The sequence below is a fragment of the Burkholderia sp. Bp9012 genome (assembly GCF_003853825.1).
GTDB classification, from domain to species: Bacteria; Pseudomonadota; Gammaproteobacteria; order Burkholderiales; family Burkholderiaceae; genus Burkholderia; species Burkholderia diffusa.
The window spans coordinates 1-57,671 of the sequence record NZ_QTQA01000027.1 but is presented as its reverse complement, the minus strand read 5'-3'; the positions used below and the strand labels follow the sequence as shown (position 1 = coordinate 57,671).

42 protein-coding genes and 6 pseudogenes (1 of these 48 running past the window's edge) are annotated in these 57,671 nt (G+C 61.8%); 22 read left to right on the top strand and 26 right to left on the bottom strand.

The features are described 5' to 3' along the window. Positions 1-415: the end of a porin gene (locus DIE11_RS29380; protein WP_124628842.1), read on the top strand. The gene continues 656 nt to the left of window position 1, outside the view; only the last 415 of its 1,071 coding nucleotides appear in the window; its start codon lies beyond the left edge, outside the window; its stop codon occupies positions 413-415. A 108-nt stretch (positions 416-523) separates the two neighbouring features. Then, positions 524-1,665 (top strand): annotated as a pseudogene (locus DIE11_RS29375) (Re/Si-specific NAD(P)(+) transhydrogenase subunit alpha). Positions 1,666-1,796: 131 nt separating this feature from the next. Here the strand turns inward: DIE11_RS29375 and DIE11_RS29370 are convergent. The 7 genes from DIE11_RS29370 to DIE11_RS29340 all read right to left on the bottom strand — a co-directional run bounded on the left by DIE11_RS29370 (position 1,797) and on the right by DIE11_RS29340 (position 9,607). After that, positions 1,797-2,450 (bottom strand): IS6 family transposase, encoded by a 654-nt coding sequence (locus DIE11_RS29370; RefSeq protein WP_409364587.1) that lies wholly within the window; start codon positions 2,448-2,450, stop codon positions 1,797-1,799. A gap of 141 nt (positions 2,451-2,591) precedes the next feature. Continuing rightward, positions 2,592-3,479: an EamA family transporter RarD gene (gene rarD / locus DIE11_RS29365; RefSeq protein WP_260437197.1), complete on the bottom strand. Its 888-nt coding sequence runs from the start codon at positions 3,477-3,479 to the stop codon at positions 2,592-2,594. Between the two features lie 503 nt (positions 3,480-3,982). Next, positions 3,983-4,393, bottom strand: a complete 411-nt coding sequence (locus tag DIE11_RS29360; protein ID WP_260437196.1) for a BON domain-containing protein — start codon at positions 4,391-4,393, stop codon at positions 3,983-3,985. 26 nt (positions 4,394-4,419) lie between these two features. Next, positions 4,420-5,499 (bottom strand): porin, encoded by a 1,080-nt coding sequence (locus tag DIE11_RS29355; RefSeq protein WP_260437195.1) that lies wholly within the window; start codon positions 5,497-5,499, stop codon positions 4,420-4,422. Positions 5,500-5,793: 294 nt separating this feature from the next. Then, positions 5,794-7,056 (bottom strand): serine hydrolase, encoded by a 1,263-nt coding sequence (locus DIE11_RS29350; RefSeq protein ID WP_124628840.1) that lies wholly within the window; start codon positions 7,054-7,056, stop codon positions 5,794-5,796. Positions 7,057-7,058: 2 nt separating this feature from the next. Continuing rightward, positions 7,059-8,318, bottom strand: a complete 1,260-nt coding sequence (locus DIE11_RS29345) for a CaiB/BaiF CoA-transferase family protein (protein WP_124628838.1) — start codon at positions 8,316-8,318, stop codon at positions 7,059-7,061. After that, complete coding sequence (locus tag DIE11_RS29340) at positions 8,315-9,607, bottom strand: MFS transporter (RefSeq protein WP_124628836.1); 1,293 nt, start codon at positions 9,605-9,607, stop codon at positions 8,315-8,317. The genes DIE11_RS29345 and DIE11_RS29340 overlap by 4 nt, the downstream gene beginning before the upstream one ends. A 134-nt stretch (positions 9,608-9,741) precedes the next feature. Here DIE11_RS29340 and DIE11_RS29335 point away from each other — a divergent pair, with 134 nt between their 5' ends. From DIE11_RS29335 to tnpA, 3 genes and pseudogenes are all read left to right on the top strand, one after another. Further along, positions 9,742-10,710, top strand: a complete 969-nt coding sequence (locus DIE11_RS29335; protein ID WP_185633840.1) for a LysR family transcriptional regulator — start codon at positions 9,742-9,744, stop codon at positions 10,708-10,710. A gap of 81 nt (positions 10,711-10,791) precedes the next feature. Then, positions 10,792-10,887, top strand: a pseudogene (locus tag DIE11_RS37140) (IS6 family transposase); the annotation flags it as partial. Further along, on the top strand, positions 10,862-11,299 hold the full coding sequence (tnpA, locus tag DIE11_RS29325; RefSeq protein WP_124628832.1) for an IS66-like element accessory protein TnpA: 438 nt from the start codon (positions 10,862-10,864) through the stop codon (positions 11,297-11,299). The pseudogene DIE11_RS37140 and the gene tnpA, both read left to right, overlap by 26 nt. Positions 11,300-11,415: 116 nt before the next feature. On the opposite strand, the pseudogene DIE11_RS29320 reads toward tnpA, so the two are convergent. The 5 genes and pseudogenes from DIE11_RS29320 to DIE11_RS29300 form a co-directional block, all read right to left on the bottom strand. Beyond that, positions 11,416-12,656 (bottom strand): annotated as a pseudogene (locus tag DIE11_RS29320) (IS3 family transposase). A gap of 610 nt (positions 12,657-13,266) precedes the next feature. Then, positions 13,267-14,531: pseudogene (locus DIE11_RS29315) on the bottom strand (IS256 family transposase). A gap of 186 nt (positions 14,532-14,717) precedes the next feature. Further along, positions 14,718-16,031: a dicarboxylate/amino acid:cation symporter gene (locus DIE11_RS29310; protein WP_124628830.1), complete on the bottom strand. Its 1,314-nt coding sequence runs from the start codon at positions 16,029-16,031 to the stop codon at positions 14,718-14,720. A gap of 46 nt (positions 16,032-16,077) precedes the next feature. Then, positions 16,078-16,992 carry an ornithine cyclodeaminase family protein gene (locus DIE11_RS29305; protein WP_124628828.1) on the bottom strand — a complete coding sequence of 305 codons (915 nt, stop codon included), beginning with the start codon at positions 16,990-16,992 and terminating at the stop codon, positions 16,078-16,080. After that, entirely contained in the window at positions 16,989-17,927 is a 939-nt protein-coding gene (locus DIE11_RS29300) for a PhzF family phenazine biosynthesis protein (RefSeq protein ID WP_124628826.1), read from the bottom strand. Before DIE11_RS29300 ends, DIE11_RS29305 begins: the two co-directional genes overlap by 4 nt. Before the next feature lie 294 nt (positions 17,928-18,221). On the opposite strand from DIE11_RS29300, the gene DIE11_RS29295 reads away from it, so the two are divergent. Beyond that, entirely contained in the window at positions 18,222-19,046 is an 825-nt protein-coding gene (locus tag DIE11_RS29295) for an AraC family transcriptional regulator (RefSeq protein WP_260437194.1), read from the top strand. A gap of 923 nt (positions 19,047-19,969) precedes the next feature. Here the strand turns inward: DIE11_RS29295 and DIE11_RS29285 are convergent. Next, positions 19,970-21,391 carry an aldehyde dehydrogenase family protein gene (locus DIE11_RS29285; protein ID WP_124628822.1) on the bottom strand — a complete coding sequence of 474 codons (1,422 nt, stop codon included), beginning with the start codon at positions 21,389-21,391 and terminating at the stop codon, positions 19,970-19,972. A 199-nt stretch (positions 21,392-21,590) separates the two neighbouring features. Here DIE11_RS29285 and DIE11_RS29280 point away from each other — a divergent pair, with 199 nt between their 5' ends. Next, complete coding sequence (locus DIE11_RS29280; RefSeq protein ID WP_012366403.1) at positions 21,591-22,286, top strand: SDR family NAD(P)-dependent oxidoreductase; 696 nt, start codon at positions 21,591-21,593, stop codon at positions 22,284-22,286. A gap of 92 nt (positions 22,287-22,378) precedes the next feature. On the opposite strand, the gene DIE11_RS29275 is transcribed toward DIE11_RS29280, so the two are convergent. From DIE11_RS29275 to DIE11_RS29265, 3 genes are read right to left on the bottom strand one after another with little or no spacing between them, the layout of a single operon-like run. Continuing rightward, a complete protein-coding gene (locus DIE11_RS29275) occupies positions 22,379-23,101 on the bottom strand; it encodes a GntR family transcriptional regulator (protein WP_012366404.1) in 723 nt (240 codons plus the stop codon). A gap of 60 nt (positions 23,102-23,161) precedes the next feature. Next, entirely contained in the window at positions 23,162-24,172 is a 1,011-nt protein-coding gene (locus DIE11_RS29270) for a zinc-binding dehydrogenase (protein ID WP_124628820.1), read from the bottom strand. 2 nt (positions 24,173-24,174) lie between these two features. Then, complete coding sequence (locus DIE11_RS29265) at positions 24,175-25,788, bottom strand: GMC family oxidoreductase (RefSeq protein WP_124628818.1); 1,614 nt, start codon at positions 25,786-25,788, stop codon at positions 24,175-24,177. A 295-nt stretch (positions 25,789-26,083) separates the two neighbouring features. On the opposite strand from DIE11_RS29265, the gene DIE11_RS29260 reads away from it, so the two are divergent. The 4 genes from DIE11_RS29260 to DIE11_RS29245 all read left to right on the top strand — a co-directional run bounded on the left by DIE11_RS29260 (position 26,084) and on the right by DIE11_RS29245 (position 30,750). After that, the gene (locus tag DIE11_RS29260) at positions 26,084-27,577 is read left to right on the top strand and encodes a sugar ABC transporter ATP-binding protein (RefSeq protein ID WP_124628817.1); all 1,494 of its coding nucleotides are present in this window, start codon (positions 26,084-26,086) and stop codon (positions 27,575-27,577) included. Continuing rightward, entirely contained in the window at positions 27,577-28,572 is a 996-nt protein-coding gene (locus DIE11_RS29255) for an ABC transporter permease (protein ID WP_124628815.1), read from the top strand. The genes DIE11_RS29260 and DIE11_RS29255 overlap by 1 nt, the downstream gene beginning before the upstream one ends. Positions 28,573-28,655: 83 nt before the next feature. Then, entirely contained in the window at positions 28,656-29,909 is a 1,254-nt protein-coding gene (locus DIE11_RS29250) for a sugar ABC transporter substrate-binding protein (protein ID WP_124628813.1), read from the top strand. 85 nt (positions 29,910-29,994) lie between these two features. Further along, on the top strand, positions 29,995-30,750 hold the full coding sequence (locus DIE11_RS29245) for an SDR family NAD(P)-dependent oxidoreductase (RefSeq protein WP_124628811.1): 756 nt from the start codon (positions 29,995-29,997) through the stop codon (positions 30,748-30,750). 82 nt (positions 30,751-30,832) lie between these two features. On the opposite strand, the gene gabD is transcribed toward DIE11_RS29245, so the two are convergent. From gabD to DIE11_RS29230, 3 genes are all read right to left on the bottom strand, one after another. After that, positions 30,833-32,314: an NADP-dependent succinate-semialdehyde dehydrogenase gene (gene gabD / locus DIE11_RS29240; protein WP_124628809.1), complete on the bottom strand. Its 1,482-nt coding sequence runs from the start codon at positions 32,312-32,314 to the stop codon at positions 30,833-30,835. 169 nt (positions 32,315-32,483) lie between these two features. Further along, positions 32,484-33,470, bottom strand: a complete 987-nt coding sequence (locus DIE11_RS29235) for a transketolase family protein (RefSeq protein ID WP_012366412.1) — start codon at positions 33,468-33,470, stop codon at positions 32,484-32,486. A 2-nt stretch (positions 33,471-33,472) separates the two neighbouring features. Further along, positions 33,473-34,342: a transketolase gene (locus DIE11_RS29230; protein WP_124628901.1), complete on the bottom strand. Its 870-nt coding sequence runs from the start codon at positions 34,340-34,342 to the stop codon at positions 33,473-33,475. A 240-nt stretch (positions 34,343-34,582) separates the two neighbouring features. Between DIE11_RS29230 and DIE11_RS29225 the strand changes: the two genes are divergently transcribed. The 7 genes from DIE11_RS29225 (at position 34,583) to DIE11_RS29195 (ending at position 44,665) form a co-directional block, all read left to right on the top strand. Further along, positions 34,583-35,413, top strand: a complete 831-nt coding sequence (locus DIE11_RS29225) for a shikimate dehydrogenase (protein ID WP_124628807.1) — start codon at positions 34,583-34,585, stop codon at positions 35,411-35,413. Between the two features lie 177 nt (positions 35,414-35,590). Further along, positions 35,591-36,673 carry a glycerol dehydrogenase gene (locus DIE11_RS29220; protein ID WP_012366415.1) on the top strand — a complete coding sequence of 361 codons (1,083 nt, stop codon included), beginning with the start codon at positions 35,591-35,593 and terminating at the stop codon, positions 36,671-36,673. 61 nt (positions 36,674-36,734) lie between these two features. Then, positions 36,735-38,036 (top strand): MFS transporter, encoded by a 1,302-nt coding sequence (locus DIE11_RS29215; RefSeq protein WP_124628805.1) that lies wholly within the window; start codon positions 36,735-36,737, stop codon positions 38,034-38,036. A gap of 215 nt (positions 38,037-38,251) precedes the next feature. Then, on the top strand, positions 38,252-38,593 hold the full coding sequence (locus DIE11_RS29210) for a DUF4148 domain-containing protein (protein ID WP_124628803.1): 342 nt from the start codon (positions 38,252-38,254) through the stop codon (positions 38,591-38,593). 293 nt (positions 38,594-38,886) lie between these two features. Then, the gene (locus DIE11_RS29205; RefSeq protein WP_124628802.1) at positions 38,887-40,086 is read left to right on the top strand and encodes an efflux RND transporter periplasmic adaptor subunit; all 1,200 of its coding nucleotides are present in this window, start codon (positions 38,887-38,889) and stop codon (positions 40,084-40,086) included. Then, a complete protein-coding gene (locus DIE11_RS29200) occupies positions 40,083-43,274 on the top strand; it encodes an efflux RND transporter permease subunit (protein ID WP_124628800.1) in 3,192 nt (1,063 codons plus the stop codon). The genes DIE11_RS29205 and DIE11_RS29200 overlap by 4 nt, the downstream gene beginning before the upstream one ends. Continuing rightward, positions 43,271-44,665: an efflux transporter outer membrane subunit gene (locus DIE11_RS29195; protein ID WP_124628798.1), complete on the top strand. Its 1,395-nt coding sequence runs from the start codon at positions 43,271-43,273 to the stop codon at positions 44,663-44,665. The genes DIE11_RS29200 and DIE11_RS29195 overlap by 4 nt, the downstream gene beginning before the upstream one ends. A 124-nt stretch (positions 44,666-44,789) precedes the next feature. Here DIE11_RS29195 and DIE11_RS29190 read toward each other — a convergent pair whose 3' ends face one another. From DIE11_RS29190 to DIE11_RS29170, 5 genes and pseudogenes are all read right to left on the bottom strand, one after another. Next, positions 44,790-45,692 (bottom strand): LysR substrate-binding domain-containing protein, encoded by a 903-nt coding sequence (locus DIE11_RS29190; protein WP_124628899.1) that lies wholly within the window; start codon positions 45,690-45,692, stop codon positions 44,790-44,792. 184 nt (positions 45,693-45,876) lie between these two features. Beyond that, positions 45,877-45,981, bottom strand: a pseudogene (locus DIE11_RS29185) (IS6 family transposase); the annotation flags it as partial. A 263-nt stretch (positions 45,982-46,244) separates the two neighbouring features. Beyond that, the gene (locus tag DIE11_RS29180; protein WP_124628796.1) at positions 46,245-46,589 is read right to left on the bottom strand and encodes a hypothetical protein; all 345 of its coding nucleotides are present in this window, start codon (positions 46,587-46,589) and stop codon (positions 46,245-46,247) included. 164 nt (positions 46,590-46,753) lie between these two features. Continuing rightward, positions 46,754-47,035, bottom strand: a complete 282-nt coding sequence (locus tag DIE11_RS29175) for a DUF4148 domain-containing protein (protein ID WP_124628788.1) — start codon at positions 47,033-47,035, stop codon at positions 46,754-46,756. 151 nt (positions 47,036-47,186) lie between these two features. Further along, entirely contained in the window at positions 47,187-47,954 is a 768-nt protein-coding gene (locus DIE11_RS29170; protein WP_185633839.1) for a substrate-binding domain-containing protein, read from the bottom strand. Between the two features lie 300 nt (positions 47,955-48,254). On the opposite strand from DIE11_RS29170, the gene DIE11_RS29165 reads away from it, so the two are divergent. From DIE11_RS29165 to DIE11_RS37555, 3 genes and pseudogenes are all read left to right on the top strand, one after another. Beyond that, entirely contained in the window at positions 48,255-49,016 is a 762-nt protein-coding gene (locus DIE11_RS29165) for a response regulator transcription factor (protein WP_260437193.1), read from the top strand. Continuing rightward, positions 48,988-50,805, top strand: a complete 1,818-nt coding sequence (locus DIE11_RS29160; protein WP_124628784.1) for an ATP-binding protein — start codon at positions 48,988-48,990, stop codon at positions 50,803-50,805. Before DIE11_RS29165 ends, DIE11_RS29160 begins: the two co-directional genes overlap by 29 nt. A 398-nt stretch (positions 50,806-51,203) precedes the next feature. Then, positions 51,204-51,383 (top strand): annotated as a pseudogene (locus DIE11_RS37555) (hypothetical protein); the annotation flags it as partial. Positions 51,384-51,816: 433 nt separating this feature from the next. On the opposite strand, the gene DIE11_RS29150 reads toward DIE11_RS37555, so the two are convergent. Beyond that, positions 51,817-54,138 (bottom strand): hypothetical protein, encoded by a 2,322-nt coding sequence (locus DIE11_RS29150; protein ID WP_124628782.1) that lies wholly within the window; start codon positions 54,136-54,138, stop codon positions 51,817-51,819. Between the two features lie 360 nt (positions 54,139-54,498). Then, on the bottom strand, positions 54,499-56,100 hold the full coding sequence (locus tag DIE11_RS29145) for a GMC oxidoreductase (RefSeq protein ID WP_124628780.1): 1,602 nt from the start codon (positions 56,098-56,100) through the stop codon (positions 54,499-54,501). Between the two features lie 360 nt (positions 56,101-56,460). On the opposite strand from DIE11_RS29145, the gene DIE11_RS29140 reads away from it, so the two are divergent. Continuing rightward, entirely contained in the window at positions 56,461-56,721 is a 261-nt protein-coding gene (locus DIE11_RS29140) for a hypothetical protein (RefSeq protein WP_124617908.1), read from the top strand. Positions 56,722-57,671: the final 950 nt, after the last annotated feature.

Sequence of the window (57,671 nt, the reverse complement as noted above, 5' to 3'; positions counted from 1 at the left end):
TTTCGGCGTCACGATTCCGGACAGCGCGCAGAAGATCTTCACGGTGGGCGCGACGTATGCGTTCGCCCGCGCGAAGATTTACGGCTCGTACATCTATAGCCACGTCTACCCGGCGGATTACCGCAACGACTCGTTTTCCGCGGCGATCGACTACAACTTCACGCCGTTCCTGACGCTGAAACTGCCCGTCTACGTGGACGTCGTCCATCACGCGGGACAGAGCGGCACCCGGATCACCGGCGGCCCGACGCTCGATTACTTCCTGAGCAAGCGGACGGACGTGTATGTCGGCGTCGACTACAACCACCTGACCGGGGCGTGGACGACCCTCGCGGCGGCCTCGGGCTCGAACCAGCCGTTCTATGGCTACAACTCGCTGTTCGAGGCGGCAATCGGCTTGCGGCATAAATTCTAACGATCGCGTCGAACGGGGCCGGACGCATGCGGATCGGCTCCGTCAGTTCGCCCGACGCGTCACGTCACGCGTGGGCGAGCGGCACGCGCCATTCAGGAGATAGAACACGTGAGAATCGGCATTCCCGCCGAAAGCGTAGCGGGTGAAGCGAGAGTCGCCGCCACGCCGGAAACCGTCAGGAAGCTCTCTGCGCGAGGGCACGAAGTGCTCGTTCAAGCCAGCGCCGGCGAACGGGCGAATTTCACGGATGACGCGTACGCGTCATCCGGCGCAACGCTCGTCGATTTGCCGCGCGCACTTGAGGCCGATGTCGTCCTGAAGGTCCAGGCACCCACGGATACCGAGCTCACGCTATTGCGAAAAGGCGCCGTGCTGATCGGCATGCTCGATCCGTTCAATGCCGAACGTGCCGCGCGTCTGGCAAGCGCTGGCATCACCGCATTCGCGCTCGAGGCGATCCCCAGAACGACGCGCGCGCAGAGCATGGACGTTCTGTCGTCGCAGGCCAACATCGCGGTTACAAGGCCGTGCTGATCGCCGCGGGGCTCTACCAGCGCTTCTTCCCGATGCTGATGACCGCGGCGGGGACCGTCAAGGCCGCGCGCGTACTGATTCTCGGCGCGGGCGTGGCAGGTTTGCAGGCGATCGCGACGGCGAAGCGCATGGGCGCGGTGATCGAGGCGTCGGACGTGCGCCCGGCGGTCAGGGAACAGATCGAATCGCTCGGCGCCAAATTCCTCGACGTGCCGTTCGAAACGAACGAAGAGCGCGAGGCCGCCGAGGGAACCGGCGGTTATGCGCGTCCGATGCCCGCGTCGTGGCTGGTCCGCCAGAGCGCGCTGGTGCGCGAGCGCGCCAGCGCGGCCGATATCGTCGTCGCGACCGCGTTGATCCCCGGCAGAACGGCGCCCACCCTGCTTCCTGAAGACATCGTCCGGGACATGAAGCCCGGTTCGGTCATCGTGGATCTCGCGGCCGGACGCGGCGTCGAGACAGACGGCCGGCGTGGCGGAAACTGCCCGCTGACCGAAGCGGATCGCGTCGTCACGCGGCATGGCGTCCACATCGCGGGATTCACCAACTTGCCCGCGATGGTCGCATCCGATGCATCGTCGCTCTACGCACGCAACGTGCTCGACTTTCTCAAGCTGATCATCGGCGACGACGGCCGGCTCAGGATCGATACGACCGACGACATCGTGGCCGCCACGCTGCTCGGTCACGATGCTTCGCATCAGCAATCCGCATAAAGGCTGCACGATGGAACTGATCAATCACACCACCCTCAATCTCATCATCTTCACGCTGGCGATCTATGTCGGCTACGGATGTGGTGCAAATAGGTAGCGAGTTCTCGAGAGCGCCTATAGATATGGATACCTTATCGATTGAAGAGGACAGCATTCCAGACGGAGGGCGCAGTGATGCCCTCGAGTGCGAGAGCGGAGAGGTCGAACTGCCCCTTGCGAATGCGATGCATCAACTCGATACCGGAAATCGTGGTCGCGGCACTTCTGAACCTCTTGAACCCGAGCATCACGTTCGTTCTGGACTTGATGTGGCGATGGTCCTGTTCGACCAGGTTGTTGAGGTACTTCGAGGAGCGCACCTTCGTCTCCTCGGGAAGCAGGCCATCAGTTTTCATCTCACGCACGGCCCGGTGCGAGGCGGCATACCCATCAAGCGTGACCGTCTCCGGTGGCTGGCCCTGATGCTTGATTGCCTTGCTGAAAAAGGCCTTCGCTGCTGCCACATCGCGCTTCGCCCTGAGCATGAAGTCTACCGTCTGGCCGCTTCGATCCACCGCCCGATAAAGATAAACCCATTTGCCCCGGATCTTGAGATACGTCTCGTCAACGCGCCAAGACCGTCCTGCAGGCGTGGCGACGTGGTTCCAGCGCTTGATGAACTCGGGCGTATAGCGCCGCACCCAACGCAGGATCGTCGTATGAGCAAGCGACAACCCTCGCTCCGCCATCATCTCGACGAGATCGCGCAGGCTGAGTTTGTAGCGCAGATACCAGCGCGCGCACACAAAGAATGATCACGTCGCGGTCAAAGTGACGGCCCGCGAACAGTCCGTCCAGATTCTTCAGTTTGCTCATAGCGGGCCCTAAAATCGGTCAGCCCCGCACTCTAACCGATTCGTTGATCGCTATTTGCACCACAACCGTTCTTATGACGTCCAGATGCTTCTGAATCTCTGCGTTGGCAATTTAGGTAGTGCGGCATGCAACAGAACCAGCAATACGCCTGCCCAAATTGGTCCGTAAGTCAGTAAGGCGCTCACGGTAATCTTTTCGTCGAAAAATAGTACTGCGACAAGAAACAGGAGCACCGGTTCGATGAAGCCGAGCATTCCAAAAATGCCGAGCGGAAGCGTCTGGCTGCTTGCCATATAGCAGCCCATTGCGGCGGCGCTTACGATGCCAAGGCCTGGCAGCAATAGCCAGGGTGAGTGCGCCGGCAGAACTGGACCATCGCCGGTCGCATGGAGAAGAATTCCCGCGGCGACCGGCAGCATCAGTGCAATTTCAATCATAAATCCGACAACCGCATTCATATTCAACCACCGACGCAGCATGAAATAGGGTGGGTAGCCCAACATAATCACCGCGCTGATCCAAGAAAACGTCGCGGTACTCCAGATCTCATGCACAACGCCGCCAAGCGCCAGTAGCGATGCGACCCATTGGATAGGACCGAGCCGCTCGCCCAGAAAAAACCGCCCAGCCAGCACGGTGCTGATCGGCAAAAGAAAATAGCCCATGGACACGTCCAGCATGTGACCATTGGCAGGTGCCCAAAGAAACAGCCACAGTTGTACTGACAGGAGCGATGTGGCTATCGGCACAGCAAGCCAGAGCCTGCGCTCGCCGCGAAGCCGGTGCAACGCAGTAATAAGGGCTTTCCAGTCGCGTTGCATCGCGATCAGAAGGAAAGCCCCTGGCAGAGTCCAGATTACGCGCCACGCAAACATTTCGGCGCCGTCGAGAGGTGCCAGAAAGCCAGCATAGCTGGCGAGTAGTGCAAATAACATCGAGGCCGCAATCGAGAGCAGCATGCCTGATCGAAACATCAAATTTCCTACGGATTCGTTGAAATACAGCGTCTGCAAACGCGTTGGTCTGTGGGCCCTAATACCGAGACGGCGATAATCCATTCGCAAGCAGGTGAACTGCTGCGTGGGAACTCAACAAGCGTACTTCTCAGTTGCTCGGTATCCCAGGAAGCGCCGGAAGACCAAAAATACCAACGAGCTGTTAAGGCGATACATCCCCCTCGGTATCGATCCTTGTGCGCACTCGCAGCCCAAGCTCAACGTTGTGGTACGGAAGTCGAATCAGCAGTCGCCTGCTCTCGATTCGTGGTGCAGTTATGTTAGCCGCGCTGCGTTTGCCAAATACGCACGCGACGATTTGCGGCCGCAAGGCAATCTTCTCGGGTACCGTCCGAAACCAACTTACTGGCCACGTGTGCCGCCTTCTCGCGCCTAGATTTTGGATTCCGCTTAAAGGCCCGAACTACACAAAAAGTACGATCACCCTGAACCGGCTTCGCCATCAATTAGAGCGGTTGCTCCGAGATACGCAGCGCGGATTGAACGGACTTCACGCCTTCGACTCCCTGTGCGGCATTGACCGCGAGAGGAATCTGCCCGTTATCCGGCACCGAGCCAGACAGCGTGACACGACCGTCGCGAGTCTTGACGATGATTCGCGTGGCATTCAAGCCTCGCGTTCGACCGAGCGCAGTCGCGACACGACGGGTGAGTTTCCTGTCCGTTGACTTCGACAGGTTGGGTGACGTTGTGCCGGCCGCGCTGGACGCTCCCGCCGCCCCCGTGGCATCGTTCACGCTCTGGGCGGAAGCAGTGCCGGCAACGGCGAATATCGCTGCGACGAGCAGCCCCTTCAGGATTCGATTACGGTCTATCATGTCATTCCTTTGGTCAATATCAATGAGTGTGCGGTTCAATCGCCTTATGACGCCGCGACCGATGCCTAGAAGCGTGTCATGACGCCAACTGATGCACCGATCATCGTGTGGCCACCAGGATTCAATCCAAGGGCCGCAATGTTGGTCGAATCGTATCGGTAAGCACCGGAGAAGCCGTTACGATCGAATTCGGCGTAAAGTTCGGTTCGCTTCGAGATGTAGTATGTGGCGATCGCATAGGTAGTGAGCTTGTGGCCGCCCGCACCTTCGGCGTTGCCGAGGTTGCTGGCGATATCGTCATAGAAAGCGGCAGTGAACTGTAACGACGGCGTGGCTAGCCACACGATGCCGCCTCCGGGAATTTTGTCGCGACGCCTGGGCGAAGCTGGCGCGCTGCCCGTGACGCTCAGGTCGTTGTAGTTCAGATATAGGCGCGCGGCTCCCAGTTGAAGCGTCCCGCCGGTCTGAAATGTCTGCGCCCACCGCGTTGCGGTCGCGTTCCAGGTCTTCTGATAGGAAGCGCCGCCCAGCACCGGCCCCCACTGGTACATCGCCGCGCCCGAAAAGTTGGTGCCTGCGCGCGTGTTGCCTGCGACGCCGCCCGGCGAATAGCTAGCTCCGAAGCGGAACCCGCCGACCCGCCCAAGGTATTTGATCGTGTTGTTGAATCTCGAATCAAGTGTGAAGTAGTTCGTTCCGAACACGACACCTGGCTCGATCGCGAGGGACACGCCGGTGCCGCCTGACGGGTCGAGGAGAATACCCAAGTCCGTGTTGGCATTGATCTGTCGACCAATTGTCAGTCGGCCGAAATCGCCAGTCAAGCCAACGAAAGACGCCTGCGAAAACAGGGTGCCAGACGTTTTCAGCGCCCCCGTGCCGCTGTTGAAGCTTCCCTCGAGCTTGAATATGACCTTGAGCCCTCCTCCTAGATCCTCACCACCGCTAATTCCAAACTGATTGCCGGCAACAATATTGTTATTGAAACCTACCGCAGCACCGCCCTTGATGCCATTGGTCCATCGGACGCCTCCGCCGATGTCGCCGTATAAGGTCACACTCGATTGAGCGTGCGAGGTATTCGACAGCATGCCCAATACCACAGCCGCCAGACAATTCGTCAAATTGGGTGCCAATCTCTTCATCGCATCTCCTATATTATTAGTATATCTAACTATATTTCTAATTTTTCATGTAAACCAAGAACGGCGAAGCGTAACGCCGTTCCTCGACGCTGGTTGTCAGAAGGATGTGAGGAGAAAGCCTCACCTAATCCAAGATATGATCGACAGGGGTTTAATGATAAAATTGCAAGAGGTTGCAAAACAAATCCGATCACCCTTCTGTCTTTTTTAAAACCGCTTTCATGAATTGAGTACGTGCCGCATCAAACTGCTCTCAAGGACCCTTGCGATGCGTTGCGCGTCTCTGGCCTGCCGTCATCCACGCCCCTGCAGGGTGTCGGCGATTACGTGGTATGCGCTCAGGAGTAACGTGCCTTCTTCATCGCCAAGTTGCGGATCGGTCGCGAACTGCACAATGGTGGTTTCGGCCTGAGGCGCAATCCAGATGCGCTGACCGAACTGGCCGCGTGCGCCATATGACTGGTGACGATCGTGATAGAACCACCACTGGTTATGGTAAGAGCCATCTGCCGGGACGCAAAACCCGCCTTTGGCAAATGCATCCCGGTCGCCACTTTTCTTGATCTCGGCAATAACCCCGGGCGCAACGATTTGTTGCCCGTTGTAGCGACCGTCGTGACGGATCATTTCAGCAAAACGAGCGACATCTCGTGCGCACATTGTCAGGCCGGCTGCGGCCCATTCTGCTTTGCTGCAATCGAGCAGCATCGCAGCGTCCTGTTCTGCGCCCAGCTTGACCCAGATGCGTTCGCTGAGCATTTGCGCATTGCTCTGCCCGCTGACGCGGCGCAGGATCCACCCAAGCGTATCGGTGCTGCTGTTGTCGTAGCGAACGGGCCCGCCGTGCGGAAGATCAGCCTCGGCGCTACGTAGCACCTGATAAGCACCTTGCAAGCTGCTTGCTGCACTGCTTATTCCACTGATTCCACCCATGACAGCCTGAATATAGTCAGCCTGGATCTCGCCTTTGACCCTGGCATGTCCGAAGAACTTGGCACTTGCCCGCATGTCCTGCAATTGCTGAACAGTGGCGCTACCAAGTGCACTGGCTGCAAGTTCGGGCACGTATTGGTGGGCGCGGGCATCACGATCGATCCGTTCCTCTTGAATCAGCATCTCCGTGAGCAAGCCAACAAAGCTCTTGGTGCAGGAGAACAAGGCATGTTGCGTGGGAGCACGCATGTCGCCCAGGTATCGCTCGAACACAAGCTTTCCTTGATGCAGCACCAGCAGTGCATCCGTTCCGTAACGGCGATAGACGTCTTGCATGCTGGCAGTGCCTGTCACATCCGGTACCTGGAGGGACTCGACATCGAGCGGTTGCCCCCATTCGATCGGTAGGATAGGCCCCTCGCCACGCGACACTGGCACCGAGTTGTAGAGCTGCGACATGTTCTGGAAAGCCCAGCGCATGTGTAAAGGGTTGCTCATGCTGCCCGGACCGAACCGGGCCTCTGGCGGAGGCGGGAATCCGACCATGAAGCCCCTTTCGCTGGGTGCGTCCTGTGTCGCACGCGGTCGCGTTGTTGCGGTAGCAATGGTCTGCTCGTTGCTCATCCTTATGCCTCCAGTAATAATTCTTTGATTTCCTGATCGTTCAGGTTCGCGACGCGGCGCAGCACCTCCTCGGTGTCCTTTCCCAGGACCGGCGCAGGCGCCATCGGTACCGGTTGATCGCCTGACCAGCGAAATCCTGCACCGATCAGCTCGATCTCGCGCACTCCCGCCTGGGTGGGCTGCGCGACGCGTGAGGTAATGCCACCGCCATTGCGATAAGGACCGTCCAGATATTCCTGGATGCTTCGCACTGCGGAACATGGCACGTTATGGCGATTCAATTTCTCCTCCCAGTCGACCGCGCGCCCGCGCTGGAATGCCGAGCACAGTTCGGCTCGCAGGTCGGGACCTGCACATCCAGAGAGGAACGCCTGTGGCCCATCTGGCCTCCGAAGCAACCAGCGCGGCGCAGTAGCTAATTCGGGGCGGCCAATGACCGCGCACAGCCTCTCGAACTGTCCGAGTGTATTGGCCCCGGTGGACAACCAGCCGTCGGCGCACGGAAAAGTGTCCGAGCCAGGGCTGTCGACGAACCCACGATTCCCTTTTCTTGCGGATGGCTGTCCGGCAACCAGATAACTAGTAGCCATGCTGCTCATCAACTGCAGCGATGCATCAACCATCGAGGCGTCGATGTAGATCGGTGTGGGGTCGCCAGCCTGACGCCTGAGCAGCGCGGCGAGAATCGCAAGCGCCGCCGACTGCCCTGTGGCGGCGTCGATGATCGGGAAACCCACCTTCACTGGGGGTGCCAATGGGTCTGATCCCTGCAGCGTCATCATTCCGGTCGCAGCCTGAATTACATGGTCATACGCGCCACGCGCTGCATAGTCCCCCTCCTGCCCCCAACCAGAGATGGAGCAGTAGATCAGTCGCGGATTTATCGCGTGTAAGGTGGCTGCATCTATGCCTAACTTTGCTGCAGTGCCAGGTTTGAAATTTTCCACGAACACGTCGGCATCAGCAATCAACTGATACAGGGCCCGCTGTCCGAGCGGACTGTCCAGATGCAACGCCACCGATTTCTTGCCTGCGTTGAGGCCGATGAACGCTGGCGTCAACCCACCCAGCTCAGGTGAGGTGCCCAACCCCCTCAGTGCGTCGCCATGGGCAGGGCGCTCGATCTTGATGACTTCGGCGCCAAGCATGCACAACTGGTGCGTGGCAAGTGGGCCAGCAATCACGTGGCTTGTATCGATGACTCGGATGCGTTTGAGCGGTAACAAGGTTAATTTCTCAAAGAAAGTATTACTGGAGGTCAAGCTGAAACCACCATCACGTCGCCGAGTTCCTTCTGCCTATCGAGGTCTCTGCGATAGCTGGTCCCGGCAAACAACAGCAACAGGAGGCAGCCGGAAACGCTCCCCCCCAAGGCGACTTCCAGCGCAACTGACATACTCCAATGATCCGAGATTGTGCCAACCAGGGGGGGAGAGATGAACGCACTGATACTCATGAACAGCGGCTGCAAGCTCTGGGTTTTACCGCGATAGTGCGGTGGTACCAGATCCAGGGACGCCGCGGTTGTCGACGCCCAGATCGAAGCCTGTGAGAACTGCGTCGCGCCAGCCAAGATCACAGCGACAGGAAGGCTCAAGCCAAAGATCGGGGTGGCGTAATAAAGCCCCCCGAATACGCCTAGAAACACGAGCGAGATCACTGCTGACTGGAGATTCCCACGCGCGCTGCGACGGGTCAGCCAGTCCGCCATGACGCCTCCGGCAAATGCGCCCAAGGCACCGGCAAGTGCGATTGCGGCGACGTATCCGCCGGCCTGCGCCACGTTTAGCTTGAATGTGCGCATCAAAAAGACGGTGCCCCAGATGTTAGCCGCGCCGACATAGATGAAGATCACAAACTGGGCTGCGGTCAGCAACCGCAGGGATCGGTTCCTGAACACGAATTGCAGAGATCCGCGCAGGCTGGACGTAGCCTGACCAAACTGACCAGCATTCAACGTCCTGGTCTTGTAGTCCGGCGCGAACAGGAAGATCACTGCCAGAAGAAAGCCCGGAGCAGCCATGATCCCGAAGACATGACGCCATCCGTAATGTAGTGTGATAAAGCCCGCCAAGGCGATGCCTAGCGCGCCTCCAAGAGGGGCGCCCATCGTGAAGATACCAATCATGGTGGCACGCAGGCGTTTGGGGTACCACGCTGCAATCAGCGCGTAGGCGGCCGGGTTGTACCCCGCTTCCCCAAGGCCCACACCTGCGCGTGCAAGTAGCATTATCGGAAAGCTACTCGCGATACCCATGAGCAACGTGGCGCCGCTCCAGAAGGTCACCATGATCGACACCATGTACTTGCGGCTGAACTTGTCAACCAGTACGCCTGCCGGAAGGGCGAGCACGAGCAGACCGAAATAGACGATGCTACCTAGAAGCCCAATCTGAGCATCGGAGAGCAGGTACTCCTCTTTGATCGCAGGTAGCACGGCGCTGACCATGAAGCGGTCGGCATTGTCGATCAGATAGATGAGAAGGAGGAGGAGGAACCAGGCGTGCGTTCTCCTCGTGGGCGTTGCTTCGCAGGGGCGCGTGTTGGCCACGTTGCTTGTCTCCTTGAATACTATCCGGGCCCTCCCGTCATCTGCGGAAGTGGGTTGCCGGCCAGCAGTGAATTTTGACAAAATCTAGCCATGACGTATATTGATAACTTTCTATGGGTCCATTCCATATCTTGATGGATAGACAGGTCGACACCCGCCGCAATCCGAGCAACCGCCTGGAGCACTTGCGCGTCCAGCACTTGCGATTACTGGATCTGATTGAACAAAGAGGCTCGTTAAGCGCGGCTGCACGCGAGTTGCACCTCAGCCAACCGGCGGTCAGCAAGATGCTGCAGGACTTGGAGGCAGCCATTGGGGTGCCGCTGGTACAGCGTGCTGGCAGAGGGGGGACGCTAACAAAGGCGGGGGTCATAGCGCTGCAGCGCTTGCGCCTCAGCATGTCATGGCTGGACGCGGCCGCACTGGAGGCAGCCGCTCCGCGCGCAATGCCTACCATTCGGCTCGGAGTATTGCCGTGGGTCGCATTCTCCGTGCTGGGTGAGGTGGTAGCACGCGTTCTCTCGCAACCCGACGCACCCATTCTGCATGTCTACGAAGATACGGTGCAGGGCCTGCTCGATGCATTGGTAGCAGGAGAAATAGACTGCGTCGTGAGCACCCTGAATTCCACTCGTAAAAGCGGCGAGACCTTTCGCAACCTCGCAGCCATCCCGCTTCATGAAGCGCACTTATCCCTGGCGTGTGCAGTGGGCCATCCGCTGACACAAAAGAGCACGCTAAGTATCACGGATCTTGAGGGACAAGAGTGGGTGCTAGGTCACCCTCTCCTGCGAACTCGAAGCGTCGTCGATGAACTGTTCCACGTCAATGGTCTTCCTCCACCCGAGCCGCGCGTCGAATCCAGTTCTTTCCACACGAGCCTACGCATCGTTTCAGCTACGTCGATGCTGACCTTCGCTCCTCAGTCTGCGGTCCGTCACTACCACCGGCTAGGCTTGGTGCACGAACTCAAACTTGAAGACAGCCTGGGCAGCTATCCACTGCTCTTTGTCACGCAGCCGGAGGCGTTGTCAGTGCCTGCCATCGCTGCACTACTTGACGCGTTTCGAGCCGTTCCCGAAGAGTTGGGAAAATGCTTTTGACAAGCAACTGGTTGGGTTGTGGTGCAAATAGCGATCAACGAATCGGTTAGAGTGCGGGGCTGACCGATTTTAGGGCCCGCTATGAGCAAACTGAAGAATCTGGACGGACTGTTCGCGGGCCGTCACTTTGACCGCGACGTGATCATTCTTTGTGTGCGCTGGTATCTGCGCTACAAACGTAAGCGCTCGACATGTACCGTCTGTTCGTGAGAGCGGAGGTTCGAGGAACTACACGAAGGAGTTTCGGGAAGCGGTTGCTGCCGAAGCGAACGATCCGAATCGCTCGATTGCCGAGGTAGCGCGTGCGCACGGCTTGAACGCCAATATGGTCGCGCAGTGGCGAAGAAGCTTACTCGATACGCAACCTGCACCGTCGGTACCAAACATCGCGCTGCTACCGGTTGATGTCGTCGATCTGCCTGCGAAAGACATCCCACATCACGCTCTGCCGCAAACGCCGGACGTGTCGGCGAGCCCGGCGATGTCGCCGAGCTGTGAAATCGAGATCGAGCTCGGCAAGCGACGTATCCGCATCCGCGGCGTGTCACAGGAGTTCGCTGAACGGTATCTACGAGAGTGCCTGAAGTGATCCCGCCGAACACGCGAATCTGGATTGCGGCGGGCGTCACGGACATGCGTTCCGGCTTCAACTCGTTGGCCGCGAAGGTACAAACTGGACTTACCCCCATATGACCGGACACGCGGTCACGCTTGAGTTGGAGAATTTGCTTGCTGACGAAACTCGCGTGGCGAACGGTATTTCAGGGCGCTGTGTGGATGCTTCTCGTTGTAGTGGTCGAACGCGATGGCCAGGTTCTGCAGCGCCGTTCGGACGTCGGGCTTGGGCATCCATGAAACGTAATCACGCTTCATCGTCTTCACGAAGCTCTCGGCCATTCCATTGCTCTGCGGACTTCTGACGGGTGTCGTGACCGGCTTCAGGCCGATTTGCTGCGAGAACGTCGGTGTCTCGTCGTCAACGTAGCAGGAACCGTTGTCGCTCAGCCACTCGATTTCGCCATCAGTTTGCAGCGCGCCGTGGAAGCGGTTTTCGACCGCCTGAAGCATCACGTCACGCACCATGTCGCCGGTGTAACCACCCGTGGTTGCGGCCCAGCTCATGACTTCCCGGTCGCAGCAGTCCAGTGCGAAGACGACGCGCAAGGGGGCACCGTCGTCGCAGCGGAATTCGAAACCGTCCGAGCATCAACGAACGTTGCTTCTGTCCAGCGCGACCCGGCCATCGTGCCGACGCGTCGAGGGGGCATGACGAGGTCGGCGCTCGAGCAGCAGTCCGTGACGACGCATGACGCGATACCCCCGTTTTGCATTGATGCGAGGCTGACCGAGCGCATCCCGGCTTCGCCTCAACAACGCCCATGCGCGCCGGTAGCCGTATGTGGGCAGGTCGGCCACCAGTTCGCGCAGTTCTATGACGAGCGGCATGTCGTCCAGGACGGGCGTCTTGCGCCGGTCGACCCATTCAGCGGGGCTCTTCGATTTGACCGTCAGATTCGAGCGCGACACACCCAGGACTTCGCAGACCGTCTTCAACGGTCGTCCCCCGGCAGCAATGGTGAGCGCGCAATCAATTTTTTTGCTCGACCGTACTCCACTGCTTCGCGGAGAATTTCCACTTCCATCGTTTTCTTTCCCAGCAGCCGCTGGAGTTCGCGAATCTGCTTCATCGCTTCGGCCAGGTCCGAGGCTGGAACCACCTGTTCGCCGGCACTGACTGCCGACAGGCTTCCGTCCTGATAGAGCTTGCGCCAGGCGAAGACCTGGTTCGCGTTCACCTGATGGCGACGAGCAACCCCGGAAACCGTGGCGCCGGCCTCGAAGGTCTCGCGCACGATCGCGAGCTTCTCTTCGACAGAGCGCCGCCGGCGCTGCTCCGGCTGGGTCAGAACTTCGACGGGTTCTACGTTGTGACTGGGCTTAAACATAGGCAGAAGACTACCTCATAATTTAAGCGTTACCCCATGTCCGGTTTTCGCGGGGGCCAGCCCAAGGACCAACACCTTGAGCGCCGTACACTCCGAGTCAGTCAAAGTCCACGGGTCACCATGCTCGACGCGCGCAATGCTTTGAGCAAGCGCGGTGCCCGCTCGACGATACGGCTCCGCATCTCCGTCAGCAGATAAACAGACGGCAAGAGCCAGCACGTTGGACAACATAACGATGGCATCGACATCGCCGCGGCCTTCACAGAGTGCGGCAAGAGCGAGATGGTGTTTGAGCGCAAGTCGCCGTATCTGTTCCGCCGGAAGGGGTAGAAGCCGGGCCTTCGTGAGCGGCCGACGACGCAAGGTTGAGTGTTTTCGCATAAATGGATATCGGCGTTCAACTCGATACCGAAATGACATTGGATTCGGGATCAGCGGGAGATTTTTGCAGCGGAACTAAGCTCCCTTCATACCGGATTCGTATCGCAAACTCATGTACCGCGCCCGCGCCGCTCCAGTTCAATTCGGGTGCGCTCGAGCTCTCGTGCGAACGTGGCTTCGTCGAGCTAACGTCAAGAGTGGTGTACGGGCTGCATCGTGACGGTCGATTTCAAGCGGCGAGTTTCTGCTGAACCGGTCGATCGTCCTGCACCGGTTCTCCGTCCTTGAAGGCAATGCCATCAAGCAACAGCTTGATCTTTTCCGGGCCGTTGATACGGCGCCAGGTTTTCTCAGCCTCCTCAATCAGCTTGAATGCCAGACCGAGGAAGGTCGGCCGCGACACGCAGTTGCGCCTACGCGTCGTGCGGTGGCGCACCGTCGCGAACGTCGACTCAATGGCGTTTGTTGTCCGCAGGTGCTGCCAGTGCTCCGCTGGATAGTCGTAAAAGGCCAGCAAGCTCTCTCGATCCTTCTTCAACGTCTCGGTCGCCTTCGGATATTTTGCCCCATTGATCGACACGAAACGATCGAACGCGGTGTGGGCTTCGGCGCGTGTCGCAGCCATCCAGATCGCCTGCATGTCGGCCTTCGCGCGAGCCTGTTGCGACTTCGGCAGCGCATTGAGCACATTGCCCATTTTGTGAAACCAGCAGCGCGGGCCCTGCGTCGCCGGAAATGCCTCTTCCGGAGCCGCCCAGAAGCCCATTGCGCCCTCGCCGACGGCCAGCCGTGGACCTGCTTGCAAGCCCCGCGCTTTCAGATCGAGCAGCAGCTCCAGCCACGATGCCTTCGTTTCTCGATACCCGTCACCGATCGCCACGCGCTCTTTGCTCCCATCGGGCTTCACGCCGATGATCACCAGCAGGCATTGGCCATCGGAGTTCTCGCTGCGCAGCCCCGTGTGAATGCCGTCAACCCACCAATAGACGTAGCACGACTTCGACAGGTCACGCCGGCTCCACGCCGCATGCTCTTCGGCCCACTGCGCCTTCAACCGGTCACGACATTCGCCGACAAGCCCTTGGCGTCCTCGCCCAGCAGGACACGCAACGCTTCGCCCATATCGCCCGTCGAGACGCCCTTCAGATACAACCACGGCAGCGCCGCGCTTACACGGGGCGACTTCCTCACGTACGGCGGGACAATCGATGAATTGAACTTCACCCCCGATCCTGATCGATCGCGTACCTTCGGAACCTTCACCGGGATCGGCCCGGCCGCAGTCAACACCTCGCGTTCGGGCAAGTAGCCGTTGCGTACCACGGCACGTTGCCCCTGCAGGGTCTTCACGTTCGTGAACCGTTCAAGCAGCTCTGCCAGCTCCGCTGCGATCGCTTGCTGAATCACTTGCCGCGCCCCTTGACGGACCAATTCATCCAGCCCGAGGCCGGCTCCCGATAGACCGATGACTGCTTTTTCCGTAAACTTGCTCATGGTGGATGGTTTTGTTGTTCGCTGGTTCCCGACTTCGACAATCAGATTCTCAGCTGAAACCTCCACCGCCTTCAATTTCCCGCCTCAACTCCCCCGTACACCACTTTCGACTTTAGCTCGCGTCACAGCAGATCACAACGCAGCCTTTTCGGCAGCCTACGCTTATAGAGTGGTTGGAGCAGCGCCTCACACTCCCGCAATAGCCCCTTCGTCGTCCGAGCGAATCCCGTCCTTGTGATGTCCGCCGGCATCATCGACCGAAACATCCGCGGACGACGGCGCGAGCACGTTTTCCCATTTCGCGACGGCGGCCGAGGCGACCGCATTACCCAGCACATTGGTCGCCGTGCGCCCCATGTCCAGGAAATGATCAACGCCGATGATAAGGAGCAGCCCGGCCTCGGGGATATTGAACTGGCCCAGTGTCGCGGCGATGACGACCAAGGAGGCGCGCGGCACCCCGGCCATGCCTTTGCTGGTCAGCATCAGGATGGCAAGCATCGACAACTGCTGCACGAACGACAGATGAACGCCATACGCCTGCGCAATGAACAGTGTGGCAAATGTGCAGTACATCATCGTGCCGTCGAGATTGAACGAATAGCCGATCGGCAAAACGAAGCTCGCGATACGTTCGGGGACACCGAAACGGACCAGTTGTTCCAGCATCTTCGGATAAACGGACTCGCTGCTGGCCGTACTGAAGCCGATCAGCATCGGCACACGCATGAAACGCACAAGCGAAAATACCCTGCGCCCGAACAACACGCCACCGGCCAATACCATCAGAAGCCATAGCACGATCAGGCTTCCGTAGAATTCGCCCATGAACCGGCCAAAGGTTACGAGAACCGACACGCCGCGCGTCGTCACGACGTTCGCGATCGCACCGAACACCGCGAACGGCGCGAGCGCCATCACATAGCCGGTCACTTTCAGCATGACGTGAGCGACCTGGTCGAGCATGCGAACGACGAGTTGCGCCTTGTCGCCCAGCGTCGTAAGCCCGACGCTGAAGAAGGCGGCGAACACCACGATCTGCAGGATTTCGTTGTTCGCCATCGCCCCCACAATGCTGCTGGGCACTAGATGCACCACGAATTCCTTGGGCGACAGCCCGCTCGTGCTCAACCCGGTCGAGGCGTTGATCGCGGGCAACGGCAGGTTGAGCGCGCTGCCGGGCTTCAACCAGTTGGCGATCAGCGCGCCCAGCGCGAGCGAGATGAACGACGCGAAGAGAAACCAGCCCAGCGTCCTGATCCCGATGCGGCCCACCGCGCGCACATCGCCGATCTTCGTCACACCGATGACGAGTGAGCAGAACACGAGCGGCGCGATGATCATCTTGACCAGGCGCAGAAACACGTCGGCGAGAAGCGAGAAATAGCCGCCGACCTGGTTGGCTGCATCCGCGTTGGGCAGCATCGCGTGACAGGCAACGCCGGTTGCGATGCCGAGCGCCATCCCGACAACAATGCGTGCAGCAAGAGGAAATTTCATGAGTGACTCCAAGCGTATCTTTGACAAACGACATTGACGAGAGGCGTCACGCGCCAAGCCGCAGGTAAGCCATATGCGCGACGGCCGCGTCCTGCAGGGCGATGCCGACTGCCTTGTAGATCACGATGTCGGGGGCGTCCCGTGCGCGCTGCTCGTCGGCGCCGATGACGGTCGAAAGGTCCACCATCGTCCTGCTGTCGATCACGGCACGTGACGGGCGCAGCAGGTCACCCGTTTCGAACGGCGTCTGCTGCATCCAGTCCACGACGATGCGCGAGGCCGCGAGCAACGACGCGTCGTCGAGTTCGCGTTGATCGGGACGCGTCGCGCCGATACTCGCGACGAATGCACCCGGTCGTAGCCATTCGCCGCGTATGACCGGTTCGGATGCACGCGTTGCGACGACAACGATGTCGGCGGCGGCGCACGCTTCGGCATCGACCACCGATACGTTGAGACCGAACCGATGCCCGAGGCTGTCGGCAAGTGCATGCGCGGATACGGCATCGCGGCTGTGAATCATCACTTCGCGCAATCCTGCTCGTCCGGCCAAGGCCTCGGCATGAGCCCGCGCCTGCACGCCACTGCCGAACAGTCCGAGGCGTCGGCTCCCCGGACGCGCCAGATGTCGGGCCGCAAGCGCGGTGGTCGCGGCCGTGCGCACACCCGTGATCGCATCGCCCTCGAGCATCGCGAGGAGCCCGCCATCGACGAGCGAAAACAGCGCGATGTAAAAGCGGAACTGGCCGTCGATCGTCGTGTACATCTTTATCGCCGCGACCTTGGCCAGGCCCAGCATTGCGCTCATTGCGCTGAACTTTACGTCGGACAAGCCGATGCGTGCGCGAGGCTGAACGACCGCTGTGCCGTTCTGCAGGTCGAGATAGGCATCGCGAATGGCGTCCGATGCGAGGCGCATGTCGAGCACTGCCGCGATCTGGTCGTTGGTAAAGATCTTCATTGCTGCGGCTCCAGCATCATGCTTTCGACTGCGCCGCTGATCCAGCAGCCCGCGTCGGCGTTGTCGGGGTCTCGCATTTCGACCCGGATGCTGGACGGCTTGCCCATCGCGTACCCTTGATGCACGGTCATGCCCGACGCGCCGTGCGCGAGCAGGCCGTAGTGCAACGCACCGTAGAGGGTCGCGGCCGCGGCGATACCCGTCGCCGCATCTTCCGGATACCCGGACGAGCGCGGAAACTGGCGCGCGTGCACCTCGAGAGGTTGTCTACGCTCGACCGCAAACGGATAAAGGCCCGTCGATTCGAGCTGGTCACATAGCGCCTGCATCTTTTCGAAGGACGGCGTCAGTGCGTGAAGTCGCTGCACCGAGCGAATCGGTATCAGCGTCTTGGTCCGGCTCGTCGTGGCGTTGACGATGCCGAGAGCATCCAGATCGTCAGCATCGATGCGCAGCACATCGCATATCGCGGCGTGCTTCCGCGCGTCTCCGATCGATTGCACGATGCCTTTGGGCTGGCTCACTTCGATGGATTGCGTGCTTTCGTCAAAGCGAGCGTCGACGATGCCGCTCAACGTCTCGAGCGTCGCGACGCGGGATGTCCAGCGGCCAAGCCGCCGCAGAAGCCACAATGCGCCGAGCGTCGCATGACCGCACATCTCCATCTCGTGCCGGGGGACGAAGAAGCGCAGACGATACGTGCTGCCCGTATCACGCGGTGCGCACACGAATGCGCTTTCGTGACCGTAGCGCGCGGCGATCGCCATCATCTCGTCCGCCGACAGCGAATCCGCATCCAGTACGACGGGCGCGGGGTTGCCGCCGCCCTGCCCTGCGGGAAAGACGCGCACGAAATGCATGCCACCGTACGGGGGTAACCGGGATGTGGCATTGGGGGAATGAGGCAACAAGGACGGGACATTCTCGACCGACATGAACTGGCTCCAGCGTGTAAGTGACGCCAGCATGCCGAACGGGAACCAAAGTTTCGCCGCCTGTTGGGCCACGACAAGCACACAACCGGGCCAATCGGGCGTCCGGCCCTCCGCGCGGGAGTCCGCGCACATCCGTGTTTTCCCTGAGAACCGGGCTTGGCTGGCTGCGTGAGTGCCCGGCTACGTGCACGGAAGGTTGTACCGCTATACTGGGACATCCCATTGATACACCGGTCCACAAGGCCCGCTATGGCCAGTCGCTACCCACCGCATGGAGCGCCCAAGGGTAAATTCGTGAAGCACTATCCGACCGCCAATACCCACTTGTCCGAAAATCGCATTGCCGATGTTCGGCAGGTTTCGATCGGCGATTACCGCACGCAGCCCCACGAACATGACGAGTACATGTTCTTGCTGCCGCGCATCGGCCAACTGATCCTGAACGTCGAATCGAACGCCTCGCCCTTGCGCCTGGCGCCCAAGTCGTTTGTCGTGGTGCCGCCGCAGCGCCTGCACGATACGCACGGCTATCGGAAGGAGCAGGAACACGTCGCCGTCTATGTGGCGAGTGATTTCGTCGCGTTCTGCGAGCGCAAGGCGCAAAGAAGCCTGTCGTGCGCGAAGATTGCCATCCGGTCCGCGCCGTTGGCGCTGCTCAACGCGGTGCGTCTCGCCACCGACACCGGTAAGCACGACGTCGGCGAACTCGCGGCCTATCGGCGGGAACTGACTAACAAGACGTTGGCGGCCACGTGCGTCGAAGCGGGACTGATCGCGGGCCATCTGCCGTTGACACCCATCGACGCGCGCCGTGAACTCGTGAAAGACATTCGGGGATTTCTCGACGCGACACTCGATCAATCGATGGGGCTCGATCGCATTGCCTACGAGTTCGGTCTGTCACGGCGCACGTTGACGCGCCTGTTTCGCGACGTCACTGGCGAATCCATCGTCGACTATCAATCGCGGCAGCGTGTGCATCACGCCACGCAGCTATTGCAATCACCCGGCATGACGGTCGTTATGGCGGCGGCAGCGGTAGGTCTCGATTCACCGTCCTATCTCGCCCGCCTGTTCCGGAAGCACGGATTGGCGCTACCGCGATCCTTCAAGGCGTAACCTCGAAGTGCACGTGCCCGAAGCGCCGATGGCGACGCGGCATCCCCGGATCTTCTGAAGGCTGAAATGTGCCAGCCTCAGTACTCGGGCGCGAGGAGGACGTATCGTCAGTCTAGAATTTGCCATCTATTTCCCTGATCTGCCTGATTTCTTCGGGCCATTTCAATCTTGGATAACGGCCCCGGTTGAATCCGAGTTTGAATTGGAAATCGTTCTGTCGTGGTAAGGTTCCTTCTATCTCGCTGGCGCGTTCATCCCGGCGTCAGGATTGGCACGCGACCGCGAATGGCGGTTCTGGGGCGACGCGAACGACTCTGAACGACGCTGGATTCAACCGGTCGCCGTTCTGCACCGCACGACCACCGCAGATCGAACCGTTGCCTATGCACAAGCCGATTACAGCGTAACGGCAGGTGTGAGACAACAACGGCCCCCCTGTCACTCTTGGCACCCGGCATGTCATAGTCCGACCCTGTCATTCGTTCTACTTTGCATCGACTCCGGCAACGATGTTTGCCTTTCTTCGGGTGCTAGCCTATCTGCGTGCTCGGAAGCGTCAGTTGGCAGTATCAACTGCCACCCTGTACAAGGATGAGCGGGAAGCTCCGATTGCGGTCGTCCAGTGCAAAGTGAAGGGGGAACCAGTGAGAGCTCTGGGCGGCGTCACGCATTCGAAAAAGGTGAAGCACGGCGTCTTTTGGTCACTAAGATGGGGCTGCTGCCGCTTGAGCTTTCCGGACCCATTCTAGAACAGCTCAAATCCAGCAGGAATCATCGATCTGACTGTCCGGATATGCGCGGGCATCTCCGCATGCGGATGCCTGGCATCATCGATATCGTTCAAGCGTTCCACGAATCTCGATGGAGCCAGGCTGATTGAATCTGGTCCTCACACGTTCACGAGCATCGACTCGGCATTCATGTCATCCGACCGCGTTAATGACCTTCGTTTCCAGGTAATCCTCGAAACCGAACGCTCCCCACTCGCGCCCATTCCCCGACTGCTTATAGCCCCCAAACGGGGCATCGAAAGACTGATCGGCACCGTTGAGACTCACCATACCGGCACGCAGCTCGCTTGCGACGGACCGTGCCAATTCCGCATCGCCCTGCAGATATGCCGCAAGTCCGTACGGCGTGTCATTCGCGATGGAGACCGCTTCGTCGAGACTCCGGTACGGGATCATCGTCAAAACGGGGCCGAAGATCTCCTCGCGCGCGATACGCATATCGTTATGCACATCCGCGAACACCGTCGGTTTGACATAGTAGCCGCGCTCGAGACCCGCCGGCGCATCCGGACCGCCGGCGACGAGCGTGGCGCCCTCATCGATCCCCGCCCGGATGAGCGCACGGACCTTTTCGAACTGAACGTGCGACGCAACAGGGCCGATATGGCTGCCGTGCTGCTCGGGACGTCCGACCTGAATGCCTTTGGTCACCTTACGAGCGATTTCGACAGCCGCCGCGTATTCGTTCTCGGGCACGAGCATGCGTGTCGGCGCGTTGCAGGACTGTCCGCTATTCGCCATGCAATGACGCACGCCTCTCTCCACGGCCGGGCGCAGATCAGCGCCTTCGAGAATGATGTTCGGCGATTTGCCGCCCAGTTCCTGGGTTACCCGTTTGATCATTTGCGCACCCACCGCGCCGATCGCGCTGCCCGCGCGGGTCGAACCCGTAAACGAAATCATGTCGATGTCAGGGTGTGCCACAAGCGCCGCGCCCGCAGTCGCACCGTCGCCGTTGATCATGTTGAACACGCCAGGCGGCAAATCGAGTTCATCGATCATTTCGGCCCACAGCAGCGCGCTCAGCGGGGTGACCTCGCTCGGCTTGAGCACCATCGTGCACCCGGTTGCGAGGGCGGGCACCACCTTGCACGCGATCTGGTTGATGGGCCAGTTCCACGGCGTAATCAATGCGCACACGCCAATGGGTTCGCGAACCACAGTCCCGCCAGAGACTGCGTGCTGGAAGCGAAACGTCCGCAGCGCATGGATCCCGGCCTCAATGTGCCCTTGCCCGGTGCGGGCCTGTGCCGCTACAGCGAAATCGATCGGCGCGCCCATCTCGCGCGAGATCACGCGCGCCATCTCGTCGTAGCGCCGATTGTAGATCGCCAGCAGTTTGACGAGCCATCGCTCCCGCTGCTCGACGGTGGTCCGTGAAAATTCGCCGAACGCAGCTTTTGCGGCCGCTACCGCGCGACCGACGTCCGACGCGGAAGCAGCGGCAATCGTCTCGATAATCGACTCGTCAGCCGGGTTTTCCACTTCGATCTGCGCGCTCGACTCAGGCGCTTGCCATTTGCCCGCAATGTAAAACCACTTCGCATTGGTCATTCGAGTCTCCAGTTGTTGAATTTAAAAAGGGGATTCAGCCTTGCCGTCATCGTCACCGCATCTGCTGCATCTGCTGCATCGCATCGAGAAATGCCCGTGGCTTTCCTCCTCCACTGCCACGATCGACCCGGACGCTTGTGCCCATCCGCATACCAGCATATGATGCATCATATATTTTATTTCCACAGGAGGAAAGTCCATGACGAAAGTTGCTGTAGTAACGGGGGGCGGCACCGGCATCGGTCGCGCGATCGCCGAAGAATTCTTGCGTGCGGGCCTGCGCCCCGTGTCCGTCGGAAAGGACGCCGACGAGGATCTCGATCCGGCGATCGCGTTCCGGCGAGTCGACGTGACGTCAGCCGCTGAAGTGCGCGACGCATTCGGTGATCTTGCGCAGATTCACGTGCTCGTCAACGCCGCCGGAATCATCCTCCACGACCGCGCGGAGTTCGATTCAGCGGGCTTTCGAAAAGTGGTCGACGTCAATCTGAACGCCTGCCAGCTCACGACCGAAGTCGCGCTCGACAAGCTGTCCGCGGTGCGCGGCTGCGTCGTCAATATCGCATCGATGTGGAGTTTTTTCGGCTCGGCCCGCAATCCTGCCTATACGGCAAGCAAGGCCGGCCTCGTTGGCTTGACGCGCGCGCACGCCGCTGCGTTCGCGGATCGCGGGGTGCGCGTCAATGCAGTGGCGCCCGGCTGGATCGAAACGCGACTGTCTGCCGGAGCGCTGAACAACCCCGAGCGCAGCGGTTCGATTCGCGCACGTCTGCCGCTCGGGCGCTGGGGGCAGCCTTCGGATGTCGCCAGGGGCGTGAAATTCCTTTGCTCGGCCGATGCGGACTACATCACGGGAGTCGTCCTTCCGATCGACGGCGGATTCAGCATCGCGTGACGAAGCAGTAAGGATAGGCGGCGGCGATGCGCCGCCGCATGCATGTGCTACCCGCGTGGGTAGCATCGCAATCGGATCGGGTGATCGGCTACTTACGTAGCGGCGACTTCGCCATGCTCCCGCTCGGCCATCCATTCGAGCAGCACGCGCTGGCCCCATTCGATATCTTCCTGGATCGCTCGCGATGCCCCTTCTGGATCACCCTTGCGCAGCGCGGCCAGCACGCGATAGTGAGGGTGCGAACGATTCGATATCTCGCGCCGTGGCAGATGCGAATGAAACGTGTGCAGCAGCGGCCCCATCCGGACCCACATGGTTTCCACGGTGGCGCTGAGCGTGGGCATCCTGGCTGCCGCCATCAATTCGAAATGGAAGTCGCGATTGCGCTCCGCAGCCTCTGAAGGGCTCGCGGCAACGGCCTCGATGAACTCGTCGTGCGTCAGGCTCAGATGACGGATTTCCTTTGGGGTAATGCGCTGCGCCGCCTGTTCGGCCGCCGCACCCTCGAGAAGGCGCCGCATGAGCTGAATCTCCGCAACGGTATCGGCGTCGAGCACCGGCACCACGATCGAGGTTGCCGCAGTCATTTCCAGGGCCTGTTCACTGACCAGGCGGAAAATCGCTTCGCGCACCGGCGTGATGCTCGTGCCGAGCTTTTCGGCAAGGTCGTTGATACGCAGTCGGTCGCCAGGCGCGTACTGACCGTTCATTAATCGGGAGCGGATCTCTTCGTAGATGCGTGACGAGAGATTGCTCTTTTCGACACGGGCGAGTGGCTTCATTCTGATAACGGGACGAAAAATGTTTTCATGCATGATACATCACGCTCCATCGCCGCAACAGGCGGTGCCGATGCCGGTAACCCGGCGGCGGGCTCAGTCGACTACGGCGACGGGCCGGCCGTGCCCGGTATGGGCTTTCAACGATTCCAATGCTTCTGGCAAGCGCGACAGCGGCATCGGCTCGATCGGCAGCGGTGCCAGTGCGCGATACAGCACGTCAGTGAGCAGACGCTCTCCCGCATCGACCAGCGTGCGCCAATGCGCGGCCGAGCCGTGTGTGTGCAGCGCATTCAGGGCCACTTCATGCAACGAGATGGCCGTCGTAAACGGCGCGACCGGGGATGTCTCCAGACGGTCCTGGATGCAGACGAGATGGCCGTTCACGGCGACGAAACGCGCAAGTCGGGCGGCATGCTGGCCGCTCACCGTGTCAAACACGACGTCGAACGGCCGATGCGATGAAAAGGCGCTGCTTCCGATGTCCGGCAACAGACACGTCGAAGCGCCAAGACGCGCCATGCGCTCGAAATGACGTGAGTTGCACATCACCGACACTCGCCAGCGTGCCCGTACTGCGAGCTGGACCAACAGCGTGCCGACCGCTCCGCCGGCACCTGTTACCAGTGCCTCGAGGCCGGCCCGGTGCGGCACTTTCTTCATGGCTTGCCACGCCGTCAGCATGGGGCACGGCAACGCCGCCGCCTCGGCAAAACCGAGGCCCGGCGGCAAGCGCAACAGTGCGCGCGCCGGCACTGCGGTGTACTCCGCGAAACTGCCGTCGCGCGTGAGCGACTGGTGGTAGGCCACGCGCACGCCGAGCCATTCCTGTTGGATGCCCGCGCCTACCGAGACCACCTCTCCCGCCCCGTCAACCCCTGGTATGTGGTCCGGCCGCCATGCCGGCGAGCCCCATTCGATGAATTTCCAGTCAACGGGATTCAGACCCGCGGCGCGGTTGCGCACGAGCACTTCTCCGGGCCCCGGCACCGGTCTCGCCGCACGCCGCCATGCGAGCGCGGAAGGCGCGCCGGCGATCTGCCAGGTCCAGGCGCCCATCGTGTCCGTCGTGTTGTTCGTGCCGATCGTCACGCTATCTTCCAGCATCGCTACACCACCGCGTCAAGTGCTGCGCCGCTCAGGGCCGTCTTGCCGAGCACGTAGTCCGCGCCCTTCTCGCCGATCATGATGGAGGCGGCGTTCGTATTGCCCGACACGAGATTCGGCATGATCGATGCATCGATCACGCGCAATCCATCGATGCCGCGCACGCGCAATTCGGGATCCACCACTGCGTGCCCGTCCACGCCCATCCTGCACGTGCCGACCGGGTGATAGACGGTTTTCGCGCGCTTGCGAATGTAGTCCATCAGCGCGGCGTCGGTAGCGACGCCCGCGCCCGGCAGCGCCTCCTCGCTCGTATAGGTGCGCAGAGCCGGTTGCGCGAGAATCTCGCGCGCCTTTTTCAGGCCGGCTACAGCGACGCGTCGATCCTCGGCATGCTGGAAGTATTTCGGGTCGATCCACAGCGCGGCGCCCGGATCCGCGCTGCGCAGACGAATCTCGCCACGGCTTTGCGGACGAAGCACGCAAGGATTGATTGTCGCGCCTGCCGACTTCACGTGATCCTGATCAAGGTCGAGAAACACGATCGGCACGAAGTGCATCTGGATATTGGGACGCTCTTGCGGCGCGTCGACGTTGACGAACGCGCAGGCTTCGGTCACGTTCGATGTGACGGGTCCGCTCTTGAACAGCAAATATTGCAGCCCGTTCTTCAGCGTGTTGGTGAAGCTGTCCTGGCCGTAGTAACCGTAGTTTCCCGTACAGTAGGACACCGCCGGAAACTCGATATGATCCTGCAGGTTCGCACCGACACCCGGCAGATCCTGCACGGCCTCGATGCCATGCCGAGCGAGTTCCTCCGTCGCGCCGATTCCGGAAAGCAACAGCAGGCGCGGCGACTGCACGGCTCCTGCCGACAGGATCACCTCCTTGCAGCCCTTCTCGCGTACGACCTGGCCGTTGCTGACGTATTCCACACCGATCGCGCGACCCGCCTCGATCAAGATACGGTCCACGCGCACACCGGTACGGATCGTCAAACGCCCGCTCGCCTCGGCGTTGCGCAGATAAGCTACGGCTGCGCTGCAACGCCTCTTGTCGCGTGTCGTGATCTGATTGAAGCCGACGCCATTCTGCCGCGCGCCGTTGAAATCGTGCGTGAAAGGAATGCCGGCTTGCTGCGCGGCGCGCACGAACGCCGTCGACAATTCGCAGCGTTGCGAGAGATCCGACACGCCAAGCGGCCCGCCGACGCCGTGATAGCGATCGTCGAGCCGCTCGTTGTCCTCCGCGCGCTTGAAATACGGCAACACCTCGTCGTAAGACCATCCCGAGTTGCCCAGGCGAGCCCATTCGTCGTAGTCCTCCTGTTGCCCCCGGATATAGATGAGCGCGTTCACGGAACTGCCACCGCCCAGCACACGGCCTTGCGGCACGATGCGCGGCCGGGAGTCAAGCCCGGTCTGCGGCTCGGTTTCGTAGTGATACAGCAGATCCGTCGAGAGCAGTCGCGTGAAACCGGCGGGGATATGCACGAGCGGATTCCTGTCGCGCGGCCCCGCCTCCAGCAACAGGACGCTTGCGCCAGCTTCGATCAGTCGGCCGGTGACGGCACTGCCTGCCGAACCGCCTCCGATCACGATGTAGTCGTATTTCAAGGGTGTCTCCAGTGTCTGCTTCTGGTCGATTGAACGGGCGCGACTTCTTTTGCACTACACATCGCTGCACTGCACATCGCTACAGCCCGCCGACCAATGATATATGATGCATCTCAATTGAACAACAACGACCGTGTCCGTATGGCTTCGCAGCGCCTAGGGGAAATACCCATCTAAGTCAGGTCATCTTGGATATATGATGCATCATCCATCTTCACTCGTCGCAAGATGACACGCGTTCACTTAGTGGCAGCGATGAACACCGCCCAATGCAAACAGGATTACAGAGGAGACGATGAGCAACCATTTGATCATGCGCAACATCAGCAAGCACTTCGGCGGCGTCCAGGCACTACGCAACGTCAGCCTGGAAGCGCACGGCGGTCAGGTGCACGCGCTGATGGGCGAAAACGGTGCGGGAAAATCGACGCTCATGAAAATACTGGCGGGTGCGCACACGCCTGATGAAGGCGAGATCCTGCTGGACGGTCGCCACCTTCCGATCGACAGCCCGCACGCCGCGCAGGCGCACGGAATCTCCGTCATTCATCAGGAGTTCTCGCTCGCAAAGCATTTGTCCGTCGCAGAAAACATCTTTCTGCACGACCTCGGCGCGGGAACATCGATCATCCGCTGGTCGAAACTGAAGGCGCGCGCCCGCGAACAACTGGATGCGCTCGGCTTCGGTGAGTTAGACGTGTCGCGGCCCGTATCAACGCTGTCGGTCGCCGAGCAGCAGATCGTCGAGATCTGCAAGGCGCTCTCGCGCACGTCGCGTGTCCTCGTATTCGACGAACCGACGGCCGTGCTCACCGCGCGCGAAACGACGCGTCTGTTCGCCCTGCTCGAGCGGCTCAAGCGCGATGGCGTATGCGTCATTTACATCTCGCACCGGCTGGAAGAAATCTTCCGGCTGTGCGACAGCGCCACCGTGCTCAAGGACGGCGCCTTCGTCAGCACGGTGCGCATTGCCGACATCGACGAAAGCCGCCTCGTTCAGTTGATGGTCGGCCGCGAGCTGCAGGATCTCTTTCCGAAGCGCGACGCGTGCATCGGCGATACTCGGCTGGAAATACGCGACCTTTGCGCAGGCGAACGCGTGCGCGGCGTCTCGTTTCACGTGCGCGCGGGCGAGGTGCTGGGCTTCAGCGGCCTCGTCGGCGCAGGCCGAACGGAGACGATGCGCGCGATCTTCGGTGCGGATCGCAGGAGCAGCGGCGAAATACGGGTCGACGGCCGTCCGGTCGCAAAGCTGAAGCGTCCCCGCCACGGAATCGAGAGCGGCATCGGGATGCTGCCCGAGGACCGCAAACAGCAAGGCGTGCTCCTGAACATGCCGATCCGCGCAAACGCGATGATGACACCGCGCAACACGCTCGCGCACCTGCGCTGCATTCTCGATCATCGCGCCGAGCGCGTGCGCACGCGCGAACTGATCAAACAGCTGCGGGTGAAGGCGCGCGATACCGAGGTCGACGTATCGACGCTCTCGGGCGGCAATCAGCAGAAAGTCGCGCTGATGAAGTGGCTCTCGAACGGCTGCCGGGTACTGATCCTTGACGAGCCGACGCGGGGCGTCGATATCGGAGCCAAGATCGAGATCTATCACGTCATCAACGATCTCGCACGCGCCGGCGTCGCCGTCATCGTGGTCTCCTCCGACATGCCGGAGATCATCGGCCTGTGCGACCGCGTGCTCGTCATGCGTGCAGGCCGTATTGCGGGCGAACTCAGCGGCCCCGCCATCAACGAAAAGTCGCTGATATCGCTGGCCATGGGAGTCAAGTAATGGAAGGAATCATGCAAACGCAGCGCACCGATGTTCCGGTGCTCCGCGGTCTGTTGCGCCATAACGCGTTGATCATGCTGATCGTGCTGTTCGTCGTATCGAGCGTCATGTCACCCGCGTTTCTGAGCCAGGAAAACCTCTATAACCTGCTACGGCAATTGACACCCCTGCTGTTCGTCAGCCTCGGCATGTTACTCGTGATCAATACGGGCGGCATCGACCTGTCGGTGGGGTCGATTGCAGCAGCGGGCGGCCTGCTGGTAGCCATGCTGGTCCCGGTGATGCCGTTCGGCGGCTCGTCCGGGCTCCTTATCGCGGTCGTGCTGGCCGTGATGCTCGGTGCGCTTTTCGGGGCGTTCAACGGTGTACTGGTGACCGCCTTCGGGCTCGCGCCATTCATCGTCACGCTTGCCATGATGACCATCGCACGCGGAATCACATACATGATGTCGAATGGCCAGCCGACGATGCTGCCGCTCGATCTGCCGGCGGCGGAATTGCTCAATGAATTCGGCAGCGGCAGCGTTCCCTGGATCAACGTGCCATGGCCGGTCGTGCTCGGCGTGGTCGTCGCGCTGCTGTTCTACTTCCTGATGACCTACACCACGTTTGGACGCATGGTCGTCGCCACGGGCAGCAATGAGACGGCCGTGCGGCTGGCAGGTATTTCCGAGCGCGGTTACAAGTTCTGCGTCTACGTGATTTCCGGTGCGCTGAGCGCCGTCGCCGGCATCGTTTTCACGGCACGCACGGGTGTTGGCACGCCGATCACCGGCGTCGGCCTGGAACTCGACGGCATCGCGACGTGCGTGATCGGTGGCGCGTTGCTCTCGGGTGGGAAAGGCTCGGTTCTCAACACGGTGATCGGCGTGCTCGTGCTGGGCCTGATCGGCAATGTGATGAATCTCCTGAGCGTGCCTGTTTATCCGCAACAGATCATCAAAGGCGCCATCATCGTTCTTGCCGTGCTGGTTCAACGCATCGGCCAACGCTAAACCACTTCTCCATCCACCCGGGCCGCCACGCGGCCCTTCCGCCTCCCTTTTTTTCATCCAACAATATTATTCAGGAGACTGAAATGAATGTTGCTCGCAGAGCACTCGCCGTTTCCACCGTGCTGGCGTTCGGCATCACCGCCCCTGTCCACAGCCAGGCCAAGGCAAAGATCTACACGCTGCTGCCGAATACGGCACTGTCCGGTGTGGTGGATCCAGCCCTGCCCGATCGAACGGCGGTCCGCAAGGCATGGCCGAAGCAGCCGGCCAATCCGAACCAGCTAAAAATAGGCTGGACCGACATCACGCTGGGCAATCCGTGGTTCGTCGAGCTCATCAAGGGGGCACGGCAGAGTGCGGCGAAATACGGTTACTCGATCGACGTGCAGGTGGCCGACGGCGACCTGCAGCGCCAATGCGCGCAGATCGACAACTTCGTCACGCGCAAAATGGACGTCATTGTGGTCGATCCGACCGATACGCTGGGCGTGTCCGCATGCATCAATCGCGCCGTCGATGCTGGCATTCCGGTCGTCACCGTCGGCACCACGCCGGACGCGAGCGCCCGAGTGCTCACCACACTGCTTGGCAACCCCTATGCAAGCGGTTTCGAGGTAGGCCGGTACGTGGCGAAGGAGGCAGGCAAAGACACGCCGATCGACGCAGCCGTCGTCATCGGCGTGCTCGGAAACTCGACGTCGGAAAGCCGCATCAACGGACTGATCGCGGGCATCGTCGATCAGCGCATGCGCGAGCGCAACGCAAGCGCGAGCCGAGAGGACGCCATGTTGCGCGGCTTCGAACTGTTCCAGACCTTGAAGAAAACCGGCAAGCTGAGCGCCCCGGACATCAAGTTCAACGTACTCGCGCTGGGCGTAGGCAAGTGGACCGAGGAAGGCAGCCTCGCAGCAACCGAAGATATTCTCTCAGCGCACGGCAGCAAGCTGAATTTCATCCTCTCCGAGAACGACTTCATGGGGCTCGGCGCATTGCGCGCCGTACGAAACATGGGCAAGCAGGGGAAGATACGCATCGCCGATGCAGCCGGCGGTTACCGTGGAGAGCTCGATCAGATCAAGAAGGGCAACATCCTCGTGTCCGGCGAAAACTCCGGCGAGCAGACCGGTGTGGCTGCCATCGAATTCATCCACAACGCGTTCACGCGGCGCGTCGATGCGAACAATCTGCCCATGGGCTCCGGTTTTCCGCCGGCAATCATCACGCAAGGCAACGTCGACCAGAAGATCGATCCGAATCCGGCGAACCTCTTCTACAAGTACACGATTCCGCCCGTCCGGTCGATTTCGGAGATTCGGGCGCAAGGCGCAAGCAACTGATTCGTTTCGCTTTGTTCCGCATGCAATGCAAAGGCGTGCACTGCCTTGGTCCGCACGCCGCGTGCTTTCACTGGAGATTCACTTCATGAGCTTTGACACCGACAGTTTTCGCGACAACCTTTTTGCAGGACGGCACGTGCTCGTTTCCGGCGCGACGAGCGGCATCGGGCTTGCCATCGCGCGGGCGTTCCACCGACTCGGCGCGCATACCATCGCCACGGGCTCGTCCGCAACGAAGCTCGACGCGCTACGCAACGAGGCGTCGCTGACCGGCCTGCGTTTTGCCGCGCTGGACGTGCGCAACCATGGCGAAATCGACGCATTCTTCGGCAACCTCGGACGCCTTGACGTGCTCGTCAATGCGGCTGGCGTCGCTCGCCCGCGCGACGAATACGCGGACGATGTGTTCGGCGATGTACTCGACGTCAACCTGCGTAGCGTAATGCGCGTGTCGCAGGCCGCACGCCCGCTCCTCGAACAGTCGCGCGGCTCGATCGTCAATATCGCGTCCATGCTCAGCTACCTCGCCGACGCCGATGTACCGGCCTACTGCGCCAGCAAGACCGGCGTGGTCGGTCTGACTCGCTCGCTGGCCCATGAATACGGGCCGCGCCGCGTGCGCGTGAATGCGATCGCTCCCGGTTATCACCGAACCGACATGACGCGGATATTCTGGGAATCGGAAGAGTTGTCGCGCAAGATCGTGTCGCGTTCCGCTCTCGGTCGCTGGGGCGAAGCAGGGGATCTCGCGGGCGCGGCGGTGTTTCTCGCGTCGCCCGCCGCGGCCTTCGTGACCGGCGTGACGCTGCCCGTCGACGGAGGATATGTGTCCGGCTTCTAGGCCGATTCGATACGGCGTTCGAAGCCGATCAGCCAAAAATGGCCGCCATTGGCGGCCATTTCCTTTTCCGCACGTCCGGCGATCAGGCGATGCCGCCAAAGCACAGGTACTTGATCTCGAGATAGTCGTCGAGGCCGTAACGCGATCCTTCTCTGCCGAGGCCGCTTTCCTTGACGCCGCCGAACGGCGCGACTTCGGTCGACACGATACCGTCGTTGATGCCGACCATTCCGTATTCGAGCGCCTCCGCGACGCGCCACACCCGCGCGATATCGCGCCCGTAGAAATACGAAGCAAGCCCGAACGGCGTATCGTTTGCGAGCGCGATGGCGTCCGATTCCGTCGTGAACCGGAAGATCGGCGCGACCGGGCCGAACGTCTCTTCGTCAAAGATGCGCATGTCGCGCGTGGCGTCGGCCAGGATAGTCGGCTCGAAGAAATTCGTACCCTGCGCGGCGCGCTTGCCGCCGGCCACGACGCGTGCGCCCTTCGCGAGCGCATCCTGCACATGCTCTTCGACCTTCGAAACGGCAGCGGCATCGATCAGCGGCCCGATCGTGACGCGTTCGTCCAGGCCGTTGCCGACCACCAGCTTGCCGACGGCCTCCGCGAGTCGCGCGACGAAGCGGTCGTAAATGCCATCCTGCACGAGCAGGCGGTTGGCGCACACGCAGGTCTGGCCGGCATTGCGATATTTCGACGCGATCGCACCGCGCACTGCCGCATCGAGGTCGGCATCGTCGAACACGATGAACGGTGCGTTACCGCCCAGTTCCATCGACGTCTTCTTGACCGTTGCGGCGCACTGGGCCAGCAGTTGCTTGCCGATTTCCGTCGAGCCGGTAAACGACAATTTGCGCACGAGTGGATTCGACGTGAGTTCCGCACCGATCTGATTCGCTTTGCCCGTCACGCACGAAATCACGCCGTACGGAATACCGGCGCGTGCGGCGAGCACGCACAGGGCCAACGCGCTGAACGGGGTTTGACTCGCGGGCTTGAGTACCATCGTACAGCCGGCGGCCAGCGCCGGTGCGAGTTTTCGCGTGAGCATCGCGGCCGGGAAGTTCCATGGCGTGATGGCCGCGCAGACACCGATGGGTTGCTTCAGTACGACGATTCGCTTGTCGCCGGCCGGCGACGGAATCGTGTCGCCATAAACCCGCTTGCCCTCTTCGGCGAACCACTCGACAAACGACGCCGCGTAGTCGATTTCGCCGCGGCTCTCGTTCAGCGGCTTGCCCTGTTCGAGCGTCATGATTTTCGCCAGGTCGCCGCGATGTTCGAGCATCAGCTCATACCATCGGCGCAGCAACGCGGCGCGCTCCTTTGCCGTTTTCGCACGCCAATGCGGCAGCGCCTGCGCAGCCGCATCGATCGCCCGGCGTGTCTCGACCGTGCCCATCCGCGGGACCGTGCCAAGCAACGCGCCGGTTGCCGGATTGAACACGTCAATGGTCGTGCCGTCATCGGCTGCGACCCACTCGCTGCCGATCAGGCACGCGTCTCTCAACAGATCCATATCGCGCAGCTCCGCGCCGCGCCAGCCATCGTCATTCAACATCGTTACTCCCGTTTATCAGAACTGGCGCGAAGTGGTGGCGCCCGAGCTCCGATGTCGGGAGATGGCTTCGCGAGCCAGCGCGTCGCTGCCACCCTTCGCGTACCGTAAACACCTCGATTACCGTGTGCCGCCCGCGGGACGCTGAGCTGTTTCGCGGGCGGCTGGCACGTCAGCTCGCCTTCGCGAGCGCGGCTCGCGCAACGCGGGTGATCCCGGGGCCGTCGAGTTCGTAGTGCGCATACAGATGCGTCGGCGGTGCGATCAGGCTGTACTCGTCGTAGATTCCGTGCCGCACGAGTCGCACGCCGAGCCCCTCGTCGGCCAGGACCTCGGCCACCGCCGCGCCCAGCCCGCCGATCACGTTGTGCTCCTCGACCGTGACGAGCACCTTCGACTGTCGCGCCGCCGCGATAATGGCGTCGCGGTCGAGCGGCTTGATGGTCGGCATGTCGATCACGCCCGCCGAAATGCCTTCCGCCCTCAGATTGTCAGCCGCTTCGAGTGCACCGGCGACCGGCAATCCGCAGCCGATGATGGTGACATCGCGTCCCACCGAATGAACGATGGCTTTGCCGATCGTGAACTCGACACCATCCTCGTAGACTTTCGGATCCCGCCCGCGTCCGATGCGGAAGTAGATCGGGTCGGGCCACGTGGCCGACGCGCGGATCGCGGCGGCGAGCTGCGCGCCGTCGGCGGGCGAAATGACGGTCAGGTTCGCAATCGCGCGCATCGTCGAGATGTCTTCCGTTGCATGGTGCGAGGTACCGTAGAAGCCGAGCGAGATGCCGGTATGGTGACCCACGAGCCGCACCGGCAGCTTGCAGTACGCGACATCCATGCGGATCTGCTCACAGCACAGCAGGCCGAGAAACGATGCGAAGGTCGCGACGAACGGCATGAGGCCCGTGGTCGCCATGCCGGCGGCGGCGGAAACCATGTTCTGCTCCGAGATGCCGAATTGCACGTAGCGCTCCGGGAATTCGCCGGCGAACTTGTTCAAGCCGTTCGAATACTGGAGATCGGCGGAGCCGGCGACGACGGGATGACCTTCGCGCGCGAGATCGATGAGCGCATCGGACAGATAGTCGAGGCCGGGATTGCGCGCGTTGAGCGCGCGGTACTGCCACGAATCGGGATTTTGCGGAGTAGACATGCTTAGATCACCTTGCTCTTGATTTCTTCGATCGCCCGTTGCGCGTCGTCGGGGGCCAGATAGCCGAGATGCCAGCCGGGTTCGGTTTCCATGTACGACACGCCCTTGCCCTTGACCGTCTTCGCGATGATGCAGACCGGCTTGCTGCGCACCGGGTCGGCCTTCACACGACGCAGCAGCGGCACGAGGGCAGTCAGATCGTGGCCGTCTACTTCATGCGTCTCCCAGCCGAAGGCGCGCCACTTCTCCGCAAGCGATTCGATGCCGATGACGTCGTCGACCTTGCCGTCGAGTTGATAGCCGTTGCGATCGACAATCGCGATGAGGTTCGAGAGGCGGTGATGCGCGGCGAACAGCGCGGCCTCCCATACCTGCCCTTCCTGCATTTCGCCGTCACCCAGCAACGTGAAAACCTTGAAGGGGCTGCCTGCCATCTGCGCCGCCTTGGCCATGCCGGCACCGTTCGACAGCGCGTGGCCGATCGACCCCGAGCTGAAATCGATGCCCGGAACCTTGGTCATGTCCGGATGATCGCCGAGCGGATTGCCGAGACGGGTGTAGCCATCGAGCGTCTCCCGGTCGATGAAACCGTAGTCCGCAAGAATGGGAAAAAGTCCGACGGCCGCGTGCCCCTTGCCCATCGTGAACCGGTCGCGATCCTTCCATTGCGGATTGCCGGCACGAAGCGCCATGACGTCGTAGTAAAGCGCAGCAAAGATTTCGGCTGCGGAAAACACCGACGTGTAGTGTCCCGTCTTCGCGATTTCTATCAGACGAATCGTCTCGAGGCGGACGAATTGCGCCTTCTCGCGCAACTGCGCGAGAGTCTCCCTGGAAAGCGCCTGATCGCTCTCCTGCAATGATGTCGACATAGTGTCTCCTGTTGGAACCTGAAAGGAACGAGGCGAGCGCGGCAAGATCCGGCATCTCGCCTTCGTTTCGCACATGATGCATCATATATCTTATTGGCGCAATGATCGACGCGCCACTGCGTCTGCTGTCGCTGTGTACGCGTGGCATTTCGGCCATCATGAATCGCGGTCCGCAAATTGACCTTGCCGTATCGCCATCACATGATGCATCATATATTTTCAAACAACACGGAGACACGCATGCTGACCACTCCACCCTCCTCGCCCGCGGTCAATGGCGAAACACAGGTAATTGTCTTGATGGCGTGGCCGGCCGCTCACGTCCGGACGCCCACCCTGTTCAATGCCCTTTGCGCCAGGAAGAACATCAACGCGATCATGGTTCCGTGGGCCGTGCGTCCCGAGCATCTGACGCAGGCGTGGGACGGATTGCGGCACATCGCCAATCTGGCCGGTGTCGTGCTCACCATTCCGCACAAACAGGCGGCGGCAGAACTGTGCGACGAGCTCGAAGGCGACGCATCGTTGCTCGGCGTCGTGAACGCGGTCCGCCGCAACGCGAGCGGCAGTTATACGGGGCGAATGTATGACGGTTCCGGTTTTGTCGCCGGCATGCTGCGCGAGGGCATCGCGCTCGCGGGCAAGCACGTGCTTCTGCTAGGCGCCGGCGGAGCGGCGACTGCCCTTGCGTTGGCACTGGCGCGCGCGGGCATTGCACGGCTGACGATCGCCAACCGCAGTCCGGAAAAAGCACACGACCTGGCGGCACTCGTCGGAAAGGCGGTGCCGAACTGTGAGGTAAGAGCCGGCAGCGACGAACCGGGCAATCACGACATCGTGATCAACGCAACGTCGCTCGGGCTAAAACCTGACGACGCGCTGCCGTGCGACACGTCGAAGCTGACGCCTGCAATGGTCGTCGCCGAGGTGGTCATGCAGCCCGCGGTCACGCGGCTTCTGACAGAAGCCGAAGCGCGTGGCGCTCGCACTCACCGTGGCGAACACATGGTTACGTCGCAGCTCGATCACTTTGTCGAATTCCTGCTCCCCAACGTGAATCCGCAGGCCTGAGGCCGGCATCTTTGTCACCCAACGTCTCAGCGAGCTCGCTGCCCGAACACGCGGCCCGTGCCAGCAGATCGACCGGTGACGCGGGCGCGCGTATTTCATCCCGATCACTGACGCATCGGACGTGATGTATCTGTTCAAGACCCCGTACCGAACGTTCTCCACCTGTCACTCGAAATCATGACTGCACTTATTTTTGGCTCTCCGGGCCGATACATCCAGGGCGATGGACTCCTTGGCGATATCGGTCAATACATTCGCGACTGCTCGGAGCGCGCGCTTGTCCTTTGCGACAGCTTCGTGAAAGAGCAGTTCGGCTCGCGAATCGCGGCCTCGTGCGCCGCGCACGAAATCGACGTGCGCTGGCTGGCGTTCAGCGGTGAACTCACGGATCGCAAAGTCCGCGAGCTCGAGCATGCCGCGCAATCGTTCGACTATGGCGTCGTTGTTGCGATCGGCGGCGGCAAGACGCTCGACGCCGGCAAGGCGCTCGTCGATGCTGCTCATTGCGCGTTGATCACCGTGCCCACCGTTGCATCGAACGACTCCCCCACGTCAAAAAACTATGTGGTGTACGACGACGATCATCAACTCGCGGCGGTCAGGCACTTGCCGCGCAGCGCCACGTATGTGCTGGTCGACACCACGTTGATCGCCCAGGCGCCGACGCATTTCCTGCTTGCCGGGATCGGTGACGCGATCAGCAAATACTTCGAAGCAGAGCAGTGCCTGCAAAGCGGCGGCAAAAACATGTTCGGCGCGAGGCCGTCCTATTCGGCGTACGTGCTCGCGCGCGAGTGCTTTTCGATCATCCAGGCCCATGCGGAGACGGCGCTGGCCGAGCTCCAACACGGCCGCACTGCTCCGGCATTCGACCGGCTCGTCGAAGCCGTCATTCTGATGAGCGGCCTGGGCTTCGAAAGCGCGGGGCTCTCAATCGCTCATTCGATGACGCGTGGCCTGTCCCGGCTCGAAACGTCGGCGCGGGCACCACACGGCTTGCAGGTCGCGTACGCGCTGCTCGTTCAACTCCATCTCGAACGTCGAGCCCCCGATTTCATGCGCGACATGATCGGCCTCTATGCGCGCATTGGCCTGCCGGTCCGCTTGAGCGACCTGGGCGCTGGCGTCGTCACTCGGGAGCACTACGAGACTGTCGCCCGCTTCACGTTACAAGCCCCCTATTCGGCACATTTCGAGCGCACGCTCGGCATCGAGGACATCGTCGCGGCGATGGAAGCCATCGACCACGCTATTGCCTGAGCCCTCAGGTTGCGCGAACCGGGCGCGAAAGCATGTCCCGCGACAATAAATCGGAGACTTCATGACTTACCTTTCTCATCTTTCCTCGTCGTCGCGACGTGCCGCGTCGCAACCTTCATCTCATCGGCGATCCCTGATCGCGTCCAGTCTCGGCAATTTGCTCGAATGGTTCGACTGGACGGTCTATACGGTTGCATCGGTCTATATTGCCGGCGCGCTGTTCGACAATTCGAACAAGACATCGTCGCTGCTCGGTACGCTGGCCGTATTCGCTGCAGGCTTCTTCGCCCGCCCGTTGGGTGGCATCGTATTCGGCGCCATCGCCAACCGCATCGGACGCCGCTCGGTACTCCTGAGTACGATGCTCCTCATGGCGTTTGCGAGCCTTCTGATCGCGATCATCCCGCCATATGACGCAATCGGCAGCTGGGCCTCGGCCGCATTGCTGGTGGCGCGCCTCGTGCAGGGTGCGGCGCACGGCGGCGAAACAACGGCGTCCTATGCCTACGTTGCCGAAATCGCTCCGCCCGAGCAGCGTGGTTTGTGGTCGAGTGCCGTGTTCATGTCGGTCGGCGCCGGCTCGCTGATTGCCACTTTTTTTCTTGCGTCGCTCACGGCGTTCCTTTCACCGGACGCCATGCAGAACTGGGGATGGCGGGTGCCGTTCGCGTCGGGCGGGTTTCTCGCGATATTCGCGCTATGGCTGCGCCGCAATATGGTGGAAAGCGTCATCGTTGACGCCTCGACCCAGGCTCGTCACAAGCCGTGGCCGCGGGCCAAGGTCGTGCGCGAAGGCTTGAAGCTGTTCGTGTACGAGGCCGGTTCGACGCTTACCTACTATACGTGGGTAACGTCCGCAGCCATCTACGCAATCAGTGTCAAGCACATGGATGCGCACCGCGCGTTCACAATGAGTTGCATTGCCCAGGTGATCTATCTGATCGCGCTTCCGCTCATTGGTCGCCTTTCCGATTTCACCGGACGCAAGGTTACGACGCTCATCTCGCTGCTCGGCATCTCGATCACCATCTTTCCGCTCTGGAGCCTGATTTCCAGCGAGCCGTGGACGTTGCTCGTCACGCAGTCGGTCGGGCTCGTGCTCGTTGCATTTATCACCGGGAGCAAGCCTGCCGCCATTTCGGAACAAGTGCCGACACGCTACCGCACCCGTCTCTTCGGCTTTTTCATTTCACTGGCGGTCGCATTCTTCGGCGGCACCGCCTCATATCTGAATGCATGGCTGTATTCCATCGACAAGGGGCAGCTATTCAATGTCTATCTCATCGTGGTGGCGGTAGTCGCGAGTTGCGCCGTGCTGACATGGAAGAACAACACCGGAGTAAAGCTGGACGATATTGAATGAGCCTGGATGCGGTTCCAAACGGCCAGTCGATTAAACAAGGCACAGCCCAAAAATCCAGGGAGGCACATGTGAAACCTGATGCCCGACTCATGACATAAGATCAAAAGTCAATTTGTCGATCTGCCGTTTTTCATCGACGGCACCCGTCCTATATTGGCATCACCGCAGCGACACCAAGGTCGCTGCGGCCCTCTCAACCAATACAGGTTCCTGTCATGAAATCGTTCCGCTCTCGTACCATTGCCTCGCTGATTCTTTTCGTCCCGGCCCTCGCTTTCGCGCAACAGGCCGACCGTCAACCAACCCGTGCGGAAGTGAAGGCCGAACTAGCGCAACTCGTCGCCGCCGGCTATCGTCCGGCGATGGATCACAACCAGTATCCGGCGGCGATCCTCGCTGCGGAAAAGCGTGTCCGCGAAAACACCGTCGCGCAGGATGCGCCGCACACCACACCGGCCGCCGCGACGACCGGCTACGGCAGCGAAGGCCGCTCCACCAGCGAATCCGGCCGCGCGGTGATGGTCAACGGCCGCGACTCGATCTATCGCGGCCATTGATTCGCATCGACGCGCTAGAGAGCCGGCCTCTCGACACGCGCATACGCTTGCCCCGTCCCTCCGTATTGCCGGCCCGAACCGCCTGAACAGGCATTCGGGCCGCGCGTCGTCACCGAACTTCCCGCCTGTCCCGCCATCCTGCACAACCGGCTCGCGCATCGTCGCCCCGCGCGGCGATTCGTGACTGCGCAGTACAAGTTCTTATGCCGCTTCATCTGTTTATCCGCCGTGCGCCGCGCACGATACTGCGCACCATCCGGCGCGATGCGCCTCACTCGATACTTCGCACGCACATGAACCGCTATCCAGGATTGAAGCGCATCGCGCTACCGGCCGTGCTGGCCGCCGTTCCGCTGGCCGCGCTGCTCGCGTTGTCCGGCTGCAAGTCGGACGACACCGCACCGGCCGCGACGCCGAGCGTGATCGTCAGCCCGCCCGTCGCCCGCGACGTCAACGATGTCGACGTCTATACGGGCCGCTTCGAAGCCGTCGACACGGTCGACGTGCGCCCGCGCGTGAGCGGCTATCTCGACAAGGTCGCATTCCAGGACGGCGCGACCGTCCGCAAAGGCGACTTGCTGTTCGTCATCGATCCGCGCCCGTACCAGGCGGCCGTCACCGCTGCACAGGGCACGCTCGAACGCGCGCAGTCGCAACTGAAGCTGAGCCGACAGGATTTCGAGCGCGCGAGCATCCTGATCAAGACCGACACCATCGCGCAGAGCCTCTACGACCAGCGCAGACAGGCCGTGCAAAGCGCACAGGCCGAGGTGACGAGCGCGCAAGGCGCGCTCGAACGCGCGCGGCTCGACCTGTCGTTCACGCGCATCGTCGCACCGATGTCCGGCCGCATCAGCCGCAAGCTCGTGAGCGAGGGCAATCTCGTGAAAGGCGGCGACAGCGATGCGACCGTGCTGACGACGATCGTGTCGCAGGATCCGATCGACATCTACTTCGACGTCGACGAGGAAAGCTACCTGCGCTATACGCGCGAAGCGCAGAAAAGCGGCGGCAACGCGTCGTCGCGGCAGGTTGCGATCGCGCTGCCGGGCGATGCGCAGCCATCGCTGACGGGCACGATGGATTTCGTCGACAACCGCCTCGACAACTCGACAGGCACGTTGCGGCAGCGCGCGCGCGTCGCGAATCCTGACCGGCGCCTGAGCCCCGGTCAGTTCGGCCGCGTGTCTCTGTCGAGCCGCGTCGCGCATCACGCGCTGCTCGTTCCCGATTCGGCCGTCGCAACCGACGCGACACGCCGAGTGCTGTATTTCGTCGACGCGAACGGCGTCGTCGCGATCCGCCCGGTGACGCCCGGCCGCCTGTACGGCAACCTGCGCGAGATCGACGCGGGGCTGAATGCGGGCGACCGCGTGATCGTCGACGGCTTCCAGCGCGTGCAGGCCGGCGACAAGGTCAAGGTCGTTCCGCGCGCGATCGCGACGGCAGATGCCGCCGGCCCTGCAACCGTTACGACAGGGAGCGCGCAATGAACCTCGGCCGCTTGTCCGTGCAGCAGCCGGTGCTCGCGATCGTCCTGTCGATCGTGCTGACGATCGCCGGCGCGTTGGCCTATTTCTCGCTCGCGGTGTCCGAGTATCCGGACATCGCGCCGCCCACTGTCGTGATTCAGGCGACCTATCCGGGCGCCTCCGCGGAAACGGTATCCCAGACGGTGTCGACGCCGATCGAACTGGAAGTCAACGGCGTGGAAGACATGCTGTACATGTACAGCCAGGCGACGTCGGACGGCAGCCTGAACATCACCGTGACGTTCAAGCCGGGCACCGATGTCGACAAAGCCCAGGTGCTGGTGCAGAACCGCGTCGCGCTCGCGACGCCGCGCCTGCCCGAGCCCGTGCAGCGCAGCGGCGTGTCCGTGCGCAAATCGTCGCCGACGCAGCTCGGCACGATCTTCCTGTACTCGCCCGACCAGCGTTACGACCCACTGTACGTATCGAACTACGCGATCCGCAACGTCGCGGACGTGCTCAAGCGGATCGAAGGCGTCGGCGACATCAACCCGCTCGGCGCGCGCGAATACTCGATGCGCATCTGGCTCGATCCCGAGCGCGTCGCGTCGTTCGGCCTGAGCCCGAGCGACCTGATCGCCGCGGTGCGCGCGCAAAACACGCAGCTCGCGGGCGGCGTGGTCGCGCAGGCGCCTATCACGAACCAGGCCTTCCAGCCGAACCTGATCTTCGAAGGGCGGCTCAAGCGCCCTGAGGATTTCAGCGACATCGTCGTGAAGCAGGGCAAGGACGGGCGGCTCGTGCGGCTGAAGGACGTCGCGCGCATCGAAGTGGGCGCACTCGCCTATGCGACCGACAGCTACATGCTGCGCCACCCGACGATCGCGCTGCAGGTGCTGCAGCAGCCCGGCGCCAATGCGGTCGCGACGATGGCTGCGGTCGAGAAGAAGATGGCCGAGCTGAGCCAGGATTTCCCGAAAGGCATCGTCTACAACATCGGCTACAACCCGACCGCGTTCATCGGCGACAGCATCCACGAACTCGTCAAGACCATCTACGAGGCGGTCGTGCTCGTCGTGTTCGTCGTGCTGCTGTTCCTGCAGGGCTGGCGGCCGTCGATCATCCCGATCCTGTCGATTCCGGTGTCGCTCGTCGGCACGTTCGCGGCGATGGCCGTGCTCGGATACTCGATCAACAACCTGACGCTGTTCGGCCTCGTGCTCGCGGTGGGGATCGTCGTCGACAATGCGATCGTCGTGGTCGAGAACGTCGAGCGGCACTTGTCGACCGGTGCAGGGCCGCGCGACGCGACATTGTTGACGATGAAGGAAGTCGGCGGCGCGCTGTTCGCGATTACGCTCGTGCTCTGCGCGGTGTTCGTGCCGACTTCGTTCATTCCCGGCATCTCGGGCCAGTTCTTCCGCCAGTTCGGCGTGACGATCGCCGTGTCGACCGCGATTTCGTTCTTCACGTCGGTGACGCTCGCGCCCGCGCTGTCGGCGATGATCCTGAAAGCGCATGCCGACGAACCCGATGCCGCCGCGCCCGTGTCGCGGGTTGCCGCGTTGTTCGCGCCTGCGATGCGTGTCGTGCAGCGCTTCGCGAACGCATTCAACCGCGTGTTCCAGCGCCTGTCCGACGCGTATGGCAGGCTGGTCCGGAAAGTTGTGCGGATTATCCCCGCGATGGCCGCAATGTACGTCGTGCTGATCGCCGCGACCGGCTATCTGCTCGTATCGAGCCCAAAGGGCTTCATTCCGGCGCAGGATCGCGGCTACCTCGTTGTACTCGTGCGGATGCCTGACGGCGCGACGCTCGAACGCACGAGCGCGGTCGCGCGCAAGATCGAGGACATCGCGCTGTCGGTGCCCGGTGTCGCCCGCGTGCCGGTGTTTTCCGGCGTCAATGCGGCGACCGGTACGAATTCGGCGAACAGCGCCGGCCTGTTCCCGGTGTTCAAGCCGTGGCCGGAGCGCAAGAAGCAGGGCCTGACGATCGAGAAGATTGCAGCCGAGATGCGTCAACGGCTGGCGAGCATCACGGAAGCGTCGATCGTCGTCGCGATGCCGCCGCCGGTGCAGGGTCTCGGCAGCACGGGCGGCTTCGCGATGCGGCTGGAAGACCGCAACGGCCTCGGCACCGCCGCGCTCGCGAAGGCGACGCGGGATCTGGTGGCCGCCGCAAACCGCACGCCCGGCATGGTCGGCGTCTATACGCCCTACTCCGCGACGAGCCCGCAGGTGCATGTCGAACTCGACCGCGAGAAGGCCGAGATGCTCGGCGTGCCCAGCCAGGAAATCAACGATGCGGTCGAAACGTACTTCGGCTCGACCTACATCAACGACTTCAACATCGTCGGGCGCACCTACCGCGTGACCGCGCAGGCCGACCTGCCGTTCCGCGTCGAAGCGTCCGATCTCGCGCGGCTGAAGGTACGCAACCGCGACGGCGAAATGGTGCCGATCGGCAGCGTCACGCGCATCGACGACACGCTCGGCGTCGATCGCGCACCGCGCTACAACCTGTATCCGGCCACCGAAATCAACGGCGACACCGCGCCGGGCCTGGGCTCCGGCTTCGCGATCAAGACGATGGAAACGCTCGCGAAGCAGGTGCTGCCGCCCGGCATCTCGTTCGAATGGACCGATCTCTCGTACCAGCAGACCACCGCCGGCAACACGGGGCTGCTCGTATTCCCGCTGTGCGTGCTGCTCGTGTATCTGGTGCTCGCCGCGCAGTACGGCAGCTGGAGCCTGCCCGTCTCGATCCTGCTGATCGTGCCGATGTGCCTGCTCGCCGCATCGCTCGGCGTGCGCGCACTCGGCCAGGACGTGAACATCCTCACGCAGATCGGCTTCATCGTGCTGGTCGGGCTCGCCGCGAAGAACGCGATCCTGATCGTCGAGGTCGCGCGACAGTTGGAGGCCGACGGCATCGATCTGGTCGAGGCCGTCGTCGAAGCGTGCGTGCAGCGGCTGCGCCCGATCGTGATGACGTCGCTTGCGTTCATTCTCGGCGTGCTGCCGCTCGTGATTTCCGAGGGCGCCGGCGCGGAAATGCGCCAGGCGGTCGGTGCGGCCGTGTTCTTCGGGATGATCGGCGTGACGTTCTTCGGGCTGCTGTTTACGCCCGTCTTCTATGTGATGGTTCGCCGGCTCGCGATGCGCAAGACCGCTGTCGCGGCCGTCGCGACGGAGGTGGTGCAATGAAATTCGTTCGACTCGTGGCCGCGCTGTCCGCGGCGGCCGTCCTGACTGCGTGCACGAGCGCCCCGGTCGCCACCGTTTCGCCGCCACCGCTGGCCGCGACCTATGCGAATGCCGACCTCGCGGCCAGCGGCCCGGCCGCCGACACCGGTGCGTGGTGGCACGGCTTTCACGATCCGATTCTCGACCGGCTGGTCGACACGGCACTCGCGAACAACCTTGACCTGAAGGCCGCAGTCGCGCGCATCGACGCGGCACGCGCGGTGCGGATCGGCGCGGCGTCGCAGTGGTTCCCGTCGCTCGACCTGAATGCGAGCGCCGGCCGCCAGCGGCTGTCCGCGTCGCAGGCGTTCCCGACCGATACGCCGACGACGGGCAACGCGTTCGACCTGAACGCGAGCCTCGCATGGGAAATCGACATCTTCGGCCGCATCCGCCAGGGCGTCTCGGCCGCCGACGCGGACATTGCGTCCGCGCAAAACGATGCGGTGGCCGTGCGGATCGCAACGATCGACGAAACCGTGCGCACCTATGTGACGGTACGCGGACTCGAACAGCGGCTCGCACTGGTCGAGGCCAACGCTTTGAGCCAGCGCGGTACCGAGGAATCGACGCGGCGTCTGTTCGATGCGGGTGTCGTGCCGGTCGCCGACGTCGACCGCGCCGCCGCGCAGACGGAGACGACGCTGGCCGAACTACCCGCGCTGCAACTGCAGCGGCAGACCGCGATTCATCGGCTGTCGATCATCGCTGCGTCGACGCCGCAGGACATCTACGCGCAACTCGACCCGCCCGCGCCAGGGCCGGTGTGGACGGCCTCCACGCCGGGCATCGGCACGCCGGCCGACCTGCTGCGCCGACGGCCGGACGTCCGCGCCGCCGAGGCACGCGTCGTCGCGGCCTATGCGCGAATCGGCGTGGCCGAGGCCGACCTGAAGCCGCACCTGCAACTGATCGGCGTGATCGGCGCGGCGATCGACGGCTTCTCCGGTGCCACACTCGCGCGGTCGCTGGCGTGGATGGCAGGCGCCGGCGCGAGCGCACCGCTGTTCGACGGCGGGCGGCGGCGCAGCGTCGTCGCGTTACGCCGTGCGCAGGCGGATCAGGCGCTCGCCGCATATCGCGCGACAGTGCTGACGGCGGTCAGCGATGTCGAGACGTCGGTAGCGGCGACTGCCCGCGATCGCAGTCGCACCGAGCGCCTCGAACGCGCGGTGGCGAATGCGCGCGGCGCCTATACGCAGATCAACCAGTCGTGGCACAGCGGCGAATCGGCGTTCATCGATACGCTGGAAGTGCAGCGTTCGCTGCTCGCGGCCGAAGACTCACTCGCGCAGGCACGGACCGACGAAGTGCTCAGCCACGTCAGGCTGATGAGTGCGCTGGGACAGTAGACTGCCGCTCCCAGAATTCGATCGAGGCGGCGGATCGGTCGATGGAAAAAAGGGCGGCCTGTCCGATACCGATCGAACAGGCCGCCCTTACGCTGCGGCATGACCCGCCGTTCACCGACTTCGCTCAGTCGATGTCGCCGCTTTCCTTCAACTGTGCACCGACGTAGTCAAGAAAGCTGACGATGCGTGACGACAGCGTCGCGTTGCGATAGTAGACCGCATGAATCGGCTGGCGAAATTCGGTGGTATCGTCAACGAGCAGTTCGACCAGACTGCCGTCGCGGCGATGCGTACCCGTCATGAAATCCGCCAGGCACACGATGCCGGCGCCATTGAGCGCGAGCGTCAGCAGCGTCTCGCCGCTCGATGCCTGCAGCGCAGGCTGTCCCCGGTACCCATCGCCGGCCGCAGTACGCAACGGCCAGTGGTTCAGCGTCTCCGGCTGGACGAAGCCAAGCAGCGTATGGGTCGCAAGATCGTCCACGCTCTCGGGTGTCCTTGCCCTCTCCAGATAGGCCGGGCTGGCAAGAATACGTAGCCTGCTGCTGCCGAGCTTGCGCGCGTGCAGTGTCGAGTCGCGCAATTCGCCGATCCGAATCGCGACATCAGTGCGCTGTTCGAGTAGGTCGATAATCTCGTCGCTCGTATGAAGTTCAACCTCGATCGCCGGATACGCTTCGCGAAACCCCGGCATCATCGGCGCGATCACGTGCTGCATGAATGGCATCGCGGCATTGATCCGCAGACGGCCCGCCGGTGCTTCGCGCTGCCGCGCGATCTGGTCTTCGGCAAACTCGACCGACGCAATAATGTCTCGCGCGTGGTCGAGGAAGACGTTGCCCTCTTCCGTGAGTTCTAGCCGGCGTGTCGTGCGCCTGATCAGCGTTGTGTCGAGTTTATCTTCCACGCGCCGCAGGATTCGGCTCATCACGGAGGTCGGCTGATGCAACCGGTCCGCCGCACCCGTCAGCGAACCCGTGTCTGCGATCGTTACGAACGCGAGCATTTCGTCTAGTGTGGTCTTCATGGGAAGAGAGTCGAGCACCAATCGTAAGCCGCTACGATAGTGTGACTTCGTTCCGTTGATAACCATAAGTCGGAACGAATCATTTTTGATTTCCGATCAATAATCGGACTAATCTCAACACGTGCGGATGTCGACCTGACCTGCCTGATTCCTTCGGGCCATTTCAATCTTGGGGAATGGCCTCGGTGAGCGGATAGGCCACATACCAGCGAACGCAAGTCAGGATCACATCAATCGGGTAATACAGGCGTTTGAGCACATGGGCCACGGTCGGATTCAGCGTCATCATCAAGCTTTCAGTCGTTCAAGAACCCGCCATGGAATGCACTGCGATCGAAATTCGATCTCACGCGGCATGAGACCGGAAGCCAGTCCGTGCAGTGTCATTCAACATCTTTCGGATAACTTATCCACTTTCCACAAAGCGGATTTTCGAACATTGGATGGCGCCATACGTATTGCTCATTCCTTTTCACCTCGATAGGTGACCGGACCGGCCCACTCCGATTGTTAGGCTTAAGCGCATGCAATGCCATGATGACGGTGGCGCCCTCAAAACGTGTGGCGCATTCCAACCGCGAGAACGAGCTGGTTCGGGCCGGACGCAGCCGAGAAATTCGAAATCTGCGCGCCCGGCAGCCCGGTGCCATCGAGGTGGCGGGCGTTCTGCCAGATGCCCTCTCCATACATGTCGGTGCGCGACGACAGCGCGTACATGCCGATCACGCCGAGCTGCCGCCAGGTCGGCCAGTAGCGGCATCGTCCCGAATCGAAGCGGCCGAGCGTGTATGTGTACGCAGTCGCGACGCTCCATCTCCGGGTGAGCGACATGTCCGGCATCAAACCTTCGTCGCACGTCGCCAGTCCGGCCACGTTGTGACCACCACTGTTCATCATGAACGCTCCTTTGCCGTGCACGTCACGACTTCTCCACTTTGGCATAAATCCTTCGCCGCTTAGCGGGAGTCGTCCATCACATCAGAGTCCTCGCGCGCAGCCGGGCCGCCGACCGCGCGGCCGCCGATGGTCGGGACGGCCGCGCTGGTTAGTCACGCTGGCGCTTATTGCCCTCCGCCGTAGAACTGATTGAGCCGATCGAGTTCGCCCGACCTCTGCGCGCGGATCAGTTCCTGCCTGACCTGAGCGCGCGTGAGCCCCGCGGGGCCGCCCGCCTGCGACCCGGCACTGGGTACGCCGCCCACTGCGGTGGCGCTGATCGCCGCGTCGGAGGGCGTCCCGGCGCTCGTGGACGGTGACTCGTCGGTCCGTCTGTCCGCCTGCGCAATCCCGACCGCACCCAGCAGGCAGATGGCGGCCAGTGCCGCCTTGTATACAGTCTTCATCGTGGCACCTCATATGAAAAGACATTGCGATACGGCGTGGACGGCGCCGATACCCGACCGTCCGCGCAACCTCGCCCGCGCGGCAGCATCGGCCGCGACGGCGTGCGCCGCTCGCTTCCCCGCGCCCTCGGAACTCAGGTCTTCGCATCATTCACGGGGCGACGGCCTGCAGGCCTTTCGCCTTGATCACCGCCACCGCAGCCGGCGTCTTCAGGAAATCGAGCCAAGCCCTGGCGGCTTCCTGCTGCGTCGAGGCGGCTGCCATGCCGGCAGCGTAATCGACATGGTGTTCCAGTCCGGGCGGCAGCGAGCCCAGCAGGTCGACGCCAGGCGATAGCGGGATTGCGTTGATCACTGTAATGCCGAGCTCGCTCGTGCCAGCCGCCACCAACTGCACAGCGGTGCCGCCCCTCGCTAGCTTGGTCTTGCCCTTCATCGCTTCCGCGATGCCCAGCCGCTCGAACATGCCGCTCAGATATAGGGCTGTCGCCCCTTCATCGGAGTAGCTGATCGATTTCGCATCGAGCATGGTTTGCCTGAAGGCCTCGACCGTCGCAATATCCGGCCTCGGCCCCCCTGCGCGCACGACCACGCCTATGAACGAGCGCGCAAGGTCGCAGCGCGTGCCCGCCGCGACCTTGCCCTGCTGCATGAGCTCATCGATATGTGACGGGGTGAGAATGGCCACGTCGAAGCTCTCGCCCAAGTCGATGCGCCGTCTCGTCACGCCGAGCGAGTCGAACTCGAATTTGAGCTTGTGACCGGAGCTGCGTTCGAACGGAGGCGCAAGCTCTGCGAGCACCGAGCGCATGGCCTGAGCGCTGAGCACCTTGAGCTCGGCGGCCTGCGCCATGGTGCTGCCGACCAGCAGGTTGATCGCGAAGCAGGTTACGCCAATGAGCAGAGAGGTGATCTTCATGGTGCTCTCCTGGGAAAGTAAGAACTTGGGGCCGCCCGGGCTCGACAGACGCGATCGCATTCGCAGTGTCGACCGTGGCGGGGGCATGACGAACTTCGGTTCGTGATGCCTTGCTGCAAGGCTAGGCTGCCTGACCTCACGCTCATATCGCGCAATCGAGCCGCGGCATCACCCGAACAGGGGATGCCTGGCGAAAGGCGAGGCGGAGTAAAAACGCGAACGCGCGATGCGGCTCAAGCTGCGCGCGCCTAATATTTACAGGCGACGCGTGCCGCCACGCCCTGCGAGAGGAAATCCGCAGTGAACGACCTTGGACCGCTGGCAGGCATTGCCAGCGCTTCACCGTTGCGTGATGATCTGGTATGTGCCGGCGCCGGCGCTGGCCAGGAGGGACGTGCCATGACGACGGTGATGGTGGTCGAGGACGACACCCAGTTCCTCAACCGCTTCTGCCGCATCATTGCGGCCGATCCGGCACTTGAACTGTTCGCCGCAGTGGGCAGTCTGGCCGCGGCGCTGCAGGTCGTGCGCGAGCGTGCGCCCGACGTCCTCGTCACCGACCTTGGCTTGCCTGACGGCAGCGGCATCGAGTTGATCCGTGAGACAGCGCGCCTGCACCCGGCCACCGACATCATGGTCATCACCGTGTTCGGCGATGAGCAGCATGTCCTGCAGAGCATCGAGGCCGGCGCCACCGGCTACATCATCAAGGACAGCCTGCCCGAGGAATTCGTCGGGCTGATCAAGCAGTTGGTCGACGGGGGCTCGCCGATCAGCCCCGTGATCGCGCGGCAATTGCTCAAGCGCTTCAAGGGCGCGCCGGCGGGGACGCCTGCGCTCGCGACGCAGCCCGCGATGCCGGCCGAAGACGCGGGTTTGTCGCCGCGCGAATCCGAGGTGCTGTCGCTGATCGCCAAGGGATTCAGCTTCGGCGAGATCGCCAAACTGCTGGGCGTGTCGCAGCACACCATCACCACGCACGTGAAAAAGATCTACCAGAAGCTCGTGGTACATTCGCGCGGAGTGGCGGTATATGAAGCCGGCAAGATGGGGTTGCTTTAACGCGTCGCTGTGGCTCGCGCTGCTCGTGCTGGTGTCGCCCGTCGGAGCAAGCCAGCCCGCCATCCAATTCGAGACCGCCGAGTTCGTGTCGAGCGAGAGCGCCCAGCCGCCGCCGGATGCGGCGCCGTGGCGGGTCGTCGCGCTGCCCGACCTCTGGTGGAAATCGAAGCCGGGCTTCCAGGGCGTGGGTTGGTATCGCATGCGCTGGCGGCTCGACGCGCTGCCGGCCAAAGCGCAGGCCTTGTATCTGCCGCGCCTCGGCGCCGCCGACGAGGTGATCGTCAACGGGGTGCTAGTCGGCCATCCGCCGTCACCGCTCGATGTGAACGCACATGCCGGACCGCGGTTTCATGATTTGCCGGCGACTCAATTGCGCCAAGGAGAAAACACGCTTTATCTGCGTGTGCGCATCGCAGGACGAGCTGGAGTGGTCGCCCCGCTGGTCGGCGAAGCGGCGACGTTGCGCGCCGCTTACGAGCGTAAGCTTTTCATCGCTTTCACCGGGCCCCGCATACTGTTCGGCGCGACCCTGACGCTCGGCGTGTTCATACTGGTGCTGTGGCAGCGGCGTCCGGACGAGGCCACCTTCGGCTATTTCGGCTTGGCGACGACCTCGTTCGCGCTGATGCTGTTCGACCTGCTATTCGACTCGCCGCCCCTGGAACCTGCCATCTGGGACTGCGTACGCAGTCTGGCGGCGCAGTTGGTCAACGTGTCGACCTTCGTCTTCGCACTGCGCTACGGCAGCCGGCGCCTGCCGCGCCTGGAGGCCGCGCTGTGGTCTTTGGTGCCGATACAGCTCGTGGTCAACGCCATGAATGTGGCCGGCATCGCGTCGTTGCCGATGAGCCCCAAATGGCTGACGGCCCCTGTCTTCATGGGCTATGTCGCGGTGTTCGCCTGGATCGCCTGGCGCACACGCACGGCGGAAAGCACGGCCCTGCTGCTGGCATCATCGGGGCGCACCATCTGGTTCCTGTTGCACTACGGCGGACTCGGGCCCTACGATCTGTCCGAGCTGCTGCTGCCCTACTCCTTCGTCCCGCTGTTCGTGTTGATCGGCTGGATGCTCGTCAGCCGCTTCGCGAGATCGCTGAATGAATCGGAACAGCTTAATGCGCAGCTCGAGCAGCGCGTCGAGCAGAAGCGGGTCGAAATGCAGCAGAACTTCCAGCGCCTGCAGCGTCTCGAGCGGGAGCAAGCGATCGCCGAGGAACGCAGCCGCATCACGAGCGACATGCACGACGGCATCGGCGCGCACCTGATCTCCATGCTGGATCTGGCCGAGCGCGGTGCGCTCTCGGGCGACGAGATGACGGCTGCGCTGCGCGACTGCCTGGACGACCTGCGGCTGACCATCGATTCGCTCGAGCCCAGCGACAACGACCTGCTGCCCGTGCTGGGCAACTTCCGCTACCGTGTCGACCCGCGGCTGCGCAAGCTAGGCATCGGGCTCGACTGGCAGGTGGCCGAGGTACCACGGCTCGCGTGTCTCACGCCGCGCAACCTGCTGCATCTGCTGCGCATTCTTCAGGAGGCGTTCACCAATATCCTCAAGCATGCGCACGCCAGCGTGATCAGCGTGCAGACAGGACTCGATGCCAGCGGGCGCTCGGTGTTCATCCGTGTGAGGGACAACGGTGGGGGGTTCAAGGGCGAACACCGTGGCCACGGATTGGACAACATGCGCCAGCGCGCGCAGAGCATCGGCGCGGTGCTGGTAATCGACGGCTCGGCGGGCGGGACGACGCTGGAGTTGCGGCTGCCGGTCGGCTTAGGGCCGCCGTGAGTGATACTGCCCCGCGGCTCCGGCACACAATCGGCTGGATTTCGATTTGTGCGGGATCTAATCTTAACCAAGGATTCCCGCAAGCTTCGTAAGAGACGGGATCGTCCAGGGCGCTCGACCAAGATGAATTGGCACATGAGGGGTGAAGAGATGGCTAGCTGCAACCCGGCCAAAGATGCCCGCATGATTGACGACGAAGAGAAAATGCCGTGTTCCACCCTCGCTCATCTGAGGCGTCCACTCGACCTGTTGCCGTCGGATGGGTAGACCTAGCCAATCGCAGCCTGTTTGTGCACGCGCGCGGCGTTCTGAAGGAGGAGCTCCAGTATCACTTGCGGACCCAACGGAAGATGCGTCACTCACGCTTCTCCAGCACGAAGGGCACTCGCAATAAAATGGTTGACGCGGCGACGGGCCAGCCACTGGAATCTGAACAGTTAAGGCGAATCGCGCCGACCTATTGGGAGGGCATCAATCTGCGCGGGACGTTCAATTTCCCGGTGGCAAGGTACGTGCGACGAATCCTTCCAAGTCTCGCGTGTGATCTGCCCGCCTCGAGTGCGAGTCGCCGAGCCTAATCGGTCGATTCCTGACTGCACTATCAGCCTTTCATCACGCGCTTTGACGTGTGCATCGGGCCGCTACGGCGGCCACCCACGCAAATGTGAGCCCCTCAAACGGGTAGTCAGCAGGTGCTTGATTGCAAAGACAATTTATATAGGGCCACAAGGAAGATCCGCACCACGCTTAGGTGCCCCGACCCGGAAAATTGCAGGGAAATCAAGGCCCCCTCCACGGGGGCAATCGCCTGGTCGGATGCGATCGTTCGGTAAATCCCGAAATGCCTGCGTGAGCGGCTCGGAGCCAGCAGAGCCATTCCCATTCTCGCTTCAGTTGATGGTCGCCCGCCAAAGGCGCGCAAGATCATGAGCGGGGCCGCGGGCGTGTCCGTTGGCGGCCTTGACTCGGGCTCGTCATCGCGCGACGAACGAGCCCTGGATTCCGCGATGGCTACTCTTCGAGCAAACACGCATTCAATTGCTCCAGTATCGACCAGCAAGGAATTGGCATCTTCACGACCTGGGTTGCATCGCCGCCCCGTTTCACCCACGAACTGGTGACAACCCGCGACGCCTTGCGATCGATCCTGTAGTCGGCCGTGTAGATATCGCCCAGCATGGCCACAAGCAGCGTCCCGTCCGCACACGGGTATAAATTGGCGACCTCGGGGCGATTGAACTGCGTGTCGAAATCGTGATAGATCCACGACGGACGCGCGATCTTGCCTCTTCCGAATTTGCGCATCGAGGCATGCGTCGCGCACGCGATGCCCTCCTTTCCGAATAGCCACACATAGTGCGCATCGACCTCGATCGCGTTGTAGCTCGTCCAGCCTTCTGGGCCTTCCACGATGGACAGCTCAGTCTGTTCCGTCACATACAACTGATTGCTGTTGCGAATCCCGCCATACGTGAGCACCGAGTTTGGTTTGGGCTGGTTGTCGCCGGTCAGGGCATCGCCGTCCGGGTCATCCGATAAAGCACTCGCGGGAACATACACGGAGCGAATTTCCGCCAGGTTGGCCAGACCATGCTGGATGTTCACCCGGGTGCTCTTCCCGTCTTTTCCGATCGTGTAGTAATTCACATAGCGCGCATCGTTCATGTCCCTGTTCTCGATCGCAAGCGAAACGAGCGTCTTGGGGTGCGTGCTGCCGTCAACACCGAATGTGCCATCGTTGAACGCAAGTCCGCTGACGTCGAGGTACGTCTCCGGGTGACGCACATCCGGGAGATCGTTGCCGACCACGGGGCCGGTGTCGAACAGCTCGCCACTAACGGAATCGAGAAGAAAGTGTGAAACACGGGACGGTCCTTTCTCTGCCGCCAGAAGGTCATATTGGGGGGTGAACGAGTCAATCTGGGCCTTGGGGGTGTGGATGGAGAGGCTACCAAACCAACCGGTGTTGCTCTTATAGCCCCACGCGAGAGGGGCGGCTTTGCCATTACCCCGGGCGACATACAGTCCAAGACCGGTCCCGCGACGTCCGACGCGCAGGTAGAGTCCACGCTCACGCGCAACAGGCCGCACGGCTGTCACGATCTCGATCATTTCCTTTTTATCCGCTTCCCACGAAGCGGGAAGTACTTTCACGAGTGCCGCAAGATAAAGCACGGCTTCATGGCACCGACTTCGGACCTCATCGGAAAGAGGGCTTGTCTTGTTCTCCTTTCGAGTAGCGGCCAACACCGCCTCCAGTTTTTCTCGACTGATCATGCAATTGAGCATCGTGTTTGCTGTCAGCAATTCGATATAAGTCTGGCACCACACGCCGAGGACTTCAGGCCATCCGTCCTTGCTCTGATTCGACGGCTTCTGGAGATATGCCGCCACTTTCCAGTTCAAGAAAACCGGGACGTCGAGTTTCGCCTGATCCCTCCCCAGTCCCCAACCGAGTGCGATCAACTCCGTCAAGAAAGCGTCGGCTTCGGTCTCGTTCGTGAGGGGCATGCCCAGAATTTCGTCGATGCTTCTTTTCGCGATCTTCCGACGCCGGTACTCGCATGTGCCGCCCGACAGCGACTTTTCGGCATATTTCGTTGCCAGCGTCAAACTCGTATCGCTGTCGATCTTCTCGATCTGGTAGGGCTTTGTCGGCGCCTCGGAATTGAACGTGAGCCACTGACCGACTTCGACGGTCGTGCTGAAGTTCGTACCGATTCCGACGACATTTTCTGAATCATTTGCCAGGGAAACCGTACCGGGGAGCGCGACTGCCGCCATCCACTTCTTCTCACCCTCGCATTTCGAACGCAACGACGATGTGTAGCTGCTGATACTGTGACCGAAACCCTTGATCGACTCGATCTCCTCGTCGGTCTTGAGCTGATCCAGCATCTTCTGGATCTTGCTTTCAAGCGAGGGCTGCTGCGGCGCGAAAAAACTGAGAATCTGCGCCACAACCGAGAGCAGTGCGCCGATCAATACACCGACGGGCCCGCTCGTTGCCGTCGCTGCGGTCAAAATCGGGAGTACGCTCGCGCAGATGCTCATCATCGACGCGGAGGCCGAGATATAGTCGCCCTTCTTGAACGCCTTGTCGGCTGCGTAAATGCCATTCACGAGAGCCGGGAGGTTCTTTGCGATGGAGTCGCTGAGGTCTTTGTAGCGAGCGGAGGTTTTTCCCTTTTCCACTGCCAACTCATATTGCTTTTGGATTTGCTCGATACTGCTTTCCAAATTCGACTTTTCGACAGGGTCCATGCCAACCAGTTTTAAGTCCAAGAGCAAATCGATTTGCGCTTTAATTTGTTGCTCTGCAGGCGTAGGCATGATTGGGTCCCCCGGCTTGAATGTTAGATACAACAGTGGCTGTTTCTGCTCATGGCTCTCGATCAGGCAGCGGCATATTCACCGCATAGGCATGATATGCCGGGAATATCTTCTGAAAAATAGTGAGCAATCCCTGTAAGCGAGTCGCCGTTCGGCGGTAACCGGCAACGCTGGCTTGCGAGCCAGGCGTATCAGTCGCGCGCTTGACGATGGAACAGGGTCATCTTCAACGACGACAGGAAGATGGGAGCTGCGGGTTGCTCGAGGTCCCGGTTTCGTCGCACACAAACGGAACCACGAGACAAGAGGTAGCCGCGGCGCCATTCCCCTTGCCTGTCAACCGTCGCCGATCCGGAACACCTACCCTGAACGCCGGCCGAGCAGCACGGCGACATTGCGCTCGGCCAGCGCGGCGATCGTGCGCGACGGATTCAGCCCGAGCGCACGCGGGATCGTCGCACCGTCCATCACGTAGAGCCCGTCGTAACCGAATACCTTTCCGTCCGCGTTCACGACGCCACCCTCGCGCGTGAGTCCCATGTTGCAACCACCGAGCGGATGCGGGGTGATCAGCCGGTGGAAGTCGCTCCATGTCGGCGGGACGAAGGGTTCGCCGCCCGTGGCAATCGACAGGCGGCGGTGCGCATCGACCATCGCATCGACGACAGCCAGGGATCGCGCGTACGACCAGTCGAGCCGCAATATGCGATGCCATGGCGCAAACCAGCGGCGGCCGAGACGCATGTGCCCGTCCCCCGGATCGATCGCCTGGCCGAACCAGGGCATCATGTTCTCGACCGGGTCATCGCAATCGAAATGGCGCGCGAAGGCGCGCCAGAACGCGTGCATCACCCCACCGTGCGAGCGCTGCAGGTGGCGGCGCACGAAATCATGCGCAAGATTGGGCACGCCGCCGTCCTCCACGAACAGAGGCTGACCATTGTCGTCAGCCCCGTCGAGAAGGTCGATCGCAGCGGAGATGGTGACGCCGTGCGACGGAGAGATCTTCCGGTGACTGTAGAAGGCCGGCGTGACGAAGTCGCCGTTGAAGGCCCAGCCCCAGCCGAGCCTCGGCGATAGATTCGGCAGCGTGCGATGTTCGTCGCGACAGCGGAGCAGCAACTCGGTACTGCCGATCGATCCGGCGCTGACGATCACCCTGGCCGCCGTGGCCGTTCCGGGCATGACACTACCGGCGGCGGGATCGATGACGTCGAAATGCACGCGCCATCCCGCGCCGAGCGGCTCGAGCTTTTGCACGACGTGCAGCGGAAGGATTTTTGCGCCATGGCGCTCGGCCACGGCCAGATAGTTGAGGTCGAGCGTGTTCTTGGCCGACACCTGGCATCCGATGTCGCAATTGCCGCAATGCACGCACGTGCCTTGCGATACTCCATGCACGTTGACGTGCCTGACAGAATGCCGGTCGTCGCGCGCGCCGGGCAAGGACGGATCGTAGGTCGGCGAGAACGACACGGCGAGCGGCAACTTGCGATACCGATCGCCCCAGCCGCAGGCGTCGGCAGCGTCGCGCAACAAGCGGGTGCGCTCGCTGATCTGGTTGTCGGGCACCTCCTGGACCGACAGCATCCAGCCCACGCGCTGGTAGTATGGCTTGAGCGCCTCGTACGTGATCTCGGGCGGCCAGCCCCGATCGAAGGCGTCGGGCTTGGCCTCGACCGAGACGTTGGCGTAGATCAGCGACCCGCCGCCCACGCCCGCGGCAGCCACCACCGACATGCGGGAAAAAACCCGCAGGTCGGCCCAGCCATGGAATCGTTGCGGGTTCTGCTGGTCCCAAAGCCACGGGTCGGTCTCGTCGCGCGGATACGTCTTCGGGGTCCAGCGGCGACCACGCTCCAGCACCAGCACCCTCCATCCCGCCTCCGCAAGGCGGCAGGCCGCCACCGCTCCGCCGAAGCCGCTCCCGACAACGATGACATCGTATTCAATCGCGCTCATGACGACGATCTCCTGACGTAGGTGCGTCACAGTTCCGATGCGAAAAACCTGACGAATCCTCCACGCTCCGAAGGCATCACGATCCCGAACGGGGCTGGCCCGTCAGACCGCTTTCGTGTTGGCTGAAGTGAAACAGCTGCCCGGGAAATCGTTTGGACAAACCCGACACCGCCTTTCCCCGGTCCTGCTCGACAGGTCCGGCGAAACGTCGTCATCCCGATTAAATTGCCTTTGTTTTCATTAGGTTGAGCACTCATCAAGCACGCACGAGTCGAGCTGGTACGTTCTGTGCGTTTGTAGCTGCGAGCGCAACGCAAACGTGCTCTCTTCCAAACCGCAGCAAACCCAAGGAGATTTACCATGTCCGCACTGATGATCAACGACCTGTCCCGCGCCCACGAACTCAGCCGCAAGGAAATGGCGGCCGTCAGCGGTGGTAGCGTGTTCCAGAACCTCGGAATCAACAACATCGCCACGGGCAGCGGATTCTCGTTCGCCAGCCCCAATACCATCACGGCCCCGGTGACCCAGGTCGATGCATCGACCCACCTGGATCTCACCAGCGTGACCAACTCGATCAACAACCTTGGCGGTCTGGTGGTCGCGAAGATGGGCCTGTAAGTTTCGCCAGCCTTCCTCGCAGTGGCTGCCGTATCCGATAGCGTCGCACCGAAGCGCTCCAGTCCGCCGCGGGGTCGTCCTCGCGGCGTTCAAAAGCCCGCCAGCCGTGTCCGTTGGCGGGCTTCCCTGCATGATAAAAACGCAGCCGGCATGAACAGGCAGATTGGCTGACGACCCGTCAGCCGCGCCGCTCTCTCCCATCCGCGGCCGGGCTGATCCCGACGCGCTTTCGGCTTCCCTTCCCTGCTCACAGTTTCGCTCCACCTCGTCGAGGTTGATGACACCGCGGTGCCAGTCAAGGAACTGCGTCGTCGCATCGATGCGCCGTTGGCCATCGGCGCGATATTCCCGATGCGTCCGCCCGCTCTGCTGATACGCAGAGAATTCAGTTATGCGAAACACATGATTTCCGATCCTGGCGTCGATTCCGCTTGCGGCCGCCCGTCGGCGCATCGTCGTATCGGCGTTCGCCGGCGGCAAGCGCGTGTCGCTCAACTGCCGGCCGCCGCGCACGATCGCGCACGCGTGGGCGGCCTTTTCGCGCCGACGCGTCCACCCCGCTGCCGCACATGGATGCCCGCGACGCGAATCGCGAGCGCAACTCCTGGCTTCATGTTGGTCGAGACAGGACAGCCGCCACGGAAATCGTTTGGAAGAATCCGACATCGTCGTGCTTCGATCGTGCTCGGCGGTCCCGGCGAAACGTCGGATACCAGATGGAATCGCTTTTGTTTTCATGAGGTTAAGCGCTCCTCATGCGCGCATGATTCGACGCTGGCACGCCCCGTGCATTTGTAGCTGCGAGCGCAACGAAACGTGCTCTCTTCCAAACCGCAGCAAACCCAAGGAGATTTACCATGTCCGCACTGATGATCAACGACCTGTCCCGCGCCCACGAACTCAGCCGCAAGGAAATGGCGGCCGTCAGCGGTGGTAGCGTGTTCCAGAAC

Bases quoted from the DNA above. Each gene is read 5' to 3' on its own strand.
- DIE11_RS29180 (WP_124628796.1), bottom strand. From the start codon at position 46,589: ATGATGAACAGTGGTGGTCACAACGTGGCCGGACTGGCGACGTGCGAC.
- DIE11_RS29270 (WP_124628820.1), bottom strand. From the start codon at position 24,172: ATGCTGGAAGATAGCGTGACGATCGGCACGAACAACACGACGGACACG.
- DIE11_RS29255 (WP_124628815.1), top strand. From the start codon at position 27,577: ATGGAAGGAATCATGCAAACGCAGCGCACCGATGTTCCGGTGCTCCGC.
- DIE11_RS29275 (WP_012366404.1), bottom strand. From the start codon at position 23,101: ATGCATGAAAACATTTTTCGTCCCGTTATCAGAATGAAGCCACTCGCC.
- DIE11_RS29350 (WP_124628840.1), bottom strand. From the start codon at position 7,056: ATGAGCAACGAGCAGACCATTGCTACCGCAACAACGCGACCGCGTGCG.
- gabD (WP_124628809.1), bottom strand. From the start codon at position 32,314: ATGTTGAATGACGATGGCTGGCGCGGCGCGGAGCTGCGCGATATGGAT.
- DIE11_RS29260 (WP_124628817.1), top strand. From the start codon at position 26,084: ATGAGCAACCATTTGATCATGCGCAACATCAGCAAGCACTTCGGCGGC.
- DIE11_RS29175 (WP_124628788.1), bottom strand. From the start codon at position 47,035: ATGAAGACTGTATACAAGGCGGCACTGGCCGCCATCTGCCTGCTGGGT.
- DIE11_RS29145 (WP_124628780.1), bottom strand. From the start codon at position 56,100: ATGAGCGCGATTGAATACGATGTCATCGTTGTCGGGAGCGGCTTCGGC.
- DIE11_RS29170 (WP_185633839.1), bottom strand. From the start codon at position 47,954: ATGAAGATCACCTCTCTGCTCATTGGCGTAACCTGCTTCGCGATCAAC.
- DIE11_RS29220 (WP_012366415.1), top strand. From the start codon at position 35,591: ATGACTGCACTTATTTTTGGCTCTCCGGGCCGATACATCCAGGGCGAT.
- DIE11_RS29205 (WP_124628802.1), top strand. From the start codon at position 38,887: ATGAACCGCTATCCAGGATTGAAGCGCATCGCGCTACCGGCCGTGCTG.
- rarD (WP_260437197.1), bottom strand. From the start codon at position 3,479: ATGCTGCTCTCGATTGCGGCCTCGATGTTATTTGCACTACTCGCCAGC.
- DIE11_RS29355 (WP_260437195.1), bottom strand. From the start codon at position 5,499: ATGAAGAGATTGGCACCCAATTTGACGAATTGTCTGGCGGCTGTGGTA.
- DIE11_RS29310 (WP_124628830.1), bottom strand. From the start codon at position 16,031: ATGAAATTTCCTCTTGCTGCACGCATTGTTGTCGGGATGGCGCTCGGC.
- DIE11_RS29195 (WP_124628798.1), top strand. From the start codon at position 43,271: ATGAAATTCGTTCGACTCGTGGCCGCGCTGTCCGCGGCGGCCGTCCTG.
- DIE11_RS29200 (WP_124628800.1), top strand. From the start codon at position 40,083: ATGAACCTCGGCCGCTTGTCCGTGCAGCAGCCGGTGCTCGCGATCGTC.
- DIE11_RS29230 (WP_124628901.1), bottom strand. From the start codon at position 34,342: ATGTCGACATCATTGCAGGAGAGCGATCAGGCGCTTTCCAGGGAGACT.
- DIE11_RS29215 (WP_124628805.1), top strand. From the start codon at position 36,735: ATGACTTACCTTTCTCATCTTTCCTCGTCGTCGCGACGTGCCGCGTCG.
- DIE11_RS29300 (WP_124628826.1), bottom strand. From the start codon at position 17,927: ATGTCGGTCGAGAATGTCCCGTCCTTGTTGCCTCATTCCCCCAATGCC.
- DIE11_RS29140 (WP_124617908.1), top strand. From the start codon at position 56,461: ATGTCCGCACTGATGATCAACGACCTGTCCCGCGCCCACGAACTCAGC.
- DIE11_RS29160 (WP_124628784.1), top strand. From the start codon at position 48,988: ATGAAGCCGGCAAGATGGGGTTGCTTTAACGCGTCGCTGTGGCTCGCG.
- DIE11_RS29210 (WP_124628803.1), top strand. From the start codon at position 38,252: ATGAAATCGTTCCGCTCTCGTACCATTGCCTCGCTGATTCTTTTCGTC.
- DIE11_RS29245 (WP_124628811.1), top strand. From the start codon at position 29,995: ATGAGCTTTGACACCGACAGTTTTCGCGACAACCTTTTTGCAGGACGG.
- DIE11_RS29305 (WP_124628828.1), bottom strand. From the start codon at position 16,992: ATGAAGATCTTTACCAACGACCAGATCGCGGCAGTGCTCGACATGCGC.
- DIE11_RS29190 (WP_124628899.1), bottom strand. From the start codon at position 45,692: ATGAAGACCACACTAGACGAAATGCTCGCGTTCGTAACGATCGCAGAC.
- DIE11_RS29225 (WP_124628807.1), top strand. From the start codon at position 34,583: ATGCTGACCACTCCACCCTCCTCGCCCGCGGTCAATGGCGAAACACAG.
- DIE11_RS29335 (WP_185633840.1), top strand. From the start codon at position 9,742: ATGGATAGACAGGTCGACACCCGCCGCAATCCGAGCAACCGCCTGGAG.
- DIE11_RS29150 (WP_124628782.1), bottom strand. From the start codon at position 54,138: ATGCCTACGCCTGCAGAGCAACAAATTAAAGCGCAAATCGATTTGCTC.
- DIE11_RS29235 (WP_012366412.1), bottom strand. From the start codon at position 33,470: ATGTCTACTCCGCAAAATCCCGATTCGTGGCAGTACCGCGCGCTCAAC.
- DIE11_RS29285 (WP_124628822.1), bottom strand. From the start codon at position 21,391: ATGACCAATGCGAAGTGGTTTTACATTGCGGGCAAATGGCAAGCGCCT.
- DIE11_RS29280 (WP_012366403.1), top strand. From the start codon at position 21,591: ATGACGAAAGTTGCTGTAGTAACGGGGGGCGGCACCGGCATCGGTCGC.
- DIE11_RS29250 (WP_124628813.1), top strand. From the start codon at position 28,656: ATGAATGTTGCTCGCAGAGCACTCGCCGTTTCCACCGTGCTGGCGTTC.